Origin of the sequence: Olleya sp. AS48 (assembly GCF_038900355.1) — a bacterium.
GTDB lineage: Bacteria > Bacteroidota > Bacteroidia > Flavobacteriales > Flavobacteriaceae > Olleya.
In genome coordinates this window covers 346,030-403,700 of sequence record NZ_JBBMRD010000002.1, presented here as the reverse complement: position 1 = coordinate 403,700, position 57,671 = coordinate 346,030, and the positions used below count along the sequence as shown (strand labels likewise).

Here is a 57,671-nt window from a genome sequence, read left to right as displayed (position 1 = left end):
AGAAAGTGGTGTAACAACCATTAAAGCTTTAAAGGACGCTGGACAAGTAACACAAGTTGCGGTAGACCAAAATATAGCACAATATAACAGTGCCAAAGCGTTACAGGTAGATATTGAAGTTGCTATTTTTAAAACTGAAAATACGCTAAGTATTTTATTAGGAAAATCACCTCAAACTTTTGAAAGAAGTAGTTTAGACATTCAAAATATAGATCAAGATATAGTATTAGGTGTTCCTGCAACATTATTAAGTAACAGACCTGATGTTATGGCTGCAGAGTATGGCTTAATAAATTCTTTTGAGTTAAGTAATGTTGCCAAAAGTAACTTATATCCTTCTTTAACATTAACCGCTTCTGGTGGTTTAGAAAGCTTAGATGTAGATAATTTAATTAATGCCAATTCGATTTTTGCAAATATTATAGGCGGAATTACGCAACCTATTTTTAATCAACGAAAGTTAAAAACTCAAAGAGAAGTTGCTTTTGCACAACAAGAACAAGCATTACTTAGATTTAAGCAAACGTTGTTAGTGGCAGGTAGTGAAGTGTCTAATGCGTTATATACTTATAAAGCTGAAACTAAAAAGTTTGAGTTTAGAAAAAATGAAGTGGAAGCTTTACGTACAGCCGAAGCTAATTCTAACGAGTTACTTAAAAATGGTTATGCTAACTACTTAGACTTATTAACAGCTAGAGAAAGCGCTTTAAATGCGGAACTTAATATTATTAACAGCCAATTACAACAATTAGTGTCTATCGTAGATTTATACGAAGCACTTGGTGGTGGATGGAGATAATATTTTAATCTAAATGAAATGATAACCAAAGCTCAATTGCTACAATGTGCTATTACTAAGTTTACTAGATTTGGTAGTAAGCACGTTACTTTAGACGATTTGGCAACTGAGCTTGGTATATCTAAAAAAACAATTTATTCTTTTTTTAAAAACAAAGAAGACTTAGTAACATCAAGTCTAGAAAGTTTATTAAACGAGTATAAAAACGATATAAATGGGATTGTTAATAGCAATGGTAAAGATCCTGTTTTGTGTGTTATTTTAATTTACCGTAGAGGGTTTGAGTATTTAAAATACTTTAAACCCTCTTTTATTTTTGGGTTACAAAAATACTACCCTAAAGCAAGTTTGTTATTTGATAATTTCTCTGAAGAATTAGCACATAAAACCATACAAGATTTATTTATTGAAGCACAATTAAAAGGCGATATAAGACCCGAAATTAATATTGAATTAATAGTGAAAATCTATTTTTTTAGAATTGATAATCTTGTTTTTAAAGAAAATAATTTATTTGAAATTTATACAAAAGACGTGTTGTTTAGGCATTTGGTGTTGTATAATTTAAAAGGGATTGTAAATTATAGTTACACTAATAGATATTTAGAACTTGAATTTTAAGCATAAAAAAGCCTTATAAAAATTAAAAAGCCTTAACGATAATCTGTTAAGGCATTTTGTCAGGGATTCATTAAATTTTAAAGAAATTATTGTAGTAAGCTATAAACAAACTCAGGATAACCACGTTCTCCAGCTTCATTAAAAAGTGCTAAAAACTTAAGTTTATATAAGTTTCCATCTGTGTCTCTAATAATATAAAACACATTGTCTTTTAGTGATGGAGATGAACTTGGTCCACCACTGTTTCTCCAACTACTTCCAATACTTCTTTGATCGTCAGAAAATTGTGTGTTGTCTACATCTGCAAGCGTAAAATTATCATAGGATAACTCAGATTGTATTTCCGTATCTATTACATACGCATTAGTACTTTGTTTAGTGTTTGTAACTACAAAGTCAGAATAAAAGTATGGACCATAACTATCTGTGCCTATAAATACTTCGTCTGTAAACGTAGTAAAGTTTAAATCCCATGCTTCTTTTGCTGGTTCTATTACTATTTCACTAGTAGCATCAAAGCTAAAAAACGTATAGTTATAAGAGGTGTTTTTAGAGATGGTTACTTCTTGGTGAGTCGTATCATCTAAATCTGCATATTGTAAGATATAGTTTGTACCATCTTGCAATACTCTAACTTTTTTCCAACCTCTCTCGTCATCCGTAGTGTCAATACTTCCTGTGGTAGGAGTTTCTGTACCTACAGTATAACCTAAGTTTACTAGGTGTACTGGATTATCTGCATCTGTTGCTGTAATAGCCGAAAATGCAGTACCATTTAATGCACCATTTGGCGCATCAACATATTGCATGCTAGCTTGGTTATAAGTATTGGTTTTAACCAAAGGTTGTAAGTCTAGTACTTCTTGATTTGTAGAGTTTACCGCATCAATATCTGTAGTGGTTAATTGTGCTGCAGCCATTGCTATAGATCCATTTATGACCACTCTAAATTCTGTTCCTGAATAAAATCCTAAATCCCAAGAGTCACGTTGTACGCTTGTGGTTGTATTTGTACTTAAGTCTACATATACTTGGTTTTGCTGATTTGGACCACCAACTGTTGGCGCTACCGCTGCTCCATCAATAACAACTGTTATCGGTTGTGTTGGTGTATTATCGTCGTCGCTACTACAGTTAGTAAATACTAATGCAGTCATGCAAAGTGCTAGAGTAAATAGTTTGTTTTTCATTGTATTTGTTTTTAAAAATTTAAATTATATAATAGTTTTAGGTAATATGATCTTCCGTAACCTAGTAATAGGCTACTATTATTTGTACTGTGTGTTCCTGTTGTATTTGCGCCAATAATAGCAACGCTAGTGACATCCAATAGGTTTCTGCCACCAATTGTAGCTTGTAGTTTGTTATTAAAAAAAGATTTTTTTACTGAGGCATCCATCCAACTATAAGCATCAGTATTATATTTTTTAAAGGTGTTGTTTCCACTATCATCTGTACCTTCTGCAATGTAGTTTTGTTGTTTTCCGTTATATTTTAAAAGGACGGTTAAAGCAGTGTCCCATTTTTTAATTAAATAACTAGCACTTGTATTAAGTTGCAATGCGTATAAAAAGTCATTTTCTGCATTAACTTCATCATTCATTACTCTAGACACGCCTTGTAAAGTTGCACCTAAATTAAAAGTCCAATGCTCATGTTTAATAGTATTTTCTGTGGTTATTCCAAATAGTTTATAGGCATCAATATTGATGTATTGGTATTGAAGTGGAGAAGGATTCACTAAGGCTAGTTCAATCTTGTCTTTAAGTGCTATGTAGCTTAATTTTAAATTGTTAGTTAAGGATGTGGTTTTAAACCAACTTCGTTTTTTAAGATTTAAAAAAGCTGAAAACCCTTCTTCTGGACTTAGATTTTCGTTACCTCTAACATCGTGGTTAGAGTCTACAAAATAGTAGTACAACTCTTCAAAATTTGGAGTTCGGTAAGATGATCCAATGCTTGCTCTTAGTTCGTAACCTTTATTTAATAAATACCTAGTGCTAAACGATCCTAATATTTGAGATTTAAATTTAGAATTGTATTCATATCGCAATCCTGGACGTAAGGATAATTTACTAGATAATTTAAATTCTGAAGAGGAGAATACCGCATAGTTATTCTGTTTTTGCGTTTGATCTTGTTGCGTGATTTCTCCTGAAGCTTGTGTGTCAAACCCTTTTATAAATTTAGCTTCATAACCTAATTGATAATTGTAAAAGTCTTTTTTGGATAGGTTGTTAATAGTTCCTTTGGAGAAAAGTACATTACTGGATTGATAGGTTTGATCAGTTTGATTTGTTTTGTCCTTTGTGATAATAAAATAGTTAAACTGATTTAAATCACGCTTTTGTGTTTGATAAGATAAGGACGCATTATAATTAGCGCCAGACGTTAGTGAGCCACTAATGTTTAAGTTATTTACAAAACGATTTGTAGTAAATATTTTATCTGTTGCAGATGGATTACTGGTTTGTGTTTGCACATTTATATTGGCTCTAACAGCAGCATCATAGAAATTTAAATCTTCATTAAAAAACTCGAATTTGTAAAACAATCTAAATTTATCTGAATTATAATTTAAGCTTGCTTTGGTATTTAATTGGGTTTTTGGTAACCAGTCATACCCTCTTAACCCATCATTGTTATAGTAGTTTTGTCCGTGTCTATTGTTGTAGAATCCTGCAAACTGGTTTCGGTTAAACCCAATTTTTGAAGACCATTTTTCGTTAAAATTATGGCCAATATTTATGCCTTGTATATGTCTGCCTTCATCAAATAAGGCATATTCATTACTAACGGTTTCTTCTTGTATAAAGCTTTGGATTTCCCAGTCATGGTTAACCGTTTTTTTAGTAATTATATTAATAACACCAGAGACTGCATTGGCACCATATTCGACTCCCATTGCACCTTCAACGATCTCTATGCGCTCGATATCGTCTAAATTTATTTGAGTTAAATCAATATTATTACCAACGCCATTATCACTTACTAAAGGTATATTATCAACAAGAATATTAAAGTATTGCGCATCTAATCCAAAAAATGATATGGTTGATCGTCCAGTTTGGGCACTTGGAATAATGTTTAGATTAAGATTAAAATTTAGTAGGTCTGCTAAATTATTAGCAGCTTGTTGGTCTATTTTTTTTCGGTCTATTATAATAACATTATGTACGGATTTTTTAATGGATTGTGGATTATATTGACCTGTAATAACTACTTCTTCAAGCTTTTGGACTAGTGTGGAGTCATTAGCTGTAATTTCTTTGTCTTGAGCAGTTGTAATTCCGATTAAAAAAAAAGTAAAATAAACCGTTAAATATTTTTTATTTAGAATCATTCTTGATTAAATTTGCTGCAAATATAAACGTTATTTTAATTCAGTCTAAATAAGAACAACATTTTTTCAAATAAATAAACAACCCATTAAATATGAAAACTTTAACAACTTTATCACTATTATTTTTGACCTTTACAGCCACAATTAATGCACAAAACAAAAAAAAGCAAGACCAAGATGCTATTAAAAATATGTGTGGTTGTTATGAAGTCACCTTTAATTTTGCAGAGACTTTTAACTATAGTCAAGATTCATTATACAAGCCATCAGAAACTAAAGTTGATAAAGGTTTAGAGTGGGCACAATTAGTAGAGGATAGCGACAATAAAATTGTGATTCAGCATTTGTTACAAGTTGGTAGTCCAGAGTCTCCATATATTGTAAAGCATTGGAGACAAGATTGGTTATTTGAAAACACAGATTTTTATATGTACAATGGTGACAATAAGTGGACCTATGTGTCTAAGCCTAAAAAAGAAGTTAAAAATCAATGGACACAAAAAGTATATCAGGTAGATGATAGTCCACGTTATGAAGGCTCTGCAACTTGGGTTCATGTAGATGGTAAAAGTTTTTGGGAAAACATTACAACAGCACCTTTGCCAAGAAGAGAGTACACTAAAAGAAGTGATTATAATATTACTTTAAGAGGGAATAGACATCAAACAACAGATACTGGTTGGGTACACGACCAAGACAATGAAAAAGTGCTAAGAGAAGACGGAAAAGAGGACGTGATATTAGCTAAAGAAAAAGGTTATAATACGTACGTAAAAGTTGAGGATAGTAAATGTCAAGCTGCTCAAGATTGGTGGAAAACTAATCAAATAAAATGGTCTAAAGTCCGTACAAAATGGGAATCTGTTTTTGCAAGACATCAAGATCTAGCTTTACAAGCTAAGGTAGATAATAAAGTATTATATAAATATTTGTTTGATGACGAAAACTACTCTAAATCAGAACAAATAAATCCAATAATCGAAAGTTTTATAATAAAGTAAAATAAAGTATAAATGAAAAAAGTAATTACAGTTTGCCTACTATTAATTAGTATCGCAGTTAATGCGCAAGACAATGTTTTTTTAGGTAGAGGTTTTTGGGGACCATCAGTAACCATCCAAGACGTTAAATCTAAAATAGCAGAGGGTAATAATCCAGCCGAATTAAACGAAAATAATTTTGACCCAGTTGTCTATGCCATCCTGCAATCTGCACCAATCGATGTTATTAAATACATACAATCATTAGATGGTAACGATGTTAATAAATTAACGCACGATGGTCGCACGTATATCTTTTGGGCTGCTTATATAGGCAATGATACTATAATGGAATACTTTATTAGCAAAGGTGCTAAAACAGATATTTTGGACGACCATGGTTTTACGCCTTTAAATTTTGCTGCTAATGCAGGTCAAACAAACATCAAAGTATATGAGCTTTGTTTGGCAAATGGCGCAAACTTAAAAAAAGATTTAGACCATAATGGAGCTAATGCTTTACTATTAGCAGCTCCAACCAATATTACATTAACTAACTACTTTGTGTCTAAAGGCTTAAGTCTAAAAAGCGTAGATAGTAATGGTAACGGAATTTTTAATTATGTTGCTAAAACAGGTGATGTAGAATTGCTAAAAGGGTTAATGGAAAAAGGATTAAAAGGTACAGATCAAGCCTTTATTTTTGCCAGTCAAGGGACTAGAGGTAAAACCAACGGGTTACCTGTTTATAGTTATTTAGAAAGTATTGGTTTAAACCCAAATACTAATTCTCCAGATGATGTATCACCTTTACATAATGTAGCAGCAAGAAGTAATGATTTAGAGGTTTTAAATTATTTTATTGAAAAAGGAAATGATGTAAACGCTATCGATAAAAGCGGAAACACACCTTTTTTAAATGCAGTTAGTCAAAATAATATCGAAGTAATATCGATGCTTTTAAAACAGGTTAAGGATATTGATTACGCTAATAAAAAAGGAGAAACAGCTTTAATGTTAGCCATCCAAAACAACACTGCAGACGTGGTTAAATTAGTCCTGTCTAATGATGCAAAAACAGATCTTGTTGATACTTACGGAAATAATTTAGCCCATTATTTAATCCAATCTTTTAACCCAAGAAAAGAAAAAGATTTCACCACTAAATTACAGCTTTTAGAAAGTAAAGGGTTTGAGTTTACAACGCCTCAAAAAAATGGTAACACATTATTCCATTTAGCTTTAGATAAAAATAATGTCGAATTTTTAAAACAAATTAATCAATTTGGTATCGCTGTAAATACAGCAAATAATGAAGGGTACACACCTTTACACTTAGCAGCAATGAAGGCTAAGGATACTATTATTTTAAAATATTTAATAGCTATTGGAGCAAATAAAAAAGCAACCACAGGTTTTGACGAAACTGCATTTGATTTAGCATCAGAAAACGAAATTTTAAAGAACAAAAAAGTAGCAATAGACTTTTTAAAATAAGATATCATGAAAAACATAAAACTAATTTTTAGCATAGCTATACTTAGCATAGCCTTGTTTTCTTTTACAACAATAAACACATCTACTAAGTACAAATGCATGGTGCAAATGACCAATTATGTTGGCGAAGGTGCTTATGTAGTCATCTCTTTAATTAATCCAGATGGACACTATGAAAAAACATTATATGTTCAAGGAGATGATGAGGAGTGGTATAATGACATCACACAATGGTGGAAATTTCAAGGAAAAGTTAGAGCAGATATTGATGCAATAACAGGAGCTACAATTTCTGGAGGAGAACGTGCTATAAGCGTTATTCAAATCGAAGATTCTAAAATAGATGCTGGTTACAGTATACGTTTTGAGTCAGCAGTAGAGGATCAAGAATATTACACAAAAGATGTCCAATTTTTGCTAACCTCAGAGAGTGTAAAAAGTAAAACAGAAGGCTCAGGATTTATACGTTACGTACGTTTAATGCCAAATTAAACCCATATTTATGACCCTTTCTATTTGGAGATATAGTCACCTGACACTAGCTATAACCTCATTTGTATTTGTATTTCTAGCAACAATAACTGGTATTATACTTGCTTTTCAGCCAATATCAGAGCAGATGCAACCCTTTAAAATAGAAAGTGTTAATCAGTTGGATGTAGACCAAACGATAACAACGTTTAAGGATAAATATCCCGAAATTATTAATATAGAAGTAGATGCAAATCAGTTTGTGTCTGCTTCTGTAATTACCGCAGATGGGACTTCGTTAAATGGTTATTTTAATCCAAAAACCGCTGCTTTTTTAGGTGAAAAGCCAGAGATTTCAGCCTTTTTTAAATTTACTACAAATTTACATCGTTCGTTATTTTTAAAAGGAATAGGACGCTTTTTTGTGGGTTTAGGCTCGTTTTTACTATTCTTGATAGCAATTACAGGTTCTATTTTAATTATTAAACGTCAAAGCGGAATTAAGCGCTTTTTCGCAAAAGTGGTTAACGAGAATTTTTCCCAATATTGGCATGTGGTTTTAGGACGATTATCCTTAATTCCTATTATAATTATCACGTTAACTGGTGTGTATTTGTCACTGCTTAAATTTGATTTAATTCCAGAAAAAAAGCAAAAACATACTATTGATTTTCAAACTACAGCTTTCGCTGAAAAGCAGCCTTATACAAATATTTTTAATACAACACGATTAACTGAAGTTGTCAATTTAGAGTTCCCTTTTTCCGAAGATGAAGAAGACTACTACACCTTAAAATTAAAAGATAAAGAAGTCTTGGTCCATCAATATTCTGGGCAAGTTTTAAGTCAGGTGGACTATACTATGGTCACATTTTTATCTAACCTAAGTCTCACATGGCATACAGGTAAGGGAAGTACAGTGTGGTCTATAATATTATTGATTGCCTGTCTTAATATTTTATTTTTTATCTATTCTGGATTTAAAATGACCATTGAAAGAAGAAAAAACAAAGCATTGCCTAAAAATAAATTTACTAAGGATAAAGCTGAGGTTATTATTCTAGTAGGTTCAGAAACAGGACAATCTTATGCTTTAGCTACAGCGTTTTATAAGGGAGTAATAGCTAGTGGCAAAACGGTTTATATATCAGATTTAAACAGTTATTCTACGTATAAAAACACCAAGCAGCTTGTTGTGTTTACTTCCACTTATGGCGAAGGTGATGCTCCTATAAACGCTAAAAACTTTATTTCACTTTTAAAAAGCGTACCACAAGAGCAGACCATAAAATATGCAGTTGTTGGTTTTGGGTCTTTAAAGTACAAAGCGTATTGTAAGTATGCCCAAATGGTGGATGCTAGTTTACAAATACATCCCAATTTTACACCTAATTTACAGCTACATAAAATCCATAATCAATCACAATCTGCTTTTAAAGATTGGTTGCAACAATGGACTACAGTGGTAAACTTTAAAGTTAATTTAATACTTGATACTCAAGTTTTAAAATTAAAAAATCAGCAAGTTTTTAATGTGGTAAATAAGTCGACATTAAATGTAGATAACACTTTTTTACTACAGCTAGAGCCTAATAAAAAAAGCAGTTTTAAATCTGGTGATTTGTTAGCTGTGTATCCCAAACAAGATGGTGTAGAAAGGCTTTATTCTATTGGTAAAATAGATAATCAAATTGTTATAAGTGTCAAAAAACACGAGTTTGGTGTGTGTTCTGCTTACTTTAATAGTTTAGAAAAAAAGGACGTGGTTAATGCTGTAATAAAACCTAACCCTACTTTTAATCTTCCAAATAAAACTAAACGCGCAGTCTTAATTGCAAACGGAACAGGAATTGGTCCTTTTTTAGGAATGATAAACACTAATCCACAAACTGAAAAGCATTTATTTTGGGGTGGACGTACCAAGCAATCTTTGAGTTTATATCAAAAATATATAGATAGTGGATTACAACATAATACGCTAAGCAGTTTTAATGTCGCTTTTTCTCAAGCACAAAAAGAGAAAATTTATGTACAAGATATTGTGGCTAAAAACCAAGCGATAATTACGCAAGTTTTAAAAGACGATGGCGTTATTATGATATGTGGCTCTGTAGCAATGCAAAACCATGTTTTGGAGGTTTTAAACCATATATCCACAACTAAATTACAACAACCTATTAGCTATTATTTAGATAATAAGGTGATAAAAACAGACTGTTATTAATCTTGTAAAACTTAAATTATGTGCACTAATATAGAAGCTATTTCAAAAACCTCACAAGGCGAATTAAACTACTGTAAAGGATGCAAGCAGTTTCATTTTGAGTTTAATAATATTTATTTTGAATTTACGCCAGAACAATTTGAGCAATTTAAAGCCTACATTTTATTTGTTGAAGCAGATTATTGGGAACATAAATATGCTTGTGCTAATGTTAAGCGTAAAATACCAATCCCAACCTTACAAGACAATTTAGTGTTAATGTTTGATAGGCAAGAAATTAAAGAGCTTAAAGTACTGGTTAGCCAAAAAAACAAGGCTGTTTTTGATACTTTACTTAATGTAGACGATATAGATTACACTTATATTGTTAACTAGAATAGCTTAAAATTTATTATTATCTTAAATTTGCAGCTTAATACTATTTTAGAGTTTTTTAAGTCATGAAAAAGGATATCCAAATACCAGTTGTTGAAAACGTATATGTTGCTATTGTTAACGAGTATAATGACATATATAAAACACAAGACTGGAACGCTTATATTATAAATGATAAAGCGGTTGATTTAGACATGGTATTGATTGTAACTAGTGGTTTTTCGGAGGATAAAATGACTTCTATTTTTAGAAAAAAACTAGACAAGCTACCTAAAAAAAGCTACGCTAAAATCGAGTTGATGCAGGAAGATTTATTTGCTTTAAATAACCAATTTAAGGTTACCTTTTTTGAAGGTAATACTATGTTTGATAAAACGTATACTTTTAGAAAAAATACAATTAATTTAAAGGCTTTACAACCTATACCTTTAATGGAAGCACGTGGTGTTTTGGTTAAATAAAATTATAAAAGATGACATAATACGGTTTAAAACAAATTGTGATTAGTCTTTAACTTGGCTGGTACTTGCGTTAGCGATTGTAGCGGAAATCCTTTTTATGAGGCACGATTAAAAAGATTGTAACGTAAAGCGCGACCCTTGGGTAACGCCCAAAATAAAAATGGTTGAAATTAAAAAGTCCCTTTGTTTAATGCAAAGGGACTTTTTTTAATCTAATTTATCGGTTAGTTTTTGAAACACTTTTTTAGCGTCCTTACCTTCGTACAATACAGCGTATACTGCATCTACAATAGGTAAGCGTGTTTTCTTTTTGTTTTTCTCGTTAAGTAAATGGGCACTTTTTGTGGCATAGTAACCTTCTGCGACCATACTCATTTCCATTTGTGCAGATTTTACGGTGTAGCCTTTACCAATCATGTTTCCAAACATGCGGTTTCTAGAAAATGTGGAGTAGCCTGTAACTAATAAATCGCCTAAGTAAGCCGAGTTGTTTATGTTACGTTTCATTTTGTGCATTTTCTTGATAAAGCGTTTCATTTCGCGTATCGCGTTACTCATTAATACACTTTGGAAGTTGTCTCCATAACCTAAACCGTGTGCGATTCCTGCTGCAATTGCGTAAATGTTTTTAAGCATTACTGCGTATTCTGTACCAATAACATCGTCGCTGGTTTTAGTTTTTATATAATCGCTGGATAAAACATCTGCAATTTGTTGTGCTTTTTTCTGGTCTGCACAAGATATGGTTAGGTAAGATAAACGCTCTAAAGCGACTTCTTCTGCGTGACAAGGTCCTGCAATGACACCTATGTTTTCAAAGGGTATGTTGTAGTTATCATGAAAATGCTCGCCTAATAGTTTTCCGGTTTCTGGTATAATACCTTTTACTGCAGAAACTACTGTTTTGTTGGTAATGTCTACGGTAAGTTTTTGTAACTCGGAATGTATAAAAGCGGATGGTACTACAAAAATTAGTACATCTGCATATTCAGCCATTTCGTTAATGTTGTTACTTAGTTTAAGTTGTTCTAAATGGAACTCAACAGAACTTAAGTAACTTGGGTTATGCTGTTCTTTTAATAAATGTTCTTTAGTATAAACGCTACGCATGTACCATCCTACTTCTTCCAGGTTTTCGCACAGCATTTTTACAATTGCAGTAGCCCAACTTCCGGATCCAAAAACAGCGTATTTTAATTGTTGACTCATATAAGGGATTAAATTCTATATCAAAAATACATAAAATTTTACTTCTTTAATTTTATCTATTTAACAAACCATTATCATTTTTGGCACGCCTTTTGAAATTAGTCTATTATCAATCCTTAAAACGACACATTATGAAGACAATAAAACTACTTTCAGGTTTTGCTTTAATAGCAATATTATTTACCTCTTGTTATAGCGAGGTTATTGTAGACGACTATAATGGTTATAATGAGCCAGTACCAGTTAGTCTTAACCAAGTGCTAAATTCGCACGAGTTATGGTACGTTGCAGTGGATGAAACTATAGGTTATGGCGAGTCTCCTTTTTTACAGATAGCATTCACCATTTCTTTTAGAAACGGTACGCTGTACGCTAATAATAATTTAGTTGGTATTGGTAGTCAAGGTAACGGTTTTGGTATCCCAATTGGAAATTATAATGCTTACAACATGATATTAGACGTAGACCATGATATTGATGGTTACGATAGTTTTGATGTGTATCAAATAGATAATAATACTATAGAGTTGTATAATCCATTTACAGATACATCGTACTTTTTACATGGTTACCAACGTAGCACTTTTGATTATGATTATGTGTTTTATGACAACTTACAATACTTTTTACAAGAATATGAAGCTTGGGAAAAAACATACACAAGTAACTATGGTGCTTTAAATGAGTTTGATAACGAAAATTATTTGCAATTTTTATCAGGCGGAAACGATAACACGTTTAGAAGTAGTCAGGATCCAAACGGAATTAATCCAAACAATTTATATTGGGATTACTCAGGATTTTATAACGTAGGAAACTTTAGCGGAAACATGTACTTAAAGTCATTAGTATTAGATTATGATTATTTTGATAATGAGCAGTTTGAGTTAAGTATTATCAATGATCAACGTATAGAGTTATTCCATCCAAGTTCTGGAACTTTTTACGAGTTTACTGGTAGAGGATATATCCAATATTTAAAGGTTGGTACAGAACTTAATAGAGCTAAAGCTTCTGGTCTTAAAAAACGTGTACAACACACCAAAAAACAAGATAATCCTAGAGAAAACTCTAGAGCATAATATATTGAATTAGTCATTTAGTTAGTTTAAAAACCGCTTAGAGCAAGTCTTTAAGCGGTTTTTTATTGTATACTTTAACAAAGACTTGGCATAAGAGTTGTTAACATAAGTTGCAGTTAGACAACTAATTTTTTAACTTTATAAATATTAAATAACACTAAACAACAATCATAATTATGGGATTATTTTCATTTATTAAAAATGCAGGAGCTAAAGTTTTTGGAATAGGAAAAACTGATAAAGAAGAAGCTGCAGCAGCCGAAGCAGCAGAGGTTAAAATGGAAACATTAGCTGCTAGAAAATTAGAAGAAACAGCAAGTGATTTAGACTTACAAGTTGAAGGTTTAAGTATCTTTATAGATGATGATGCAGCAACCATTACTGGAGTAGCAGCAGATCAGGCAACCAAAGAAAAAGTAGTATTATTAGTTGGTAATAGTGATGGTATTGCAACTGTAGACGACCAAATGACAGTAGCTGTAGCAGAAGTTGAGGCGCCAGAAGCACAGTTTCATGCTGTAGTAAGTGGAGATACTTTAGGTAAAATAGCGAAGCATTACTATGGTGACGCTATGAAATATCCAGAAATTTTTGAAGCCAATAAACCAATGCTTACAGATCCAGATAAAATTTATGTTGGACAAGTATTACGTATACCTGCTTTGGACTAAACGCATTATATTTTATGTAAAAAACGCCAACTTAATAGTTGGCGTTTTTTTTGTTTTTTTACTCAGCGTCATTTATAATATTAATAACATGTCTAGTAAAATAGGCTAGCATAATTAGTAATCCAACTATATTTAACCAAACAACTTTGTTGTTTGATTTTAAGTTTTGTTTGATGTTAACTGTGATAGTGTAAATCACGTAAATTAAGCCTATTGTAAAAATGTATTTCAAGGTTGTGTCAAGCTTTATCTTATTTTTTTTCTGTTTTAAAATATATAAAAAATGGCATTATTATAAATAACACAACTAGAATAGGGATATAATTAAATTTGTAGTCACCTCTTAATATATGATTATTAACTAACCAAGAAAATCCATAACCAAAAAGAGTAGCAATAAAGGATAAACTTTTTTAATGTTTTCATGTTTTTTAAGTTTAGAGTATTTGAATTCATATACCATTCTTTTTTAAAAATGATTAATTAGGTTTTTATATAATTCTATAATTGGTTCTATTGGGTCAGTCCAATTATCAAATTCTAGATGATAGTTAGTTTCAATGCTCCAAACATTGTCATATTGACAAGTTATATTTGGATCAAATTTTTCTTTATTAGCAATTTCACTTAGTATGTTTAATGCATTGTTTTTACTTAGGAAGTACTTTAGATTTGAATGTTCTGTTGTAACATTTAGTCTGCTTTTTTTGTATAAAAACAGATTTTTTAAATGAGATGTGGTATTTACAGTAAAAGGTATTGGATGAAGTGTATCATTTAATTGACAGCGTATAGTTGCAATATAATTGGTTCCTGTCTGATTTATTATGGTAAAAAGATTCCCTTTATAGGTAAAGGTTATTTTATAAATCACGTTAGGACTGCGGACTCCCATACCAATGGATATGTTTTCATCTGTAAAATAAAATTGTCCATTTTCTTTTTCGGCTAAATTCTTGAAAAATTCTTTGTACATATACTGTTGATTGTTACTACATCCAATTTAGTAAAAATTTTAGAATCTAATCTGAAGGTTTAATCCTACCTATAAAAATTCATTTCATCTAAATAAGACCAAACATGTTCTGGCAATAACGGTTTTATGTTTTTACCAGCTTTGATACTGTTTCGTATTAAAGTAGACGATATCTCCATTATTGGAGCCTCAATATGGTGTATTTTTGGGTGTTTATCAAATTGGGTTTCTACTTTACCATCACTTATTCTAGGATAGACATAAATGTTGTGATGGTCTAAAATAACCTGATAGTTTTTCCATTTATGGAAGCTTTTTAAATTGTCTTCTCCCATAATTAGCGAGAATTCTTTTTCAGGATATTTCTCTGTTAAATAGGCTAATGTATTAACAGTGTAATTGGGTTGTGGTAAGTTAAACTCGATATCACTTTCTTTAAGTGTATCGTAGTCTTTGGTCGCTAGATACACCATTTCTAAACGATGATGGTTATCTAACAGCGTGCTTTTTTTCTTAAATGGATTATGTGGTGTTACCACAAACCAGATTTGGTCTAAGTCGCTATTTTCCACCAATTGGTTAGCAATTATTAAATGTCCAATATGTATTGGATTAAAAGATCCAAAGTATAAGCCTATTTTCATTGCGTTGTCAACACTAGTATAAACGTGTTGTAATTATTTATTTATAAAATCACTAACTAAATGCTCTGCTTCGGTTAGCGCTTTTTCAAGATTATCATTTTCTATAATAACATCAAATAAAGGTGCTGTAGCTAGCTCTGCACTGGCTTTACTAATGCGCATATTAATTTTGTCGTCACTTTCTGTCTTACGCTTTTTTAAACGTATTTTAAGCTCGTCAATACTTGGTGGCTTTACAAAAATAGCAATGGTTTGTTCCGGAAATTTACGTTTTATACGTAAGCCACCAGACACATCTATATCAAAAATCACATTTTTGCCTAAAGCCCAAATGCGCTCGACTTCGGTTTTTAAAGTGCCATAAAAGTTGTCTCTGTATACCTCTTCCCACTCTAAAAAATCGTCGTCCTTTATGTGTTGTTTAAAATCTTTAGCAGATAAAAAATAGTAATCCTTGGCATGCTCTTCCGTACCACGTTTTTCTCTAGAGGTTGCAGATATTGAAAAGGCTAAATTTAAATGGTCTTGCTTTAGTAAATGTCTAACAATGGTTGTTTTTCCGGATCCCGAAGGTGCTGAAAATACGATTAATTTACCTTGTTTTTTTGTTTGTTTAGTCAATGTGCTAATAGTTTTTATTGTTTGACACTTCGATTGCAAGTTCAGCAGTCGTGGTTAGTGCGACAATGCCTTTATTAATTAAAGGACATTAAGTAATTGTTCTTTAATTTTTTCTAATTCGTCCTTCATTTGCACAACTAATTGCTGCATAGGTGCGTAATTACTTTTAGATCCAATGGTATTGATTTCTCTACCAATTTCTTGAGCGATAAAACCTAGTTTTTTTCCGTTAGAGTCTACACTGTTTATACTTTCTATAAAGTAATTTAAGTGGTTGTCTAGACGTACTTTTTCTTCAGTAATATCAAATTTTTCAATGTAGTACACCAGTTCTTGTTCAAAACGGTTTTCGTCATATTTTTCTTTAAGCTCTTCAACCCCTTTACGTAGACGTTCTTTAACACCTTCAACACGATCTGGATCCATTGCAATAACTTGTTGTAATAAACCTGCAATGTTTTTAATACGGTCGTTAAAGTCTTGCTCTAACACTTTACCTTCGTTAAGTCTGTAGTCTTTTAAGCTATCTAAAGCGACATTAATTTCAGCTTCAATTTGTTTCCACTCAGTGTTATCAATTTCTTCTCTAACAGTATTTAAAGCATCAGGAAAACGCACAGCCATTTTAAGTAACTCAATCTCATTACCATCATTATAAACTGCTTTTAATTGCTCTATATATTGCTTAACAACAGGAGCATTAATTTGTGTTGAGGTGTCATCTGCAGTGGTTTCGACGTATATAGAAAAGTCAACCTTACCACGTTCTAATTGCTTAGCCATTAGTTTACGTAAGTCTAGCTCTTTCTCTCTGTAAATTGAAGGCATTCTAGCGTTTAAATCTAGGTTTTTGCTATTAAGCGATTTTAACTCGATAGTTATTTTTTTTGTTGGTAATTGTAATACAGATTTACCATAACCTGTCATTGAATATATCATATAAACACTAATTAATTGCTACAAAGGTAAGTAAAATGTTAACGCCTAAGAAATCCAAATTTTATTATGCATGCAGAATATATTATTGTAATTTTGAAATAACAAAAGTTAACGATTATGTATAAAAAAGATTTTGAAATTAGATGGAGTGATATTGATGCTAATAGACATTTAGCAAACTCGGCTTACATTAATTTTATGTCGCATACCAGAACCGCTTTTTTACAAGATCATGGGTTTTCTTTAATGGCTTTAAGTAAAGCTGGTATTGGTCCTGTGGTGTTCCATGAGCATGTTCATTATTTTAAAGAAGCGTTTTTAGGACAGCCAATTACGGTTAGTTTAGAGGTGTCAGGATTAAGTGAAGATGGTATGTTTTTTAAATTTGACCATAATTTTTACAATAGTAAAGGACAAAATTTAGCGTTTTGCGAAATCTCGGGAGCTTGGATAGATTTACATACCAGAAAGCTTACTGGCTTATCTGAAGACTTATTAGAAATGGCTAATAAATTTCCTAGAACAGCAGACTTTGCCATATTGACTAAAGAAGACATGCGCAAGCATGGACGCTTACCTAAGGATTTAGTGCTTTAGGTTTTTTAGTTACCAAATACACGCCAAAGAATATTAACGATGACGCTGTCAATTTAACTATTGTAACTGCGTCACTACCTGCTATTACTGCATATATACCAGCAATTAATGGTTGTAAGTATATAAACACAGTGACAGTAGAGGCTCTAAGGTGTCTTAATGCTAAGGGATTAAGTAAGTAAGTGCCAAAGGTTGCACCTATTATTACAAACAATACAGAAAACCATATGTATGGTGTAAAGGTCGTTGTATTTATGGCTAGAATATCATTAAACCCAAAAGGTAAAACCATAAAAAAGCCAATTAAAAATAACCATCTTATAAATGTAAATGGATGGTAGCGATAGGTTAGTTTTTTAATTATTATAATGTATATACTATAAGAAACAGCATTTAGTAATATCATGATATTTCCTAAAAAGACATTATCTCCTGGACTTGCGGATTTACCATAGACGGTAAGTATTGTTGCGCCTGCAAATCCAAAAAGAACACCTAATATTTTGATTTTTGTAATTTTTTCTTCTAAGTAAAATGAAGATAGTAATAATACGATAATAGGGCTTATTATCATTATTACAGAAGCGTGTATTGGTGTGGTTAATGCTAATCCTTTAAAAAATAAAAGCATATTTGTTGCCACTCCAAAAAAGGCTGCATAGATTAGGGTTAAAAAATCTTTTCGTTCTATTTTTTCTTTTGGTCCTAAGCTACTAAATAGCCAGAATAATATTGCTGCGCCACCAACACGCAGTACAATAAAGCCAAATGGTTTTATAAAGCCACCAACCATAACGTCTTTAGCAAAGGTGTAGTTTAGTCCGTAAAGTACTTGGACCATAAATGCTGCTAATAAAGCCCAATACCTAGTTTTCATTGAGTGCTAATTTGGTCGATGCTGTGGTTTTTTTAGAATTACCAATAAATATAGACTGATCAATAACTACAACTGGTCGACTTAAAAAGGTGTAGTGTTCTAGTAGGTAGTGTTTGTAATCTTTTTCGGTTAGGTTTTGATCTTTAAGTCCCATTTCCTTGTATAATTTAGCACGTTTGCTAAATAAGGCTTCGTAACTACCTGATAATGCTGCTAAATCTTCAACTTGTTTTACGGTTAAAGGGTTTGCTTTTATATCTTGTAATTCAAAATCTGATGGTAGATTAAGCTCTTTTAAAATACGTAAGCAAGTACTGCAGGTTTTAAGGTAGTATACTTTTTTCATGGTACATTTTATTTTTTGCTAAGGTCGTTTTTTTTGTTAAAAACTACTTCATTTTTTTATTAAAACTAGTCCTTGCAAGGCGAAGCTTCCGCGAAAGCGTTATGTATAATTGGAAAATTACATGAGCGTGCTATAAAGCACATGGTATTGGCTTTATGATGTAATTGGTTGGCTTTAGTAATCATGCTTGCGTCTGCAACTGTGACTTTTGGGTGTAGTGTAACGCTGGTAAATTGACCACTTCCATCTTTGTTTTCTTGCATTATGCCTTCTGCATAGTCTATGTAATCTGTAACTATTATATTGTTGGTTGCACACAGGTGTAAGTACCATAGCATGTGGCATGATGAGATGGATGATAGTAGTAACTCTTCTGGATTATAACGTGTGTCATCGCCTAAAAAGGTAGGGTCAGCACTTGCTAGTATAGTTTGCGATTTATTAGGGTTTGCTATGGTATGATTGCGATTATAGCTTTTGTAATTAGTTGTCCCTTGACCAAGATTTCCTGTCCATGTAACGGTTGTGTTATAGTTGTGTGTTTTCATGTTTTAAGTTTAAATACTAAAGTTAAAAATTGAAGTCTAATTAGTTTTATTTTTTTTTATTTACTTTCTTGTGCAAAAATTAAAAACTATGGACTTTACATTTGATGTTACGCTAAAAAACAGAGCAATTTTTAAACAATTTTTAGAGACTTTTACGCTTGAGCAATTAAATAAAGTGCCTAGTGGTTATAGTAATAATATTTTTTGGAACATTGCGCATACTGTTGTAACGCAACAGTTGCTAGTGTATAAGTTTTCTGGGTTACCTATGGTTGTTAGTGATGCACTTGTTGAGGCATACAAAAAAGGAACAAAAACAGAACGAGCGGTTAGTCAAGCTGAGGTTGATGAAATAAAGGATTTACTATTTAGTACTATTGAAAAAACTGAGGAAGATTATAAAAACGGAGTCTTTAAATCTTATCAAGAATATACTGTGTCTACAAAAAGTACTTTAAAAAGTGCAGCTGATGCTATCGTGTTTAATAGCTTTCATGAAGGAATCCACTTGGGTTATATCCTAGCGCTTAAAAAAAATATTTAATAGTTAATATATTGATCTACTACTGTAAATGGTATGGTAAACTCTAGTAGCTGTGTGTTGACATGACCTAAGTCAAAATTATCATAAATTATAATTACTCCGTTGTCATTAAAGCCAATGGTTTCTGGTAGTTTAAAGTCGCTAGTGTCGTTGTTTATGCTTGTGTAAGTAGTCATTAACTCCTTGTCATAATACTTTTTGACAATGGCTTTAAAAGCGTCAATATCATTAATAAGCTCTTTTGTTGTTAATGATTTTCCATTGGTTAAATCAAAATTAAAAAACTTAAACTTTAAGTTGCTACTTGCAGCTCCTGTGTTGATACTTCCATTCATGGATATACAAACTAACGCTTCGTTTTGGTAAGATACTTCTCCATCAATTAAAGCTTCCCATCTTGGAAATTTACTGTCAAAATCGGATAAAAATGATTTATTAAAATTAGTGTAAGCCTCGTTAAATGCTGCAATGCTTTCTTCAATAGTTTCTTTTTTACTTTTAGCACTATCTATATTTAATATCTGACAAGTAAAATTGTTAAGTGTAGCATTTATGTTTTTTGCAGTCTTGGTTTTACCATTTGCTTTAGGCAAAACAATTTCTACAAAAGTTTCTTTTTCTTTGGATATTTGGGTTTCAGAAAAAGTAATAGTCTTGTCTTTTTGACAAGAGGTTGTCATTATTAAGCAGTAAACTACAGTAATAAGTAACGATTTAGAGTTGGATAAAGTGTTAAACATAGACTAAAGATATTGTTCTAGTTTGAATACAGCGAATTAAAAACTATTTTTATTGTTAACAAAAGTTTTCTTCATGAAATTTAATACAAAAACAATACATGGTGGTCAAAAACCTGATCCAGCTTATGGTGCAGTAATGCCACCAATATATCAAACATCAACATATGCACAATCAACACCTGGAGGTCATAAGGGTTTTGAGTATTCTAGAAGTCATAACCCAACAAGGCAAGCTTTAGAAAAAGCATTTGCTAGTTTGGAAAATGGCGATTTTGGATTAGCATTTGGATCTGGATTGGCAGCTATTGATGCAGTTATGAAATTATTAAAACCTGGAGACGAAGTTATATCTACTAATGATTTGTATGGTGGAACCTACCGTTTGTTTACCAAAATTTTTGAAGGCTTTGGTATTAAATTTCATTTTGTTGGTATGGATAATGCTGCTAATATAGAAAAGTACATAAATGCAAACACTAAATTAATTTGGGTAGAAACACCAACTAATCCAATGTTAAATATTATTGATATTGCTGCTGCTTCAAAAATTTCCAAAAAGCATAACGTACTATTGGCAGTGGATAATACGTTTGCTACACCTTATTTGCAGCAACCTTTGGATCTTGGTGCAGATATTGTTATGCATTCTGCAACTAAATATCTTGGTGGACATAGTGATTTGGTCATGGGAGCTTTAATCGTAAAAGATCAAGACTTGGCTAAAAAACTATATTTTATACAAAATGCTAGTGGAGCAATCTGTGGTCCTCAAGATGCTTTTTTAGCTTTACGCGGAATAAAAACATTACACGTTAGGATGCAGCGTCATTGTGAAAATGGTAAGGCTGTAGCCGAATTTTTAAAGTCGCATCCTAAAGTTGAAACAGTCTATTGGCCAGGATTTGATACGCATCCAAATCATACCATTGCTAAACAACAAATGAGAGATTTTGGAGGTATGGTTAGCATTGTTACTAAAGGAAATAATTATGATCAAGCAATTAAATTTGTTGAAAACCTTAAAGTATTTACACTAGCCGAATCCCTAGGTGGTGTCGAGTCGCTTTGTGGACATCCAGCAAGTATGACGCATGCTAGTATACCAAAAGTAGAACGCGAAAAAATTGGTGTTGTTGATAGTATGATAAGGCTAAGTGTTGGAATAGAAGATGCTGAAGATTTAATTAATGATTTACAACAAGCCTTAGGTTGATATCTAGGCTGTAAACATAAAAAAAAGGTCAAGTTAAAAACTTGACCTTTTTTTATATTGCTATTTGATTAATTAATCAAGATAATAAATGTATCCTACATTTAACCAAACTAACCAATCATTATATTTGTTATATTCTAACTGGTGGTTTAAACCATCAATCCAATCGTTAAAATAATATTGACCTCTAAGGTCTAACATTAAGTCAGAAATTGTATTTAATTTATATCTTACACCAATACTTGAAACTACAGACCAAGTAGAACCACCACTAACATCAATAGGATTTTCTAAAGGAGGTCTAGACCAAGGGTTATAAAAATTATTTAAGTTATTAATATTTCCAGGATCACCTTCGCCAAGGTATGACGTACTAACTTTAGGATTAAAAGACACATAATGCGCACCTAAACTAACAAATGGAGCAAGTCGGTAACCAAACGCTTGAAAAGATCTAATGCTTAAAGGAAAATACTCTAATTGCATTCCAATATCAAAATTATTGGCTTCACCAGAGTGTGCTCTTAATCTATCTGCATCAGCACTAGTTTGTTCTGGTTGAACAAATAAACCATGATGATCTAGTTTGGTTTTATTGTAAGAAATTTCGGTGCGTAGTTTAAAGTGGTCGTTAAAATAATTGTCTGTCGTATAGCAATTACAATCTGCTTGATAAGCAAAATTAATATAATGTACTAATCCAATACCAAAACCTGTGTTTCCAGAGTTAGTTGAAAAATCATTTCGTTCTCCAAAATCAGATTTAAAAGCAACAGGTCCAGTAATTATCCCAATTTCATGAGAGAAGCCTAACTGAGAAAATGCGTTACTAGTACTTAACAATATAAGTATGACTAGTATCAATTGTTTAAGGTTAAACATAATAAGGCTATGGTTTAGAGGCTATTTATTAAGCAAATATATAAAATCACGACGAACATACAAATTTTACAGATAACACGTAGCCTTTTATTTTAAATTTTAATATTTATTAATTCTACTATAACGTTTGCGAAAATTAAAAAAAAATAGGTGTACAAATAAAGATAATGTATCTTTGTATCACATTTTTATGGATTGTATAACACTATCGTAATTATTTACATAATGAAAGATAAAATTGAAGCATTTTTAGATTTAGTAAAGCAAAAAAATGGCAATGAGCCAGAGTTTTTACAAGCAGTACACGAAGTTGCAGAAACTGTAATTCCGTTTATAGAAGAAAATCCAAAATATCAAGGTAAGATGTTGTTAGAGCGTATGGTAGAGCCAGAACGCACAATAATTTTTAGAGTACCTTGGATTGATGATAAAGGAAATACACAAGTTAACAGAGCTTTTAGAGTTGAGTTTAACTCGGCAATTGGGCCATACAAAGGTGGATTACGTTTTCATCCATCAGTAAACCTAAGTATTTTAAAATTCTTAGGATTTGAACAATTATTCAAAAACTCTCTTACAACTTTGCCAATGGGTGGAGGAAAAGGAGGAAGTGATTTTGACCCTAAAGGAAAAAGCGATAACGAGGTCATGCGTTTTTGTCAATCGTTTATGACTGAATTATTTAGACATATTGGAGCAAATACAGACGTGCCAGCAGGTGATATAGGAGTTGGTGGACGTGAGATAGGATACATGTTTGGACAATACAAACGTTTAAAAAACGAATTTACAGGAGTATTAACTGGTAAAGGATTATCTTATGGTGGATCTTTAATCAGACCAGAAGCTACTGGTTATGGTACAGTATACTTTGCAAAAAACATGTTAGCAACTAAAAACGATTCATTTGAAGGTAAGACAGTTGTTATCTCTGGATCAGGAAATGTTGCACAATATGCTTGTGAAAAAGCAACCGAGTTAGGAGGTAAGGTAGTAACTATGTCAGATTCTTCTGGATATATTTATGATAAAGATGGTATTGATGCAGATAAATTAGCATATATCATGGAAATCAAAAATGTTAATAGAGGTAGAATTAGTGAATATGTAGATAAGTATAGCTCAGCAACCTTCCATGAAGGAGAAAGACCTTGGAGTGTTAAATGTGATATTGCTATGCCTTGTGCTACGCAAAATGAGTTAGACAAATCTGAAGCTGAAACTTTGGTAAATAATAATGTTATTGCTGTTGCAGAAGGTGCAAACATGCCAACAACACCAGAAGCAATTGAAGTGCTGCAAAAAGCTAAAGTATTGTTTTCTCCAGGTAAAGCATCTAATGCAGGTGGAGTTGCTACTTCAGGTTTAGAAATGAGTCAAAACTCTTTACGTTATAATTGGACTAGAGAAGAAGTAGATGCTAAACTAAATCAAATCATGGATGATATACATGCATCTTGTGTAAAATATGGTACTCAAAAAGATGGAACCGTAGATTATGTTAAAGGCGCAAATGTTGCTGGATTTGTTAAAGTTGCAGACGCTATGTTAGCTCAAGGAGTCGTTTAAGATTTTATTGTAATTTTTATAAAAACCCCTTAGTTGCTTAATGTAACTAAGGGGTTTTCTGTTGTATAAAACAGACACACAATACAATAAATTATAGTATTTTTGAGTTTTATTAATTTACTTTTATAAATGTCTAAAATCAAAATAGTTTTCAATCTGTTTATTATAGTGCTTAGTTGTCTTTTTATGGTTAAGACTAATGCGCAAGATTTTTCTGACTCTTGGAAGGGTCATTTCTCATATTTAGACATTAAGGATGTGTCTCAAGGAAGCACTAAAATTATTGCTGCTGCAGAAAATGCTGTATTTATTTATGACAAAAACACTAATGTAATAGATAAACTTTCTACAATTAATGGGTTATCTGGAGAAACTATTTCTGCTATACAATATATAGAGGACAGTAGTTTGATACTACTAGGTTTTGAAAATGGTTTAATTCAAATTTATAAAGAAAGTGATAATACTATTTTATCTGTTGTAGATATTCTTGAAAAGCCAACAATTCCACCTAGTGATAAAAAAATTAATCATTTTAATGTTTTTGATGGAAAAGCATATGTTTCTACAGATTACGGAATTTCTGTTTACGATATAAATAGTTTTGAGTTTGGTGACACCTATTACATAGGATCAAATGGTACGCAAATAGTTGTTTCGCAAACTACTATTTTTGAAGATAAAATTTTTGCAGCAACCTCTATAGGTATTAAAAGTGGAGCATTGTCAAATCCAAATTTAATAGATTATCAAGAATGGAACCATTTAGTAGGGTTTTATTGGTTAGGTATACAGGCAGTTGGTGATAAGTTGTTTGCGACAAGAACAAATAGAAGTGTTTATGAATATACAACTAGTGGTGTTCAACTTAAAGCAACTTATCCAAACAATATTGTAGATATTAGAGCTTTTGACAATCAATTAATTGTTACCACAGAGAAAGAAGCTAATGTATATAATCCAGAGGGATTTGTAAATTTAGCGCAAGTAGGAAACATACCTGAATTTATTACTAACTACACATGTGCTGTAATTGATGAGGCTAATCAGATTTACGTAGGTACTATAGGGACACTTTCAACAGCAAAACCTGGTTATGGTTTGTTAAAAACAAATGTTACTGACACCTCTATTCAAGAGGAAATACATCCTGACAGCCCATTATTAAACAAGTTTTTTAAAATAAAAACTTTAGCAGGTCATATTTATGGAACACATGGAGGTTATGATGTAACATATAACCCTTATGCAATTACTACTAGAAAATCTGGGATAAGTCATTATTTTGATGATGCTTGGCAAAATATTACCTACGATTCTATTCAGCCAATTACTGCTTTTCCATGGTCTTTTACTCATATATCTATTAATCCATTTAATCCTAACTTAGCATATATTAGTTCTTCTGTATATGGCGTCTTAGCTTTGGAGAATAATGAGCCAACGGAATTTTTTAACGGAGAAAACAGTACTATACAACCCTTTTTTACAGACAATCACTTTGTTTTTGCCTCAACTTTTGATAGCCAAGGAACATATTGGGTTTTAAATGCAAGGTATGAGTCTCCTTTAAATAGGTATAAGGATGGTGAGTGGACTTCATATAGCTTTTTAGATTTAATAGATCCAGCAACCAGTAATAATGGTTTTTCATCCATAGTTTTTGACGCTAATAATAATGTTTTTATGGGTACTCATCAATATGGTCTAATAGGATTTAACGAAAATGGAGGGAATTATATTTTTGAAAATATTGTTGAAGAAGAAGAGAATATGCCTTCTCCATCAGTAAAGTGTATTGCTATAGACCGTAATGACCAACTATGGTTTGGTACAGATAAAGGTTTAAGAATTGTTTATAATACAGAGCAATTTATGTCAGGATCTCCAGAAGTTGATAATATTGTGGTGTTAGATGATGGTATTGCTAGAGAGTTATTATTTCAACAATACATAACAGATATAGAGGTAGATGGATCTAATAATAAATGGATTGCTACATTGGATACAGGTTTGTATTATTTTTCGTCAGACGGTCAAGAAACCATCTTTCATTTTACAAAAGATAATTCACCTTTACCTACAAACGATGTTTTAGATGTAGATATTGATAGTGTAAACGGTATTATATATATAGCTACTGACAAAGGTATGGTATCCTTTCAGTCGGATGCCTCTAAACCTAAAAGTACCTTAGAAGATGCTTACGTATACCCAAACCCAGTACGACCTAATTTCAATATCCTAACCGAGAAGGTTAAAATTAGAGACATATCAGAAAACGTAAACATTAAAATTGTTGATATTGAAGGTAATTTGGTAGCAGAAGCAGAGTCTAGAACAAACTCTAGATTTAAAGGTTATAACCTTGAAATAGATGGTGGTACAGCACTATGGAATGGTAAAAATTTAGGAGGTAATATTGTGGCATCTGGTGTTTATCTAATCATGCTAAACGATTTAGATACCTTTGAAACTAAAGTGTTAAAAGTGATGGTGGTTAGATAATGTTAACAACAACAAACGCTATTGTTCTCTCAAAACTTAGATTTAAAGATAACGACTTAATTGTTAAGTGTTATACTCAAAAACAAGGTGCGGTTAGTTACTTGCTTAAAGGGGTTTTGTCCTCCAAAAAAGGCAATAAAAAAGTGGCTTACTTTCAATCGTTATCTCAACTCCAATTAAACACAGACTACAAACCTAATAGGTCGCTGCAATATATAAAAGATGTAAAAACAGATTTTTTGTATACTTCACTTCATACAAATATATTAAAAAGTGCAATTGTAATGTTCTTGGCAGAAATCTTAGCTCAGGCATTACAAGAAGAAGAACAAAATGATGCACTTTATAGGTATATACAAATCACATTACAGTGGTTAGATGCTAATGATAGTTATTCAAATTTTCATCTATTATTTCTTTTGGATTTAACTAAGTATCTTGGTTTTTATCCAGATCAAACAGAGATTGATACAACTTCATATTTTAATTTAATGGATGGCGAGTTTCAGCATGAAAACAATTCTAAATATGCCATTACTGGTGAAAATTTAACACTATTAAAACAGTTGTTAGGCATGACATTTGATGATATAAAAACCATTAAAATTAGTGCAAAACAGAGGCAATCATTTTTAACTATAATTTTAGTCTATTTTGAACTACATTTAGGCAACTTTAAAAAACCAAAATCTTTACAAATCCTCAATGATGTTTTTAATTAAAAATATGAAATTATTATTAAGTTTTTTTCTAATAACTTTTTTTACACTTTCCTTGTCTGCACAATCAATTGCAGTGATTGATATAGACTCTAATCAACCCATTGCAGGCGTAGCTATTTACAATAAAAGTCAATCCAAAAGTCAAATTACTAATATAGATGGTATGGCTGATTTAACCAATTTTAATGCTTCAGAGGTGCTATTCTTTCAGCATATTTCACACACAATACATCAAGTTAAAAAAAGTAATATTACTAATAGTAAAGTCTTCCTTGAGTCTAATGAACAAGGTTTGGACGAAATTGTTATTTCTGCCTCAAATTTTGGACAAACAAAACGGGAGATTCCTAAAACAATAGCCACCATAAATGCCAAGGATATAAGCTTTACTAATCCTCAGACTAGTGCAGATTTATTAGAGGGAACAGGTCAGGTATATATACAAAAAAGTCAATTAGGAGGTGGTAGTCCAATGATTAGAGGTTTTTCTACCAACAGATTACTAATTACTGTGGATGGAGTAAGAATGAATAACGCTATTTTTAGAGGAGGAAATCTTCAAAATGTTATTTCTATAGACCCTTTATCTATTCAAAATACAGAGGTAACTTTAGGTGCAGGTTCTATTATTTATGGTAGTGATGCAATTGGTGGTGTAATGAGTTTTTATACTAAAAAACCTGAGTTTTCTTATACAGATACGCTTAACGTAAAAAGCAATGTATTGATGCGTTATGCCACTGCTAGTAAAGAAAAAACGGGACATATTGATTTAAATTTTGGTCTAAAAAATTGGGCGTTTTTAACTAATGTTAGCTACACGGATTTTGGAGATTTAAGAATGGGTAGTCATGGTCCTTCAGAATATCTAAGACCAGAGTTTGTAGTTACAAATAATAATCAAGATGTTGTAGTGCCTAATGATAATCCCAAAATTCAGAAAACAACAGGTTATGATCAAATTAATGTTATGCAAAAGGTTAGTTATAAAGCTAATGATGATTTAGATTTTGATTTAGGATTGTTCTATACCACAACCTCTGATTACTCAAGATATGACAGGTTGATACGTTATAGAGGTGATGATTTAAGATCTGCAGAATGGAGTTATGGACCACAAAAATGGTTTATGTCTAATTTAAGTGTTACAAAAAGAAGTAGTAATGCAACGTTTTATGACAACATAAAAACAACTTTAGCTTATCAAAATTTTCAAGAAAGTAGAATGGATAGAGATTTTCAGGATACGGATAGAAATGTTAGAGAGGAGTCTGTGGATGCAGTTTCGTTTAATATAGATTTTGAAAAAGAACTAAGCGCGACATCAAAAATATTTTATGGTTTTGAATATGTGTATAATAAAGTAGGATCAATTGGTTTTACTGAAAATATAGAGAATAATACTATTGAAAACACAGTATCTCGTTATCCAGATGGAGCCACTTGGCAAAGTGCAGCTCTTTATGCTAGCTACAAATTTAGACCAACCAAAAAGTTTGTTTTTCAGACAGGTTTAAGATATAATACAGTAATTCAAAAAGTAGATTTTACAGATAATAACCAGTTTTTAAATTTACCATTTTCAGAATCTAATAATACCGCAAATGCTTTAACAGGTACTGCAGGCGTAACGTTTGTACCTAATGAGACATTACAATGGAAATTTAACTTGTCCTCTGCTTTCAGAGCACCAAATGTTGATGATACAGGAAAGGTATTTGACTCAGAACCAGGATCTGTTGTAGTACCAAATGATGATTTAGACCCAGAATATGCCTATAGTGGAGAGTTAGGTTTAAAGTTAAATTTTGACAAAGTGGTTATTTTTGATATGGCAACATATTATACTTATTTGGATAATGCTTTGGTTAGAAGAGATGGTACTTTAAATGGTGAATCACAGATTATCTATGATGGCGAGCTAAGTAATGTGCAATCAATGCAAAACGCTTCTAAATCTTGGATATATGGTTTTGAAGTTGGAGCACAAGTAAACTTTTCGGATGCTTTTAAATTAACATCTCAATATAACATTATTGGTGGTACAGAGGAAACAGATGGTGTAGAAGTACCAGTTAGACATGTTGTGCCTAATTTTGGAAACACACATTTAGTATGGCAAAAAAATAAGGTTAAAGTAGATGGTTTTGTTAATTATAATAATGCGTTGTCATTTGACCAATTAGCACCTTCAGAAGCTGAAAAAGATTACATATACGCATTGGATCAAAACGGTAAGCCTTACTCACCATCTTGGTACACTTTAAATTTAAGGACGCAATACGAAATTGGTGATTCTGTATTGGTGTCTGCTGCTTTAGAGAATATTACAGATCAACGCTACAAAACATATTCTTCAGGGATTGCGGCTCCAGGTAGGAACCTGATAGTCTCCTTACAATACACATTATAACAAAAAAAACCTCAATGTAAATATTGAGGTTTTTTTATAGTTATTTTTTTAAAGCTTTTTTACTAAGTATTGTGCCATTACTTAATTCAATTTGTGCAATATAAGCAGTTGGATTAAGGTTTGTAAGGTTGTAAGTTTCGGTGTTATTTTCTCCTTTTAAATTGTATAACAATCTACCCAACATATCATAAATTTTTATAGATTTTATGGTCAGGTCTTTGTTGTTTAATGAAAACGTCACAGTATCATCCTGGTCTTCGTAAATAATTAAACTCTCAGATGTAATAAGTGTTTCGTTAACAGATAAACTAGGTTGGTTAAATACAATTTCAAATCTATTATTAAATTCACCTGCTTCTGTAGTAAATGAATAATCTCCTGCATTTAAATCTTGATAAGTGTTAGTAAGATTATCTTTTAAGTAAATCGTGTTGTTTGATAAAAATTCACCCTGAAACTGATTAATAGATATAGTATAAATTGTTGGTGTATTAATGTTATTGAAAAAACCTAGGTTTATAGTTTCGTTTAAATCTAAATCGCTTGGTGATTTACCTTGAATTGCTAATTTTTTTGCGTCACTTGGTAGTACTGAGTAAAATGAAAAATCTGCAATGGTTGCACCATTTTTTTTAGCATCGTAATATGCTCCATCATTGGCAGCAGTTGCACCAGGAACATAACCAATAACTGTTTGGTTAAACAAACCTGTATCTGTTGTCATATTTAACCATAATTTGTTATTTGTAATTGTAGCTGTAGCTGAATTTGTATTGGCTGCTCTAAAAAACTGAGTGTTATTATTTGTAACACGCATGGCATTATTAAAAGTAACAGTACCAGTTGTAGATGCAGGATTGTCTGAATATGTTACAAAAAAACCTTGACCAGAAGGTATGTGTCTAGTAGGTGTTATTCCGTCTCCACCAGCAAGTTCTGCTGTTCCATTAATTCTGGCATAGTCACTAAACGAAAAATTTAAGGCTTGATTACCATTAGCTGTACCATCAGGAGCTGTTGCATGTGACCATAAATATAATTCGCCATCAAGTTTACCATTGGTTGGATTAGATAGGTAATTGTTTTCGGCAAAAAATAAATCAACGTCAATAGCAGAAGGATACGGATTACCTATTAAATTCCAGTTGGTGTCATTTGTTTCGGTATCATTTCTCTGAACAGGAACAGTTATATTTCCATTATTTAAAGTACCTCTAAATGAATAGCTATAACTACCAGCTCCAAAAATGAAAGCGTCTTGAGAATGTGTAGCTGTATAACCAACTCCAGGAGTCATTAAATCGCTAGATCCTTTTAAAAACCAAACATCTCCATTGTCATCGATGTCATCTACTCCAGGACCATTAACTAAGGTGTTATCATTATTTGTTTCGTATTGTGAGTCTACAAAGTTTGCTGCATTAAATTCAAATCGTCTATATTGACTAGATTGAAACAAGGCGTTGCCAAAAGTTTCGTTAGCAACAGGAGAACTCCAATAGGTGTATTCATACCATTGATTAATAAAGGATGTATTTCTTTCTACTACAGCTGCATTATTTGTTGAAAAAAAGGAACTACCTGTATCATCATAAGTTGCAGAGTTGTCTACTTGTACAAAAGATCCTGTATTTTGAATAGCTATACGACCATTATTTGTTACATCTGTAATAATTTGGACATACTCGTTAGATGAAACGGTAAGATTAACTCCAGGATTTATAACTAGGCTACAAGCAGTAAAACTAGGTTGACCAACAGTACTAGTGTTGTAGTTGCTAGCCAAAATAGCAGTGGTAGATCTGTTTGGAGTTGTTGGTAGCCAATTTGTGCCATCCCAAGTTACAGTTGAGGTGCAATTTTGAGTTCCCCAAATCTCAATGTTATCTATAGCTATATCTTCATGATTTCCGTTTAATCGTATTCTAATACTTATGTCTAAAAGGTTACCAGTTCCAGTAATTGGTCTAGTATGTTGTGTAAAAGTATCTGTAATTGCTACACCATCACCAATACCGTCAAAATCAGTATCTATTAAAGGCGTTCTGTTTGCGCCAACATTATCATTTTCTATCCATAATAAATTAGAGTTGGTTCCACTATTATCAATTTCGTATGTAAATCTTACATTATCACCATTATCCCAATGTTCTGTTCTAGTTCCACCGTTAGTAGTTTGGTCGTCTTCCGCTAAGTGTACTCTAAATTCTAAGTTTGTATAATTACTTATGTCTATATTTTCAATAAACAGTCTAGCAGGTAAAGGTGCTCCTTCACCATCTGTGTCTTGTGCTGCAAAGTAAAAGCCTCCTTGTAAATTATTAAATAAGACTCCGTTTGTACCATGGTTAAAATCTGTTCCGTCTGTTCTTAAAAAGTAGTCGCGACCATTGTCTGTAAATTCGGTAATATTAGTCGTGTAGCCACCAGGAGTTTCAAAATTTAATTCGGCGATTTTAGTTTGTGATAAACAGAATGAAACGGTAAGTAAGCATACTATTAAATGTAAAGATTTAACTTGCATTGAGGGTTTTTTAAAAAGATTATAGCAAGTTAAATATAGTTTGTAAACTTTTTTAGAACAAAAAACTCCAACTTTATTAGTTGAAGTTCTTTTTTCTGTGATAAAGTGTAAGTTTTAATTACTGTTTGATAGCTTTTTTAGAAATTAATTGGCCATCACTTAATTGTATATGTGCGATGTAGGAAGCTTGACTTAGGTTTGAAAGGTTATAAGTTTCGGTATTAGAATTTCCTTTTAAATCATATAATAATCGACCTAAAACATCATATATTTTAATAGACTTTATGGTTAAGTTTTGACTTGTTAAGCTAAATGTTATATCGTTATTTTTGTTTTCGATTATCGAAATATTTTGTGTTACAATTGTTTCTTCGTCAATGGAAAGGCTTGAGTCTTTAAACACGATTTCAAACCTATCATTAAAGGTTCCTATCTCTGATGTGAAATTATAGTCGCTATTTGATAAGTTATGAAGACTTGACAATAAGTTGTCTTTTAAATAAACGGTATTGTTGGATAAAAAGTCTCCTTCTAGTTGTGCTATTGAAAACGTGTATACCGTTGCTGTTGCAATATTTGTATTAAATCCTACAGGTATTACTTCGTCTATAGTTAAGCTCTCTGGAGCTTTACCTTGTATGGCTAGCTTATCAGAATCACCAGGAACTGAAGTAAATATTTCGGCAGCATTATTATTATAAAGTGTTTTGTTAGCGTCATAGGATTTACTGTCTTTTCCGTCTGTTGCACCATTTACATAAGCTACTAGTATTTGATGAAACACACCTGTGTCTGAGGTTAGGTTTACCCAAAGTCTGTTGCTTAATGCATTGCTAGATCTAAAAAACTGGTCATTACTTGTGCCATCCGCAGTACGTAAACTATTATTAAACGTTACACTACTGTTAGCAACTCCTTGTACAAAAAAGGCTTGACCAGACGGTATATAGCTGGTTGGTATAATACCATCTCCTCCTGCTGTGTTACCACTTCCAGTTGTAATGATGGCATAATCACTACTATTAAAATTTGCGCCTTCATTTCCGCTTGCATTTGCATTTGCAGGTGTATTGTGTGACCATAAATAAGCGACACCTTGTATAGAAGCAGCGTTATTAGTTAAAAATGCATTAGCATCTATTGCAGATGGATAAGGGTTACCAATTAAATTCCAATCTTCATCTCCATTTGCTCCATTATAAGCAATTGGGCTAGTAATAATTCCGGTATTAAATGCGCCTTCAAAAGTGTAAGTGTATTGTGAACCGACAGAAAAACCAATTGGCGAATGCATAGATATGTATCCAACACCAGGAGTCATAACTGTACTTCCTGGTATTAATGCCCAATCATTTCCATCGTCATCAATTCCGTCTGGTCCAGGAGTAAAAGTATTAGTGTTATTGATTTCAGTTAGATTATCTAAAAAGTTAACAGCATTAAATACATAGCGTCGACTTGGGTTAGCAAAAGCTAAACCTTGTCCAATGGTAGTATTTTCAACTGGCGAACTCCAATAGGTGTATTCATAAATACTATTAAGTGGTGTGGTACGTTTGTTAACTAAGGATACTCCATCAGTATTTAGCGTAAATGCTGCTGCATCGTTGTTCTGAACAAAGTTTCCTTGTGTTTCGACATATAATTCTCCGTCAACAACAACGTCATTTTCAATTTCCACGTAAGTGTTATTATTTACGGTTAATCTAAATTCTGTTCCAGAAGGATTACTATTAATAGTTAAAGAGCATGCGCTAAAACTACCAAAGGTCGCAGTGTCATAACTATCGTTTATGATTACTTTGGTGTTTAAGTCTGGAGTGCCATTATTCCAAGCGCCTAAAGTCCAGGTTGTTGTGCCAATGTTTATACGTGCTGCATTTGTGGCAGTACTACAAGATACATCTTCAGTCACCTCGCAATAAAATTGATAACCTTGTAGGTCTGCTCCTGTGATTGACAACGTGGTTGAGGTTTCTCCAGTGACTGTTCCTGGAGCAAAAGATGAACTAACCACACTAGTCCACCCATTAGAAACTGTATCATTATAGTACCATTGATAGGTTAAAGTTCCTGAGTTTCCTGGTGTTGCTGCTGCTGTAAATACAATAGCGTCGTTACAATTATCTATATCTTGAGGTTGTAAAGTTATTGTAGGTGCATTGTTAAGAATCACAAAAGTACCTAAGCCACTTATGTCTCCTGAGGTTGCAGTCGTCCATTCTGTAGCATCAAATGCAGTATTTGGGCTAACAACGTCAGTGTTTCTTCTGTAGACATAACCTGGAGTACCAATTAGCGTGTCATGGAAGTCATCTACAACAACGCTTGTTGCTATTAAGGTAAGCTCAAGCCTATCGTCATCATTAAATCCTGCTGTAGAGCCTCCAAAGATAAAATCATGTGCGCTTCCTGTGTCTGTACTAACCTTTCCTACCAATACTTGACCATCAGCTATTGTACTTCCTGTTCCTGTGGTTGGGAATGTATAAGTGTGTGAAATGGTAGTGCTGGTTAATGTACCAAAACGATTAATTTCATACAAAGTTAAATCTACAGCAGCTCCTGTTCCGTTAAAAATTTCGATATAACCTAAGGCTCCTGATGAATTGTCATAGACTTCAGTCATCATTAATCCTGTTGTGTTACCACAGCTTCCTGAATTGTTAATTATTGTAAAAGGTGTACTTGCAGGACAGCCTAAATCATCTGTTATTTCAATAATTCCTGATGTTGCTCCTGTAGGAATAGTAACCTCCATTGTTGTAGCAGAAAGATTACTAACTGTGGCAGCCAGTCCACTAACAGTAGCTGTTGCTGTTGTTAAATTTGTACCTGTTACTGTTACAATGGTGTTTTCTGGACCAGATGTTGGTACTATTGTTATACTGCCTGGATTACACAATCCATTACCTTGTACTGTAAACGTAAAAGGATTCTCGTCTAAATCGTTATTAGTAATTGTAATGGTAGCTGTTCTAGTACCAGAAGCTAAAGGCGAAAATGTTATTTCAAAAATACCTGGTGGATTTTGACTTGGCGTAACTGTAAAAGGTGAAGGGTTTAAACTAATGGTAAAATCACCTGGATTAATTCCTCCAACAGTTATGTTGGCAATATCTAAATTAGCTGTTCCAATGTTTTGAATTCTGTAAGACTTGGTTTGAGAGTTTCCTATGTTTTGAGCAGCAAATAATGTGTAGTCTAAGCTGCTTGGTGTAACATCACCATTTGTAATATCTGGAAACGCTCCTAGATTACCTTCTACATTAATCTCTTGTTCTGGTGTAGTACCTGTACCTTGTAATAAAACAGTACAAGTCCCTTCATCTGCATCATTATTATTTATTGTAAGTGTAGCATTTTTAACACCTATGGTCGTAGGCGTAAATCTAACAGTTACAGTTTGCGTACTACCTGCTGTAACCGTAAAAGGTGTTGCAGGCGTGACAATACTAAAGCTAGTTGCGTCTGTACCACTTAACACTAAGGAAGCGATATCTAAATTTAAAGTACCATCATTGTCAATATCAAAAGTAATGTCTGTGTTAAATCCTGTGGCTTGTGATCCAAAAGCTATAGTGTAACCACAAGCTTGGTCAGTATTAGAGGCATCCACTAATTGTATTTCTGGCACAGAACATGGAGAAATTAAAGTGTTTGCTCCAGGTGAACCACCTGTTGCAACTTCTTGCCAGTTACTACCAGTATTAGAGTTATCTAGAGTAGCATCAATAACATGTAATGTTGAGCCATTACCATTTGCTCCATCAGTACTGTTGAACACTACTGAGTCAACAATAGATGTTCCATTTGCTGCGTATAGGACAATAGTCTCACTAGTATTATTAAGGTTATTTGAATTATTAGCCGAAGCACCTATACCATAATCTGGCGTGAATGGGCAATCATTATTAAATGATCCATCTCCATTACTACCTAATGATACCGTAATACATGTGCCAGCTGCAATACTTGTAGCAGCAGGAAAAGTAAACAATACACTTCCGTTATCTACAATATAGCTGCTTAAATCTTGTGCGATTCCAGACAAATTACATATTTCTATCCACTCATCATCACCACCAGAAGAGTTGTAAGATAATTCAGTAATAACAACATCTGCTAAAGGAGCTAAAACGTCTCCAGATAGCGCAACAGTTTTATCTGTTGCCAATGCACTTGTAGCTGTAATGTTACCAGAATACGTGTTAACTGTCAAACCAGAAATTAAGCGCGTGTAAATTGTGGTAGAAGCGACTGTGCCTGTTGTTGGAGCTAAACTTACTGTAGCTCCAAAACCAGCACCTGAAGTTGTTGAAATCTCAAAATTTGTAGGTGCAGTTAATACTAAATTGGAGGTTAGTAAAAAACCTTCAGCAGTAAACGTTTGCTCTACAGATGGACCTGCTCCAAGGGTATAATCTAATCCTGTTAAAGCTGTTGGATTTAATACAATTGTTGGTCCTGTAGGGATTCCCCAAATTTCAATATTGTCAATAGCGATGTCTTCATCTCCATTTTGAAGGTTATTAAATTCGATTTCAATATCTAACAAATTACCTGTTCCTGAAATAGTATTTGTAAATTGAGCAAATGCATCGGTAACAGCACTTCCGTTACCTGTTCCGTCAAAATTCGTATCTAATCTAGGTTCCGTGTTGGTTCCTCCAGCAGCTTCTATCCAAATTAGGTTTTCATTAGCTCCTGCATCTATTGAAGCGGTTATGTGCATGTATGAATTAGCATCCCAATCTTGATTACTGCCATCGTCATCTTCTGCAATATGGATTCTAAACTCTAAACTTGTAAATCCTGAAACATCAATATTATTAAGGTTAAGTGTTAGATTTGCTGGACCACCATCTCCATCTGTATCTTGCACACCAAAATAATAGTTACCCTGAATATTAGTAAAATTGATTGCTCCTCCGATGTTACTACCATCGGTTCTAGTAAAGTAGTCTGTGCCTCCATCTGTGAATTCTGGGACACTTGTTGAGTAGCCACCAGTATTTTCAAAATTTACTTCAGATATTTTTATCTGACCAAAAGTAAAAGTGACTGAAAATAGTAGTAGTAGAGCGAGTAGGAATTTTTTCATAATAAAGGGATTAGGGCAAGCAGCTAGTTAATGTGTTATAGTCAAATTGTTTCACAAAAATAATAACGTACCATCAAGTTAATCTTTAAAGTTTATTATTATAATGTTATTTTTAGCACATGAATGTAACTAATACTTTTACTGTAGACGAAGCTAAAAAAAAGCTAGAGCATTATTGTGCGTATCAAGAGCGTTGTCACCAAGAGGTTAGACAAAAACTAAAAAGTATGCATATGATACCTGAAGCAACAGATATTATAATTGTACACCTTATGGATCACAATTTTCTTAACGAAGAACGTTATGCTAAATCTTTTGTTCGAGGTAAGTTTAGAATCAAAAAATGGGGTCGTCGTAGACTTTTACTCGAATTAAAGAAAAAGGATATATCCAAATATAATGTAAATCAAGCATTTAGCGAAATTGACGAAGAGGAGTACATCGGAGTTTTTAATGATTTAGCCGAAAAAAAAGCTGAATCTTTAAGAGAAACCGATAAGTATAAGAAAAAAAAGAAGCTTATTGATTACTTATTGTATCGTGGTTGGGAGAGTCATTTGGTATATGATAAAGCCAATGAGCTGATAAAATAGAGTATAAAAAAAACCTTTTAATGTATAACACTAAAAGGTTTTTTATTATGATTAAGTTGTTTACTATAGGTTAAATACAGCACCAACATTTACGGTAAATTGATTATGAATTTTTTCAGCAGGAGTTAAAATATCCGAATTGTATTTGGCAAACGTTGTTCCAAATTCTGAAAATATTCCAAAACCACTAGAGAAAAAGTAACGCATTCCTAAATGTCCACCAAAGTTTTTTAAGCTTAAGCTAATACCAGGATATAAATCAAAATTATCACTAATGTTTAAAACGCTACCTAAGTTAGCATTAAAACGACCTTCAATCTCTACTCGATCTTCAAAATCTGCACTTAAACCATTGTTTAAGTTTAAAGCGTAACCCGTTACAACTCCAACAGATATGTTTTCGCCAAGACCATAGTCGTAAGTTACAGTAATACCGTTAACGTTATCCTGAAAGTTTGCTCCGATTTGTAATTTTTGATCGCCTTTTCCTTCAAAAGACTGAGCGTTTACTAATCCTACAGTTAGTAATACAGCTAATAAAAGTAATCCTCTTTTCATTTTAATTTGCTTTAAAGTTTTTGTTTGTATTAACAATGGCTTTATTGTTTTTCCAATTAATCCATTTTTGACCTTTAATACGTCGCATTAAGTTGTCAAAATTACGCATTATAAAGACATTGTATACTGCTTTACTTAAATTTTTTGGGTTTCTAGCTATTGCACGTAGACTCATGGAAAAACCTGGTGTTATATAGCGCATGTAATGCCAATAGCCTTCTGGCATGTATAAAACTTCACCATGGTTTAATTGACATTGCCAACCTTTAGCGTATTTTAAAGCAGGCCATTTTGCAAAATCTGGATTAGAAAAATCTATATCTTCTCGTGTAATTAAAGCAAATGGGACTTTATATAAATGCTTGTTTTGTTGTTGATCAAATAAAATAACTTGTTTTTCGCCTTCAAAATGAAAGTGAAAAATATTGGCTAAATCTATATCATAATGCATGAAGGTGTAGCTGTCGCGACCTCCAAAAAAAAGCATAGGTAATCCCTTCATTAGTCTTAAGCCAAAGTCTGGAAAGCTAAAATCCTTTTGAAGCTGAGGGACTTCTTTTAAAATATTCCATAAAAATATTCTAAATTTTGTTGGTTCGCGTTTAAGCAAATCAACATAGTCACTCATTTTCATTTTAGCGTGTGGCTCATTAAACCCATCTTTATGGTCAACAGGTCTGTCGTCATATAAAGGGACTGTTTTGTCTCCAGCAACTGTTTTAATATACTCTAAATTCCATTTAGAATATGCAGGCCAATCTGTTATAAACTGCTCAATAACAACAGGTTTTTGAGGCTTAAAATAGTTTTTAATAAATTCCTGTTTTGTTATTGTTTTAACTCTTGGTATGTCTTGAAGGTTTAAACTCAAATTATTAAAATTAGGGTTCAAAGTTAATAAAACGTTACCAAAAAAAGTAAAAATGTTTGTGTTACACTTTAGTTAAAGTTAAAACGCATACCAAATAACACGTTACTTGGAGGCATTGGTGTAAAGCCAGTTTCGATATAATCTGCGTCAAAAATATTACTTGCTGTAGCAGTAAATTCTATTTGTTTGATCGTTAAAATTAAAGAGGCATCCCAAACATTATAGGTTTGTCCTGTTGTGCGCTCAGCATGTTTATAGACTATGTTTTGTCTAACATTTTTAAATAATTGCGTGCTTAAGCGTGTTGTATAATGATGCTTTAAAGTGTTTAAAGAGTATCGTGATAATTCTTTATTTTGATCTAAAATATCATCTTCTAAAAAGGTGTATCCAATGGCTAAGGATTGATTATAATCTGAAATTTTAAAATTGTAAGAGGCATCTACTTCAAACCCTTTGGTGTTAACTTCTGCAATATTGGTCGCTGTATAAATAGTTTCAGTAGCATTAGGTCTTATAAAATCTATAAGATTTTTTGCATCTCTGTTAAATAGGGCTATCGTTCCGGAAAAATTATTAGTGTTGTATTTTATACCAAGCTCTTGTGCAAACGCTTCTTCAGGCTCTAAATTTGCATTTCCAGAGGTTCTGAAATCATTATAAAATAAGTCTGTATAGGTTGGGATACGGTAAGTATAACCAATGTTTCCGTAAAGCTTTATATTGTCGTTAACCTGATAACCAAGATCTAATCCAGGAAAGGCATGAAATTTAAAATCTGAAAAGTATGTTACTGCAATTCCTGGAGTGATATCTAGTTTATCCTCTAGTAATTTAAATTGGTGTTCTAAAAATAGGTTAGTCATAAATCGATTACGATTCCCTAAATTATTACTTCTAATATATATTTTAGAAACATCAACACCAAAACCAGTAACACCAGCTGTTGATGTATAAGATGCATTTACTTCTGCTCCCATTTTGTCAGTAATGTGAAGGTTTCTAAAAAATGAAGGATCCTCACGTTTTAGTAAAAATAAATCTTCGTTACGTTTCCAATAAATACGAGGTTTAATTTTAAGTTTTTCTGTATTAAAAGTTGTTGTAAATCCAATTAAACTGTTTTTAGTTTCTTCATATTCATTAAAAGCAGGATTGGTCGTGTAAAAGTTTTCTGCTCCAAATTTACGGTCAGAAAAAGTTGTAATCATCTCTATAGCTTGCGCTTTTTTGTTAAATACACTTTTTATGAAGTAGTTAGTATTGTCGTAGTCTGAGTTGTTTCGGTAACCTTCAGAGGTCATTTTACCAACGTGAATAATGTGTGACGAGTTGTCTAATTCTGTGCCAACAGTAACACCTGCATTTAATTGACCAAAAGAACCAGTTTCTAAATTTGCCGAAACCGAATTGTTTAAATTAGTTTTAGTTACAATATTTATTGCTCCAGTAAATGCATTTTGACCAAATACTCTAGCAGCAGGACCTTTTATAATCTCGATACGTTCAATAACCTCAATAGGTAAGGCTGCGTTCATGGTATGGTGACCAGTCTGTGCATCGTCCATTTTTATACCATCAATTAATAATAGGGTTTGGTCAAAACCACCACCTCTAATATATAAATCGGCTTGACTACCAGCAGTCCCACGACGTCTTATGTCTACTCCTGCAACTTGTTGTAATAGATCTGCAACATTGGTTGCTGCACTGTTTTTTATGTCTGAAGACGAAATAACAGTAATAGTTCTGGAGTTTTCCTTAAAAGGAAGCTCAATTCTAGAGGATGTAATTATAACCGAGTCTAATTGCTGTTGTTGCTCTAAATCTTGAGCATAAGATGTTAAAGATAATAACCCAATTAAAGTAAATAAATAAGTAAATTTCATAATAAAATGTATTCGCATTTTTTGCGATGCAAAATTCGTAACTTTCCGGATCACTAAAGTAGTCCAGTTTTAAAACAATGAGTAGTCCGGTTGAAGATATATTACAAACGTTAATTCATTTTGAAAAATCGCCAAACACTCCGATTTATATTCAGATAGCACAACAAATGATAAATGCTATCCAACGTGGTTATTTACAAGAAGGAACAGCATTACCAGGAACTCGAAAATTTAGTAACTTATTTAGTATAAATAGAAACACTGCTGTTGCGGTTTATGACGAGCTTGCCTCACAAGGTTGGGTGGATATTGTAGCTAATAAAGGCACCTTTGTGCTAATGCCAGAACGTAAGACTGCTGCCATAAAAGGCGTTTTACAAGGTGTGGAGCAATTAAAAACGTATCCAGAAACAGCAGGATTTCCGTTTCAATCGTCTTTTAATTTAGCTTCAACCGAAGAGTTTTCTGTTAGTAATTATGTGATTAACGATGGGCAACCTGATTTAAGATTGCATCCAACGCATCAATTTTCTAAATGGTATAGTGCTTCCATGAAGCGCTCCTCCTTAATATCTAAATGGAATCAAACCCAAGAACAATCCTACACAACTTTTAATATTCAGTTGTGTAACTATCTAAACGCGACGCGAGGTTTTTATATCAAGCCTAATAATATTGTAAGTACACGTAGTACAGAAATGAGTTTATATATCATTTCTCAACTATTAATACAGCACAAAGATGTTGTGCTTGTTGGTAATTTAAGTCATTATAAATCTAATATGATTTTTCAGCAAGCAGGTGCAAATTTAATTACTATTCCTGTAGATGCACATGGTATTGATGTGGATTTTATCGAAAAAAACTTTACTAAAAACAGTATTAGATGTGTGTATGTATGTGCACATAGACAATATCCAACAACAGTGACATTGACAGCAGAGCGACGTTTAAAATTATTGCAATTAGCTAAAGCTTATAATTTTGCTATAATTGAAGATGATTTTGATTACGACTTTCAGTTTGAAGGATCAGCAATGTTACCTATGGCTAGTGCAGATGTAGAAGGTGTAGTTATATACTTAGGGCGTTTAGGGCAGTCTTTTTTTCCTAGTTTTCAAATCGGGTTTGTAGTGGCTCCAGAAAATATTATAAATGAAGCTAAAAATTACCTACAAATTCTGGACAAACAAGGGGATTTTATTCAGAAGCAAATCCTGACAGAATTAATATCTGAAGGCGAAATACATAGGTTAATTAAAAAAAACATAACTATTTACAAGCAACGACGTGATTATTTATGTGCTTGTTTAAAGACTCATTTTAAAGATAATGCCACTTGGCAAGTTCCTACAGGAGGTTTAGCGGTTTGGATAAATTTTAAGCCTAGTATATCACTTATAAAATTAGCTGAAAAAGCAAAAACGCACGATTTATTTTTGCCAAAAACCATATTGTATCAAAGCAAAACAGTTTGTGCTATACGTTTGGGTTTTGGGCATTTAAACGAAACTGAAATTGAGCAAGTAGTTACGATATTAAAAACTAGTTGTGATGCTATAAAGGCATAGTTTTTTATTAAATCTGTTGTTACTTAATATCAAATTCCGTGTTACAATTAGCACATCGGTATTTATCTTTAGAGTAGAAGGGAAGTGTACCAGAGATAAACCCGAATATAAATGCGAAAAAAGATTTTAAACTTGTAATTGTAGAAAACAATTGTACTTCTGTACTATTACAATTTGGACAGTGTATTGCTTTGCCTTCATCATCAACCGAGTATTTATTAATACTTTCTAAAATATGTTGCGCTTGCATAGCATCTGTAGATAAAACTTTTAATTTAACACCACCTATTGCATTGCTAACCAAAGGGTCTGTGTCAATTGTAATATTGTCACTTAAAAAGACTTCAATACCTTCAGACTCTAATCGTCCCTTTATTATTTGGGCTTCTGATGAGTACTGAAATTTAGCTATAGTTTTAAAGGTTTGAGACATAGACTATTGATTTGATGTTTTTGTTAAATATACGATGTGTTGTTTCATTTTTAAAATAAAATTAAAGTAAAGAATAAACCATTTTATAAATATTATTATTGTTTTTCGATAATTTTATTATATTTGTTATTGTTAAACGATAATAAAAATATTTTAAATATGAGAAAAATAAGAATATTACATTGGTTTATAATAGCGTTGATAGTGATTTATTGTGTTGTTTTTTTATCCAATATCTATCTAGTGGTTTACACTCCTGACTTTATGAATTTTTCAGAGGAATTTTATCAAAAGTTTATATTTGGATACTATACGCAGTTTGTTGGTTCAGCAATTTCAGTTGTAACTTTTATTGCTTTATTTTTCTTAGAAAGAGGGTTAAAAGACACTGTTAAAAAAGGATTTTTTAATAATAACAATGTTATAAAATTTAAAAGAACAGGTCAGCTTTTCATGGTTTCAGGTAGTCTAAGCTTAATTTGGAGCATAACATTGTTGATTTATTCTAATGGTATGACTCTTTTTTCTGGATTAAGTTCAAGTGCACTTTTAATATTAGTAGGCTTTGGTTTGATAATTCTAACTGATTTTATCAACAATGGAAACCAATTACAACAAGAAAATAATTTAACTATATAATTATGAAAAAAATAAAAGTTTTACATTGGTTTTTAGTCATTTTAATAGTGCTCTTTACAATAGGGTTATTAACAAATTTTTATGTTTTTAAGCATTTTGAAAGATCACAATATTTTATTTTTCTGATAGCATCTGTTTTTTCGACATTAATTGTCTTAGGTCTATTTTTTATGCAGCGCGCTTTGTTTCAAATAATAAAAAATGGATATTTTAATACTATTGTCGGAGTTAATTTTAAAAGATCTGGTTTGTGCTTTTTGCTTAGTGGTTTTGGTAGTGCTGCTTTCAATATATTTACATTTAATAAAGATGGTTTTCCAAACAGTGAAGTCTTGGTTTTAAATCTAATTACCTATTTTCTCTTAATAATGATTGGTTTAGGCCTTTTTGTAATATTAGAATTTATTGAAAATGGAAATGTTTTAAAACAAGAAAACGACCTAACCATATAGCTTATGCCTATAATAGTAAATTTGGACATAATGCTAGAAAAGCGAAACATGAAGAGTAACGAGTTGGCTGAAATTGTTGGTATAACCACAGCTAATCTATCCATACTTAAAACAGGTAAAGCTAAAGCCATACGTTTTTCTACTTTGGAGGCTATTTGCAAAGCATTAGACTGTCAACCTGCGGATATACTAGAGTATGTAGAAGACTAATTATATAGTTGACCTACAATTAGATAGTTACGATCAATAAAACTTTAACATTTCACAAAGTTTTAGTTTACAATAATTCAAACATTTTACTTAATTTTACACATATGTTTGCATTAGTAGATTGTAATAATTTCTATGCCTCCTGCGAGCGTGTTTTTAACCCTAATTTAATAGGCAAGCCAGTCGCTATTTTAAGTAATAACGATGGTTGTGTTATCGCACGTAGTGATGAGGCTAAAGCGTTAGGTTTGCCAATGGGAGCACCAATTTTTAAATGGGAATCCTTTTGCAAAGCTAATAACGTTACCGTTTTATCCTCAAATTATCCTTTATATGGTGATATGAGTAGTCGTGTTATGTCTATTTTAAAGCAATATTCACCAGATATTGAAGTGTATAGTATAGACGAATCCTTTTTATACTTTAAAGGATTTGATAATTTCGATTTTACCAAGTATGGATTAGAGATAAAATCACGAATTTTAAAATGGACAGGTATACCAACATGTGTCGGTATTGCACCAACTAAAGCTTTAAGTAAAGTAGCTAATAAAATTGCTAGAAAGTATCCGGATCAAACTAAAGGTGTTTACGTTATAGATGGTGATGAAAGGCGTCTTAAAGCTTTAAAATGGCTGCCTATTGAAGATGTTTGGGGATTGGGAAGGCAGTTGTCTAAGCAATTATTGACAAAAGATTGCAATACTGCTTACGATTTTACACAATTATCTGATGTTTGGGTTCAAAAAAACTTTTCGGTTGTGGAGTCTAAATTAAAACGAGATTTACAAGGGATTCCAACTTTAAAGTTGGACGAAATAGTTACCCAAAAAAAGATGATTGCAACTACACGTAGCTTTGATTATAGTTATTCGGATATAGAATATATTAAAGAACGTGTTGCGACCTTTGCAGTTAGTTGTGCCGAAAAATTAAGAAAACAAGGCTCTAGTTGTTATGTAATAATAGTAATGTTAAAAAGTGACAAGCATAAAAAAGAATTAGAACAACATCGCATTAGTACAAGTGTAAATTTGACGTATCCCACTAACTCGTCTTTAATTATAAGTAATTGTGCCATCAGTGCATTAATGTCTATCTTTAAAAAAGGAATACAGTACAAAAAAGCAGGTGTTAGTGTTACAGGATTAGTGCCAATGGATAATCATCAATTACATTTGTTTGATCAAGAAAATCCAAAACATGAACCACTAATGAAGTCTATTGATAGCATAAATGCTAAGTACAAAAATAATAAAGTAAAAATAGCAAATCAAGATTTAAAGCATACCTGGAAAATGCGCCAAGATAGACTATCACCAAAATACACAACCAATATAAACGATATTATAGTCGTTAAATAGTATAGTTAAAAATAATACCTTAGTAAACAAAACTATGATTACACATAAATCAGGAAGCTTAACCTTCTTTACGCCAGATGCTGTAGACGATGCAGCTGGACAATTTTTTGATACTGGAATTTCGGCAGGTTTTCCTTCTCCTGCAGAGGATTTTAAAGAGCATCGTCTATCATTAGACGAAGAGCTTGTAAAAAATAAAGAGGCTACCTTTTATGCTAAAGTAAGTGGTCAATCTATGATTGGAGCTGGATTAGATGATAACGATTTATTAGTGATTGATCGTAGTTTAGAACCTTCTAACAATAAAATTGCAGTTTGTTTTTTAGATGGTGAATTTACTGTAAAACGCTTAAGAGTCTCTAAAGATGAAGTGTGGTTGCAACCAGAGAATCCTAATTATCCAATTATTAAAATTACAGAGGATAATAATTTTTTAATTTGGGGAATAGTTACAAATGTGATTAAAAAGGTATAATTTTTATATTAGGTATAAAACAAAAAAAACGCGAAACATATGTTTCGCGTTTTTTATTATTATTTAATAATATTAGTCAGCCAATATTATTACTTTGTTTCCATTCATTTCAAGTGTACCAGAGTTTATTTTTAATAAAGTTGTGTTTTTATCACCTGTTGTAAAGCGATCTGCTACTTCTTTATCTAGTACAATATTACCAGCTATTTTAACGGTTCCTTCTTTTAATAAAGACACCACTGGTGCGTGATTGTTTAACATCTCAAAGTCACCATTTACTCCAGGAACAGTAACGCTAGTTACCTCTCCTTTAAATAATGTTGCTTCTGGTGATACAATTTCTAAATGCATGTTTTTAATTTTTTAGATTAAGCTTCAGCAAGCATTTTTTCTCCTGCTTCGATAGCTTCTTCAATAGATCCTTTAAGGTTAAATGCTGCTTCTGGTAAGTGGTCTAAACCTCCATCCATAATCATATTAAATCCTTTAATAGTTTCTTTAATGTCTACTAAAACACCTTTAAGACCTGTAAACTGCTCAGCTACGTGGAATGGTTGAGATAAGAAACGTTGTACACGTCTTGCTCTACCTACAGCCATTTTATCCTCTTCAGATAATTCCTCCATACCTAAAATGGCGATAATATCTTGTAATTCTTTATAACGTTGTAATAACTCTTTAACACGTTGTGCACAGTTGTAGTGCTCATCACCTAAAATATCTGCTGTTAAAATTCTAGAAGTAGAATCTAATGGATCTACTGCTGGATAAATACCAAGCTCTGCAATTTTACGAGATAATACTGTTGTAGCATCTAAGTGAGCAAACGTTGTTGCTGGTGCAGGATCCGTTAAATCATCCGCAGGTACATATACCGCTTGTACAGATGTAATAGAACCTCTTTTAGTAGAAGTAATACGCTCTTGCATTGCACCCATTTCAGTTGCTAATGTTGGTTGGTAACCTACCGCAGAAGGCATACGACCTAATAATGCAGATACCTCAGAACCAGCTTGTGTAAAACGGAAGATATTATCAACGAAGAAAAGTACATCCTTTCCTTGTCCTTCTCCAGCTCCATCACGGAAGTATTCTGCTATTGTTAATCCTGAAAGTGCTACACGAGCACGAGCTCCAGGTGGCTCATTCATTTGTCCAAATACGAAAGTAGCCTTAGACTCTTTCATTATATTTTTATCCACTTTTTGAAGATCCCATCCGCCTTCTTCCATAGAATGCATAAAGTCATCACCATACTTGATAATTCCTGACTCTAACATCTCACGAAGTAAATCGTTACCTTCACGTGTTCTTTCTCCAACTCCTGCAAAAACAGATAATCCACCGTGTCCTTTTGCAATATTGTTAATCAACTCTTGGATCAATACTGTTTTTCCAACTCCTGCACCACCAAATAATCCAATTTTACCTCCTTTTGCGTAAGGCTCAATTAAGTCAATTACTTTAATACCTGTAAATAATACTTCAGTAGATGTTGATAAATCTTCAAATTTTGGAGCAGATCTGTGTATTGGTAAACCTGCATCTCCTGCTTTAGGTAGTTCTCCTAAACCATCAATTGCATCTCCAATCACGTTAAATAGACGTCCGTAAACATCTCCACCAATTGGCATTTGTATTGGAGCACCAGTAGCAATAACTTCTGTTCCTCTACTAAGACCATCTGAAGAATCCATAGCGATTGTACGTACAGTGTCCTCTCCAATGTGAGATTGTACTTCTAATACTAATTTTGAACCATCAGCCTTGATAATTTCTAATGAATCGTAAATTTTTGGTAGTTCAGAACCAGCAGCGAATTCTACATCGATAACTGGACCTACTATTTGAGCAACTTTACCTGTAACTTTTGACATTACTTATCTATTTAATATTATGGTATTTAATTGAAAGAAAACACCTTCTGTTTTCGCGTGCAAAGATAGGTGTTTTAATTTAAAAAAAAAGGAGGATTTCCTTTTTTATCTATAAAAAAACACCTGCTATCTTAACACAGAATAACAGGTGTTTATAATTTATATAATTTTTGTTTTTATTGTAGTGCTGGAGAATATGTTACACCAAAGTCTTCTGCTTTAGCAACATTACCTGAAGCTACAAAGTTTGATCCGTAAGTTGCATCTATAGCTTCTAAAAATTTATTAGCCATTAATGCGTAGCCTCTTGCTGTTAAATGCACACCATCTAAACTTACTAAACCACCAGTAACTAGACTTGTTGATAAGTTGTAATCATCAAATTCTACTCCCATTACAGAGGCTTGACTTAAAATAGCATTTAAATCTACTAAAGCTAGACCTTTAGAGTTTGCCACACTTGCAATAGTTGCGTTGTATGCATCTGTTGCAGTTTTGATTTCAGCTTGTTCTGATGGTAATACTACCCATTTATCTGCTAAAGGTAAACTAACACCTTCTACAGAGAATTGTCCTGCTAAGGCTTGTGGTAAGCCCTGTCCCATTAAAGTTGCTACATTGGCAGTATTAACTGTTCCTATAATTGAAGAGCTAGGTAATACTAATAAATCAGCTTCAGTAGCCTGTCTTGATTGTCCATAAGTAGCACCTAATAAATTTGCTACTAATGGTGCTGCGGAAGCAGGTAAACCAAATTGTGCTATAAATCCTGGGAAGGTTGGACTTGCATTTAATTGTTGAATAATAATTGCTGAAATATCTGCTAAGCTCTCATCATGGATAACTACTGGACTTGCAGATGTTTCAGAAAACACAATTGCTCTAGCTGGATCTACCGCATTAAATATTGGATTTAAAGCTCCAAAAATAGAGTTTAATAATGGTATTTGTGGTCCAAAGCTAGGGTTTGTAGGATCTAGTGGATTATACGGTACGGTTGTAAAGTGTGGTAAGTCGGTAATGTATGGCACATTAGTTACAACTCCGTTAGGACAAACAGCTGTTAATTGATTAACCATATCAGTAAAAACTACATCAAAAGTTGCAGTAGGTGTGATAGGGTCTGATCCATCTCCACCTGTAGTTGCATATCCTAAAACATCGTTACCACCAATTTCAGACAGTGTAAAAAATGTTGGGTTTTGTGCAATTGCATATTCTAACATTGAAATTGTTGAACTTGTAGCCATACGACCAAAGTAAGGGTTTGCAGTAGCGTATCCATTAAAATCTATATGTGTACTTTTAGCTCCAGGAACACCTACATTAGTAAAGATGCTACCATCTGCAGCTAAACTAGTTGTAATATCTGTTGTTGGTGTAGCAGGTAAAACTTGTGGTCCAGAACCATTAAAAAATAATCTTGGATTAGCAACAACTGTTGATCCAAATACAAGACCTCCAATATTATCATTCATTAATGGTAGCGTTATAGCAGTACCATTTACCTTAACAAATTGTTTAGATAATGTGTTTGGAAATGAATTTTCCTGAGCTGCCTTAAATAAAGCGCCATCAGTGTATCCAGAAGTAAATGATGCGCCTAAAGCTACGTATTTTGAAAAATCTACAGAACCATTAGTTAGTGTTGGTAATACAACACCTGTGTCTGGTTGTACATCTAAAAACTCTTCATAATCTGATTCATCATTACAAGATGTGAAGCCAATTGCAATAGCAATAAGTCCAATGTATTTTATGTTTTTTAAAGTCTTCATTATTATTAGTTATTAATAGTTATTGATGCATAATACATAGATCCAATAAATCCTGTACCAAAAGCAGTAAAGTACTCGTTACCTGTAAGGTTTGTAGCTCCTACTTTTATAACTGATTTTATGCTAGGTACTTCATAATTAATTTGTGCATCTAATACATGAAATTCTGGTACTATACCATTTCCAAATGTTGCTTCCCAGAAATAATCATCACTAAACCTATATGCGATGTTAAATCCAAAGTTTTCAAATAAATCTGTATGACCAAAAGTTGCTTTAAATTTGTGTTCTGGTGTATTAAAGCTAGTTTGGAAATCTGGGTTAGCAGCTTGATCAAAATCTTGTTTTGTAAAAGTATAACTTCCTCCTAGGTCAAATCCATTTAGTACTTTAGTAGAAAGTCCAATAGATGCTCCATAAGAGTTAACATCTGCATCAGAGTTTGTGTAAGCACTATAAGCTTGATAATCTCCATTAGCAATTGCTTGAGCAGAAAGTCCTCCATCACCAAGTCCTCCATTGCTTACGGTTCCGTAAAAAGGAGCTATTACAACTTCTTGAGAAATAAAGTCTTCGTATTTGTTGTAATAAGCACTAATATCTACTATTACACTTTCGTATTTACCTCTATAACCAACTTCAAGAGAAGTTACTTTTTCCGGTTTAATAATTTCAGGGTTAGCAACTGTTAATAAAGCTGGGTTTCCTGCAGCAGCAAAAGCTGTAACAGAACTTGCTGAATATGAGTTGTTGTATGCAGCTGCACCTGTTTGAGTAACTGTACTAGGTTGTCCAAACATGGTTTGACCTTCAAAACTAACATTAAAATCTCTAGTATATCTATTTAAGTTATCAGGAGCAGAACCTACTAAAATTGCTCTACCAGCATCTAATCCAATAAATAAATCTTGAGTTGTTGGGTTTCTAAATCCAGTTTGTACAGAAGCTCTAATATTATGATTTCTGTTTAATGTTAAACCTGCAGATAATCGTGGAGAGAAGAAACCATCAAATAATTCTGATTTGTCATAACGACCTGATAAAGTTAATTTAAGCTCCATTTCTTCTGATAATTCAATGTCTTTCTGTATTTGAGAATATACTCCAAATTCAGAATATTCAATTGGGCTTTGACCATCAGTGTATATTGTACCACCAGAATTTAGTGTGTATTTTCTATAAGAACCACCAACTTGTATATCTGCTATATCTACTAAGTGGCTAAAGTTATAGTTTGCATCACTGTGAAAATATTTTGAAGCATCTTGAAATTTAGACCCTGTAGCTAAATTTGGATCATTTATACTTTTGTTAAATGCATTTTTAAATTGTGGTGATCCTGGTTCGTATCTTCCTGTGTCTGCTGCTGCTCTTGCTGCATCATGTTTTTGTTGATCAGTTAATCCTAATGGGTTACCACCAAGTTCAATCCCAGCATAAGTCGCTATATAATCTCCAAACCAATCTTCGTCACTTTTCCAAGCTCTGTTAACATTAATTCCTGTAAATACCATGTCATAAGAATCTCCTGCTTTGTCAGACACTTCATAAGCTCTAACAAAAAAGTTGTCGTTTCTTACTTCTAGTTTGTGTTGTTGTTGGAAAAAACCATCAATATTATATCTGTTTGTTCCTTGATAAATAGTGGTACCTGTTCCTACTTTACCAACATATGAAAACTCTAAACTGTTACCTTCAATTGGACGGTAATATAAACCCCAATCTGCTTTTACGCTTTCTGCATTGTATGGTGTTAAGTCTCTTTCGTTATAACCTGTTCTACTTACTACAACATCTGGTATAACGCCTAATCCTGATGCAGCTCTAATATTAGTTGAAACTTCATCTCCATAGACATTTATTCCGTCATAGTTTGTGTTTGATCTTGTTCTAGTTGGGTCAAGTTTATCAACTTCACTAGTCGCTTGCCAATCTGTACCTTTTAAGTAACCAAAGTTAATTTTTGCAGCAAATTTATCGCTAAACTTATGCGCCATTCTTACACTTAAATCGGTGTACGGATTATCTCCTGCAGCTTCTTGAGATGTTATACCTCTTTTAAAAGAAGCACTAATACCTTCATGATCAAATGGGTTTTTACTTCTCATAAATAAAATACCATTAAATGCGTTTGCACCATATAAGGCAGATGATGCACCAGGTAATAATTCAACACTTAAAACATCAGTTTCTGTCATACCTACTAAGTTACCAATAGGGAAGTTTAAAGCAGGAGTAGAGTTGTCCATACCATCAACTAATTGCATAAATCGTGTATTAGCAAAAGTTGCAAAACCACGCGTATTTACAGATTTGAAGGTTAAACTGTTAGTGTTAACATCTACACCTTTTAGGTTTTCTAAACCATCATAAAAATCTGCAGATGCAGTGTTTTTAATTTCTTTTAATCCAAATCGCTCTACAGTAACTGGAGATTCAAAAATACGTTCTGGAGTTCTAGACGCAGAAATTACTACTTCGTCTAACGCTGTACCTTCATTAAGGACAACATTAATAATTTGTTTATTAGTTGTTACTTCAACATCTTTAGAAGCAAAACCTACACTACTTATTTGTATAGTGAAAGGTGGATTTTGATCAGTCGTTAACGAAAAGTTACCATCAAAATCAGTTGCTGTTCCTACTGATGTGCCAGTAATAATAATGTTTGCACTAGGAATTGGTTGTTGACTTACATCATCTACTACTGTTCCTGTGATCGTTGTTTGCGAAAAAGTTAGTCCGCAAAAGCACAAAAATACAATTGAAAGGATTGTTCTCATTTTTTAGATTTAGTTAATTTATAATGCCAATATACGTTTTTTAACGAAATTTTTAGAAAAAGTGAGAATAAATTATGCACGCATAATAAGTATTTCTAAAAAAAAGACGCTTTAAAGCTAATTATTCACAAAAAACAGGGTTAGTTTTTGCGTAATTAGAAGCTTTAAAGCGTCTTTGATGTATAAACAGTTGTCTGACTACTCTACAGTAACAGATTTTGCTAAATTTCGTGGTTGATCGACATTTTTTTCAAGCATTACCGCAATATGGTATGATAATAGTTGAAGTGGAATTGTTGTAAGTAATGGAGTTAAAGACTCTATTGTCTCTGGTACTTCAATTACATGATCTGCAACATTTTTAACGTCTACATCTCCAGTAGTAACTATACCTATTATTTTACCTGATCTAGATTTAATTTCTTGAATATTGCTTACAACTTTTTCGTAGTGTCCTTTTTTAGTAGCTATTACAAAAACAGGCATTTGCTCGTCAATTAAAGCAATTGGTCCATGCTTCATTTCTGCAGCAGGATAACCTTCTGCATGAATGTATGATATCTCTTTTAGCTTTAATGCACCTTCCAAAGCTACAGGAAAATTATATCCGCGACCTAAATACAAACAGTTTTTAGCGTCTTTATATATTTCGGCAACTTTTTTAATGTGTTCATCTGCTTTTAAAGCTTCTTTTACTTTTTCAGGTATTAGCTCTAACTCTTGTAAATGATGATGGAAATCTGAATTTGACATACTTCCACTAGCTTTAGCTAACTTTAAAGCTATTAAAGTCAAAACAGTAATTTGTGTTGTAAAAGCTTTAGTGGAAGCCACACCTATTTCGGGTCCAGCGTGTGTATATGCTCCTGCATTTGTTTCTCTAGCAATAGTAGATCCAACGACATTACAAACTCCAAAAACAAAAGCACCTTTTGATTTTGCTAATTTAATCGCTGCAAGTGTGTCTGCCGTTTCTCCAGATTGAGAAATTGCTATTACCACATCCTTTTCTGTAATTACTGGATTACGGTATCTAAACTCTGATGCGTATTCTACTTCTACAGGTATTCTAGCAAGGTCTTCAAAAATATACTCGGCTACCAATCCTGCATGCCAAGAAGTACCACAAGCTACTATAATAATACGATTAGCATTCAAAAACTTTTCTATATTATCATCTATACCAGCCATGCGGATTATTCCTTCTTTGGCTAATAAACGACCTCTGTAAGTATCCCTGATTGCATTTGGTTGCTCATGGATTTCTTTAAGCATAAAATGCTCGTAACCACCTTTTTCAATTTGCTCAAGATTAAACTTAAGCTCCTGCATTGAGGGATTAACTTCAGTATCGTCCTTAATTTTTCTGATTTTTATTTTTTTATTTCGACGCACAATCGCCATTTCTTCATCTTCAAGATAAATAGCATTTTTTGTGTATTCAATAAAAGGAGAGGCATCACTTGCTATAAAAAACTCGTCTTCTCCAATACCGATTGCTAAAGGACTACCTAGTTTAGCTACGACAATTTCGTTTGGTTTGTTTTTGTCAAAAACAGCAATAGCATAAGCTCCAACAACTTCGTTAAGTGCTAGTTGTACAGCTTTACCTAATTTTACGTTTTGTTTTTTCTTAACTTCTTCAATCAGATTTATTAAGACTTCTGTATCTGTATCTGATTTAAAAACGTAACCTCTTTTTATAAGCTCTGTTTTTATCGAGTCGTAATTTTCAATAATTCCGTTATGAATTATAACTAGATCACCTGAATTAGAATAATGTGGGTGAGAATTTACATCATTTGGTACACCATGGGTTGCCCATCTTGTATGACCTATTCCAATTGTTCCTTCTGTTGTGATTTCTTCTTTTACACGTTCTTCTAGATCAGCGACTTTACCTTTAGTCTTAGATAATTTGATGTCAGTGCCATCATATAGCGCAATACCTGCACTATCATAACCTCTGTATTCTAATCGTTTTAAGCCTTCCATTACAATAGAATAAGCTTCTCTATGACCTATGTATCCAACAATACCACACATAATAATTTAATTTTCAGGTTCTGTATAAAAAATTTCAAAACTAGCTCTTACGTTTTCTGGTACAGCTGGTGTATTTCCATAAAGTATTGTTCCTTCTGGAGCGATAACTGAACTTTGAGGAATAATATTTACAATGTTACTTTCATTAGTATTAAATACTTTTGAAGTTCCAAATAAGTTAATATTATTAGTAACGTAAATACCTAATTTTGTATTAGTCGAGTCATTTAATAAGATGTTATTAATATGCTCAGTAAGTCTAATTTTATATTTTACTCCGTTTCCGCTATCATCTCTTTCAAGTTTTGGAGAGTAAATTATTTTTGAGTTATAAGGATCTGTTGAGTTACTAGTTACATCAACAAAATAATCAATAATTGGAAGGTTGTTTTTTAAATCATAAATCATTATCCTGTCTGGCTCTGATGCTCCTCCAGTAGAAGTACTATGATCTACATATAGATTTAGATTAGCTTCATTAATCAACCATTGTCCATTTTTACTTTTAAAGTATTCCCAAGAATCTTGAGTAGCGTTGTTTTCGTCAATAATGTTACCATTAAATAAGTCTAAAACAGTCATTGATCCTTCAAATCCTTTAATGAATAATTGATCATCACCAGAAGTGCTATTTCCGTCTGTTAATGGTGTAAAGTTTGAAAGGTTTGTAAAAGTATTAAACTTGTTACCGTTAAAGTTAAAGGTGTAGGTTCCTGTTTCTCTATCTCCTGCGTCATCACCATCATATTCATACTTAATTTCAACTTTAGCATTAGTAGTAAGGTCTAAAAACAGTAAGCTACCGTCAACAGAAGTATCGTTTTGTTCAACTTTTAAAATTAATCCTCTAAAAAAGTTTTTAAAGTCAGCTGCATTTGTAATTGCTGGGTTTGCGCTTCCGTCTGCAGCAAAGATTATGTCTTCCCAAAAGTTAGCAGGTACAATACTTGGATCGTTTAAATCAACATAAATTCCTGGTGCTAATCTTTCTTCAACTTCAGGGTCTTCTCCTGGTTCAACCTCTGCTTGAATTACATGCTCTAAAGCACTAGGTGTAAATGTTTGATTAGGATCTGCAGGATAAAGTAATTGTTCTTCAAAAGCTTCTAAGTTTAAATTAGTGTAAGCGTTTGAGTAATAAGCTTGTTCGTCCTCAAAATTTGTTTCAGGGTCTAAGTTTCTTAAAAAGTAACTAGATTTGTAAATAGATAGTTTAAAAGGGCTTGAAGAATCACCATATATTGAGTCTAGAGTGTAAGTTGAGTTACCATCTTCATCAGTTTCAGTTACTGTAGAAAAATACGGAAGATATAATTTAACAGAAAGTATTGCTGGATTGTCACCAAAATCTGGAGCTAAATCGTCAGGTGTAATTTGAGAGATAAAACTTGCAGCTGTTGATCCGTAATTAGGATCGTTATATATACCTAAAACATTACTAGATAAACCACTTGTTTGTACTCCATCTAATTTTTTATTGTATGCTATAAAAGGGAATACTCTACTACTTGTAGAAAAATTTTGAGCACCTCTAATATCACTTTCTACATTTACAAAATCTTTGTCGCAAGCAATAGCGGTAAAGGCAATAATCATCAAAACGACTAATGGTTTGATGCTTTTTAATATGAATCTTTTCATAGATATTTCTTAAATATGGCAATATTGCGTTAGTCTAAAACGCTAGTTGTATAAAAATTAGTGTATGCTTCGCTAAATTCGTCTTTAGCATGAAAATCTAGAACAGGTTTTTTAGATTCTTTTAAATAGGATGTTAGCTCTTCAGGTAAATCTTCTGATCCAACAATCAAGGCATCAGAGTTGTCTATTGCTACCTTCATTAGATTATTATAAGTAGGCTTAACTAAATCCTTTATTTGATCTTCATCAATATTATCAAATTTAATTTTATCAACTAATTTTGAATTTAACTCGTTTTCAAAGCCACTTTTATATACTGAAGTAACAATTTTACTTTCGTTAAATAAAGGTTCGTCTTTGTAAAATTGCTTTAAATATAGTGGTAGTAAAGAGGCTAACCATCCATGAACGTGAATAATATCTGGTGACCAATTTAATTTTTTAACGGTTTCAATAACACCTTTAGCAAAAAAGATAGCTCTTTCATCATTATCAGAAAATAAATTTCCATCCTCATCTGTAAGTGTTGCTTTTCTTTTAAAATATTCATCGTTATCTATAAAGTAAACTTGAATACGTTCTTTAGGTATAGAGGCTACTTTAATAATTAAAGGCATGTCTAAATCATTCACAACTAAATTAATACCAGAAAGACGGATAACTTCATGTAATTGATGTCTTCTTTCGTTGATATTTCCATATCTAGGCATGAAAATTCTTATTTGTCCACCTTGCTGATTGATCATCCTAGGTGTTTCAAATGACATTGAAGAAATTTCTGTTTCCGGTAAATAAGGCACCACTTCAGATGATACATATAATATCCTCTTATCTTTCATATATTGTATAGCTTTTTCAGAATTATCATTAAAAAACACGCAAAAGTACAAAATTTTATGCAGATTGCCACTAAAATATTAAGTTTGCATCCGTTAATTAAATATTAAAAATGCTTGTATTTACTAATAAATCTAAAATTGGTGCCCATATT

At 32.5% G+C, this 57,671-nt stretch carries 50 protein-coding genes (2 of these 50 only partly in view); 25 read left to right on the top strand and 25 right to left on the bottom strand.

All coding sequences use genetic code 11. The features are described 5' to 3' along the window. Window positions 1-799: the 3' portion of an efflux transporter outer membrane subunit gene (locus WNY60_RS04820; RefSeq protein ID WP_339808103.1), read on the top strand. Its footprint begins 620 nt before the window's first position; 799 of the gene's 1,419 nt are visible here — the last part of the coding sequence; its start codon lies beyond the left edge, outside the window; the stop codon is at window positions 797-799. 18 nt (window positions 800-817) lie between these two features. Then, window positions 818-1,420: a TetR/AcrR family transcriptional regulator gene (locus WNY60_RS04815; protein ID WP_342861665.1), complete on the top strand. Its 603-nt coding sequence runs from the start codon at window positions 818-820 to the stop codon at window positions 1,418-1,420. 86 nt (window positions 1,421-1,506) lie between these two features. Here WNY60_RS04815 and WNY60_RS04810 read toward each other — a convergent pair whose 3' ends face one another. Both WNY60_RS04810 and WNY60_RS04805 read right to left on the bottom strand, forming a co-directional pair. Then, window positions 1,507-2,610 carry an HmuY family protein gene (locus WNY60_RS04810; RefSeq protein WP_342861664.1) on the bottom strand — a complete coding sequence of 368 codons (1,104 nt, stop codon included), beginning with the start codon at window positions 2,608-2,610 and terminating at the stop codon, window positions 1,507-1,509. An 11-nt stretch (window positions 2,611-2,621) separates the two neighbouring features. Further along, the gene (locus tag WNY60_RS04805) at window positions 2,622-4,763 is read right to left on the bottom strand and encodes a TonB-dependent receptor (RefSeq protein ID WP_342861663.1); all 2,142 of its coding nucleotides are present in this window, start codon (window positions 4,761-4,763) and stop codon (window positions 2,622-2,624) included. A gap of 92 nt (window positions 4,764-4,855) precedes the next feature. Between WNY60_RS04805 and WNY60_RS04800 the strand changes: the two genes are divergently transcribed. From WNY60_RS04800 to WNY60_RS04775, 6 genes are all read left to right on the top strand, one after another. Next, window positions 4,856-5,764: a DUF6607 family protein gene (locus tag WNY60_RS04800; protein ID WP_145005468.1), complete on the top strand. Its 909-nt coding sequence runs from the start codon at window positions 4,856-4,858 to the stop codon at window positions 5,762-5,764. A gap of 12 nt (window positions 5,765-5,776) precedes the next feature. Continuing rightward, entirely contained in the window at window positions 5,777-7,240 is a 1,464-nt protein-coding gene (locus tag WNY60_RS04795) for an ankyrin repeat domain-containing protein (protein WP_342861662.1), read from the top strand. Between the two features lie 6 nt (window positions 7,241-7,246). Next, a complete protein-coding gene (locus tag WNY60_RS04790; RefSeq protein ID WP_342861661.1) occupies window positions 7,247-7,732 on the top strand; it encodes a DUF2271 domain-containing protein in 486 nt (161 codons plus the stop codon). 10 nt (window positions 7,733-7,742) lie between these two features. After that, complete coding sequence (locus tag WNY60_RS04785) at window positions 7,743-9,935, top strand: PepSY domain-containing protein (RefSeq protein ID WP_342861660.1); 2,193 nt, start codon at window positions 7,743-7,745, stop codon at window positions 9,933-9,935. 18 nt (window positions 9,936-9,953) lie between these two features. Beyond that, complete coding sequence (locus tag WNY60_RS04780) at window positions 9,954-10,310, top strand: DUF6686 family protein (protein WP_191101120.1); 357 nt, start codon at window positions 9,954-9,956, stop codon at window positions 10,308-10,310. 65 nt (window positions 10,311-10,375) lie between these two features. Then, window positions 10,376-10,771 carry a hypothetical protein gene (locus WNY60_RS04775; RefSeq protein ID WP_099568229.1) on the top strand — a complete coding sequence of 132 codons (396 nt, stop codon included), beginning with the start codon at window positions 10,376-10,378 and terminating at the stop codon, window positions 10,769-10,771. A 207-nt stretch (window positions 10,772-10,978) separates the two neighbouring features. On the opposite strand, the gene WNY60_RS04770 is transcribed toward WNY60_RS04775, so the two are convergent. Beyond that, window positions 10,979-11,980 carry an NAD(P)H-dependent glycerol-3-phosphate dehydrogenase gene (locus WNY60_RS04770; RefSeq protein WP_339808096.1) on the bottom strand — a complete coding sequence of 334 codons (1,002 nt, stop codon included), beginning with the start codon at window positions 11,978-11,980 and terminating at the stop codon, window positions 10,979-10,981. 131 nt (window positions 11,981-12,111) lie between these two features. Here WNY60_RS04770 and WNY60_RS04765 point away from each other — a divergent pair, with 131 nt between their 5' ends. Together WNY60_RS04765 and lysM are read left to right on the top strand one after the other, a co-directional pair. Continuing rightward, window positions 12,112-13,062, top strand: coding sequence for a nicotinic acid mononucleotide adenyltransferase (locus tag WNY60_RS04765; protein ID WP_342861659.1), 951 nt, complete (start codon window positions 12,112-12,114; stop codon window positions 13,060-13,062). A 176-nt stretch (window positions 13,063-13,238) separates the two neighbouring features. After that, window positions 13,239-13,733: a peptidoglycan-binding protein LysM gene (gene lysM / locus WNY60_RS04760; RefSeq protein ID WP_145005493.1), complete on the top strand. Its 495-nt coding sequence runs from the start codon at window positions 13,239-13,241 to the stop codon at window positions 13,731-13,733. A 469-nt stretch (window positions 13,734-14,202) separates the two neighbouring features. Here lysM and WNY60_RS04755 read toward each other — a convergent pair whose 3' ends face one another. The 4 genes from WNY60_RS04755 to WNY60_RS04740 form a co-directional block, all read right to left on the bottom strand. Next, window positions 14,203-14,709, bottom strand: a complete 507-nt coding sequence (locus WNY60_RS04755) for a hypothetical protein (protein ID WP_342861658.1) — start codon at window positions 14,707-14,709, stop codon at window positions 14,203-14,205. A gap of 65 nt (window positions 14,710-14,774) precedes the next feature. Then, complete coding sequence (gene nadD / locus WNY60_RS04750) at window positions 14,775-15,353, bottom strand: nicotinate (nicotinamide) nucleotide adenylyltransferase (protein ID WP_292943120.1); 579 nt, start codon at window positions 15,351-15,353, stop codon at window positions 14,775-14,777. 33 nt (window positions 15,354-15,386) lie between these two features. Continuing rightward, window positions 15,387-15,974 carry a guanylate kinase gene (gene gmk, locus WNY60_RS04745; protein WP_028283982.1) on the bottom strand — a complete coding sequence of 196 codons (588 nt, stop codon included), beginning with the start codon at window positions 15,972-15,974 and terminating at the stop codon, window positions 15,387-15,389. 78 nt (window positions 15,975-16,052) lie between these two features. Continuing rightward, complete coding sequence (locus tag WNY60_RS04740; protein ID WP_342861657.1) at window positions 16,053-16,913, bottom strand: YicC/YloC family endoribonuclease; 861 nt, start codon at window positions 16,911-16,913, stop codon at window positions 16,053-16,055. Window positions 16,914-17,030: 117 nt separating this feature from the next. Here WNY60_RS04740 and WNY60_RS04735 point away from each other — a divergent pair, with 117 nt between their 5' ends. Continuing rightward, window positions 17,031-17,510 (top strand): acyl-CoA thioesterase, encoded by a 480-nt coding sequence (locus tag WNY60_RS04735; RefSeq protein WP_145005508.1) that lies wholly within the window; start codon window positions 17,031-17,033, stop codon window positions 17,508-17,510. Here WNY60_RS04735 and WNY60_RS04730 read toward each other — a convergent pair. From WNY60_RS04730 to WNY60_RS04720, 3 genes are all read right to left on the bottom strand, one after another. Further along, window positions 17,491-18,387: a DMT family transporter gene (locus WNY60_RS04730; RefSeq protein ID WP_342861656.1), complete on the bottom strand. Its 897-nt coding sequence runs from the start codon at window positions 18,385-18,387 to the stop codon at window positions 17,491-17,493. The genes WNY60_RS04735 and WNY60_RS04730 overlap by 20 nt on opposite strands. Beyond that, complete coding sequence (locus tag WNY60_RS04725; RefSeq protein WP_292943136.1) at window positions 18,377-18,733, bottom strand: ArsC/Spx/MgsR family protein; 357 nt, start codon at window positions 18,731-18,733, stop codon at window positions 18,377-18,379. The genes WNY60_RS04730 and WNY60_RS04725 overlap by 11 nt, the downstream gene beginning before the upstream one ends. A 65-nt stretch (window positions 18,734-18,798) precedes the next feature. Next, window positions 18,799-19,281: an OsmC family protein gene (locus WNY60_RS04720; RefSeq protein ID WP_145005517.1), complete on the bottom strand. Its 483-nt coding sequence runs from the start codon at window positions 19,279-19,281 to the stop codon at window positions 18,799-18,801. Window positions 19,282-19,369: 88 nt separating this feature from the next. On the opposite strand from WNY60_RS04720, the gene WNY60_RS04715 reads away from it, so the two are divergent. Further along, window positions 19,370-19,825, top strand: coding sequence for a DinB family protein (locus WNY60_RS04715; protein ID WP_145005520.1), 456 nt, complete (start codon window positions 19,370-19,372; stop codon window positions 19,823-19,825). Here WNY60_RS04715 and WNY60_RS04710 read toward each other — a convergent pair. Beyond that, window positions 19,822-20,565 (bottom strand): DUF4163 domain-containing protein, encoded by a 744-nt coding sequence (locus WNY60_RS04710; RefSeq protein ID WP_342861654.1) that lies wholly within the window; start codon window positions 20,563-20,565, stop codon window positions 19,822-19,824. The genes WNY60_RS04715 and WNY60_RS04710 overlap by 4 nt on opposite strands. A gap of 73 nt (window positions 20,566-20,638) precedes the next feature. Between WNY60_RS04710 and WNY60_RS04705 the strand changes: the two genes are divergently transcribed. Next, on the top strand, window positions 20,639-21,778 hold the full coding sequence (locus tag WNY60_RS04705) for a cystathionine gamma-synthase (protein WP_342861653.1): 1,140 nt from the start codon (window positions 20,639-20,641) through the stop codon (window positions 21,776-21,778). Between the two features lie 72 nt (window positions 21,779-21,850). Here WNY60_RS04705 and WNY60_RS04700 read toward each other — a convergent pair whose 3' ends face one another. Then, on the bottom strand, window positions 21,851-22,660 hold the full coding sequence (locus tag WNY60_RS04700; RefSeq protein WP_145005528.1) for a glutamate dehydrogenase: 810 nt from the start codon (window positions 22,658-22,660) through the stop codon (window positions 21,851-21,853). Between the two features lie 225 nt (window positions 22,661-22,885). Here WNY60_RS04700 and gdhA point away from each other — a divergent pair, with 225 nt between their 5' ends. The 4 genes from gdhA (at window position 22,886) to WNY60_RS04680 (ending at window position 29,872) form a co-directional block, all read left to right on the top strand. Then, complete coding sequence (gdhA, locus tag WNY60_RS04695; RefSeq protein WP_292943151.1) at window positions 22,886-24,229, top strand: NADP-specific glutamate dehydrogenase; 1,344 nt, start codon at window positions 22,886-22,888, stop codon at window positions 24,227-24,229. Window positions 24,230-24,415: 186 nt separating this feature from the next. Further along, a complete protein-coding gene (locus WNY60_RS04690; RefSeq protein WP_342861652.1) occupies window positions 24,416-26,737 on the top strand; it encodes a two-component regulator propeller domain-containing protein in 2,322 nt (773 codons plus the stop codon). Beyond that, entirely contained in the window at window positions 26,737-27,459 is a 723-nt protein-coding gene (recO, locus tag WNY60_RS04685) for a DNA repair protein RecO (RefSeq protein WP_342861651.1), read from the top strand. The genes WNY60_RS04690 and recO overlap by 1 nt, the downstream gene beginning before the upstream one ends. 4 nt (window positions 27,460-27,463) lie before the next feature. Then, window positions 27,464-29,872 (top strand): TonB-dependent receptor, encoded by a 2,409-nt coding sequence (locus WNY60_RS04680; RefSeq protein ID WP_342861650.1) that lies wholly within the window; start codon window positions 27,464-27,466, stop codon window positions 29,870-29,872. 40 nt (window positions 29,873-29,912) lie between these two features. Here the strand turns inward: WNY60_RS04680 and WNY60_RS04675 are convergent, their stop codons facing one another. Further along, complete coding sequence (locus tag WNY60_RS04675) at window positions 29,913-32,396, bottom strand: T9SS type A sorting domain-containing protein (RefSeq protein ID WP_342861649.1); 2,484 nt, start codon at window positions 32,394-32,396, stop codon at window positions 29,913-29,915. Window positions 32,397-32,514: 118 nt separating this feature from the next. After that, window positions 32,515-37,500: a choice-of-anchor D domain-containing protein gene (locus WNY60_RS04670; RefSeq protein WP_342861648.1), complete on the bottom strand. Its 4,986-nt coding sequence runs from the start codon at window positions 37,498-37,500 to the stop codon at window positions 32,515-32,517. Between the two features lie 119 nt (window positions 37,501-37,619). On the opposite strand from WNY60_RS04670, the gene WNY60_RS04665 reads away from it, so the two are divergent. Beyond that, window positions 37,620-38,093 (top strand): regulatory protein RecX, encoded by a 474-nt coding sequence (locus WNY60_RS04665; protein WP_145005552.1) that lies wholly within the window; start codon window positions 37,620-37,622, stop codon window positions 38,091-38,093. A 63-nt stretch (window positions 38,094-38,156) separates the two neighbouring features. On the opposite strand, the gene WNY60_RS04660 is transcribed toward WNY60_RS04665, so the two are convergent. From WNY60_RS04660 to WNY60_RS04650, 3 genes are all read right to left on the bottom strand, one after another. Further along, on the bottom strand, window positions 38,157-38,651 hold the full coding sequence (locus tag WNY60_RS04660; protein ID WP_145005555.1) for a DUF6646 family protein: 495 nt from the start codon (window positions 38,649-38,651) through the stop codon (window positions 38,157-38,159). Between the two features lies 1 nt (window position 38,652). Then, entirely contained in the window at window positions 38,653-39,522 is an 870-nt protein-coding gene (locus tag WNY60_RS04655; RefSeq protein WP_145005559.1) for a cupin-like domain-containing protein, read from the bottom strand. 68 nt (window positions 39,523-39,590) lie between these two features. After that, on the bottom strand, window positions 39,591-41,411 hold the full coding sequence (locus WNY60_RS04650; protein WP_342861646.1) for a TonB-dependent receptor: 1,821 nt from the start codon (window positions 41,409-41,411) through the stop codon (window positions 39,591-39,593). Window positions 41,412-41,488: 77 nt separating this feature from the next. On the opposite strand from WNY60_RS04650, the gene WNY60_RS04645 reads away from it, so the two are divergent. Further along, entirely contained in the window at window positions 41,489-42,982 is a 1,494-nt protein-coding gene (locus tag WNY60_RS04645; RefSeq protein WP_342861645.1) for a PLP-dependent aminotransferase family protein, read from the top strand. A 19-nt stretch (window positions 42,983-43,001) separates the two neighbouring features. Here WNY60_RS04645 and WNY60_RS04640 read toward each other — a convergent pair whose 3' ends face one another. Further along, window positions 43,002-43,415 (bottom strand): DUF2007 domain-containing protein, encoded by a 414-nt coding sequence (locus WNY60_RS04640; protein WP_145005565.1) that lies wholly within the window; start codon window positions 43,413-43,415, stop codon window positions 43,002-43,004. 159 nt (window positions 43,416-43,574) lie between these two features. Between WNY60_RS04640 and WNY60_RS04635 the strand changes: the two genes are divergently transcribed. From WNY60_RS04635 to umuD, 5 genes are all read left to right on the top strand, one after another. Continuing rightward, entirely contained in the window at window positions 43,575-44,054 is a 480-nt protein-coding gene (locus tag WNY60_RS04635; protein ID WP_342861644.1) for a hypothetical protein, read from the top strand. 2 nt (window positions 44,055-44,056) lie between these two features. After that, window positions 44,057-44,506 (top strand): hypothetical protein, encoded by a 450-nt coding sequence (locus tag WNY60_RS04630; RefSeq protein WP_342861643.1) that lies wholly within the window; start codon window positions 44,057-44,059, stop codon window positions 44,504-44,506. Between the two features lie 3 nt (window positions 44,507-44,509). Next, on the top strand, window positions 44,510-44,716 hold the full coding sequence (locus tag WNY60_RS04625) for a helix-turn-helix transcriptional regulator (protein ID WP_342861642.1): 207 nt from the start codon (window positions 44,510-44,512) through the stop codon (window positions 44,714-44,716). A 104-nt stretch (window positions 44,717-44,820) separates the two neighbouring features. Next, window positions 44,821-46,080, top strand: coding sequence for a Y-family DNA polymerase (locus WNY60_RS04620; RefSeq protein ID WP_342861641.1), 1,260 nt, complete (start codon window positions 44,821-44,823; stop codon window positions 46,078-46,080). A gap of 34 nt (window positions 46,081-46,114) precedes the next feature. Next, the gene (umuD, locus tag WNY60_RS04615; protein WP_342861640.1) at window positions 46,115-46,555 is read left to right on the top strand and encodes a translesion error-prone DNA polymerase V autoproteolytic subunit; all 441 of its coding nucleotides are present in this window, start codon (window positions 46,115-46,117) and stop codon (window positions 46,553-46,555) included. A 72-nt stretch (window positions 46,556-46,627) separates the two neighbouring features. On the opposite strand, the gene WNY60_RS04610 is transcribed toward umuD, so the two are convergent. From WNY60_RS04610 to WNY60_RS04580, 7 genes are all read right to left on the bottom strand, one after another. Continuing rightward, entirely contained in the window at window positions 46,628-46,906 is a 279-nt protein-coding gene (locus WNY60_RS04610; protein WP_099568195.1) for a F0F1 ATP synthase subunit epsilon, read from the bottom strand. A 17-nt stretch (window positions 46,907-46,923) separates the two neighbouring features. Further along, a complete protein-coding gene (gene atpD / locus WNY60_RS04605) occupies window positions 46,924-48,432 on the bottom strand; it encodes a F0F1 ATP synthase subunit beta (RefSeq protein ID WP_145005583.1) in 1,509 nt (502 codons plus the stop codon). A gap of 176 nt (window positions 48,433-48,608) precedes the next feature. After that, window positions 48,609-50,210, bottom strand: a complete 1,602-nt coding sequence (locus tag WNY60_RS04600; RefSeq protein WP_342861639.1) for a G-D-S-L family lipolytic protein — start codon at window positions 50,208-50,210, stop codon at window positions 48,609-48,611. A gap of 5 nt (window positions 50,211-50,215) precedes the next feature. Further along, entirely contained in the window at window positions 50,216-52,993 is a 2,778-nt protein-coding gene (locus tag WNY60_RS04595) for a TonB-dependent receptor (protein WP_342861638.1), read from the bottom strand. Between the two features lie 198 nt (window positions 52,994-53,191). Continuing rightward, window positions 53,192-55,039, bottom strand: coding sequence for a glutamine--fructose-6-phosphate transaminase (isomerizing) (glmS, locus tag WNY60_RS04590; RefSeq protein ID WP_145005591.1), 1,848 nt, complete (start codon window positions 55,037-55,039; stop codon window positions 53,192-53,194). Between the two features lie 6 nt (window positions 55,040-55,045). Next, complete coding sequence (locus tag WNY60_RS04585) at window positions 55,046-56,680, bottom strand: DUF4270 domain-containing protein (protein ID WP_145005594.1); 1,635 nt, start codon at window positions 56,678-56,680, stop codon at window positions 55,046-55,048. Between the two features lie 29 nt (window positions 56,681-56,709). After that, entirely contained in the window at window positions 56,710-57,519 is an 810-nt protein-coding gene (locus tag WNY60_RS04580; RefSeq protein WP_145005597.1) for a glycogen/starch synthase, read from the bottom strand. A gap of 110 nt (window positions 57,520-57,629) precedes the next feature. On the opposite strand from WNY60_RS04580, the gene panC reads away from it, so the two are divergent. Further along, on the top strand, window positions 57,630-57,671 hold the beginning of the coding sequence (gene panC, locus WNY60_RS04575; RefSeq protein WP_342861637.1) for a pantoate--beta-alanine ligase. Its footprint extends 807 nt past the window's final position; only the first 42 of its 849 coding nucleotides appear in the window; the start codon lies at window positions 57,630-57,632; its stop codon lies off the right edge, out of view.

Excerpts from the sequence above, each read along its gene's own strand:
- WNY60_RS04715 (WP_145005520.1), top strand. The coding sequence starts at position 19,370 with ATGGACTTTACATTTGATGTTACGCTAAAAAACAGAGCAATTTTTAAA.
- WNY60_RS04785 (WP_342861660.1), top strand. The coding sequence starts at position 7,743 with ATGACCCTTTCTATTTGGAGATATAGTCACCTGACACTAGCTATAACC.
- WNY60_RS04740 (WP_342861657.1), bottom strand. The coding sequence starts at position 16,913 with ATGATATATTCAATGACAGGTTATGGTAAATCTGTATTACAATTACCA.
- WNY60_RS04645 (WP_342861645.1), top strand. The coding sequence starts at position 41,489 with ATGAGTAGTCCGGTTGAAGATATATTACAAACGTTAATTCATTTTGAA.
- lysM (WP_145005493.1), top strand. The coding sequence starts at position 13,239 with ATGGGATTATTTTCATTTATTAAAAATGCAGGAGCTAAAGTTTTTGGA.
- WNY60_RS04660 (WP_145005555.1), bottom strand. The coding sequence starts at position 38,651 with ATGAAAAGAGGATTACTTTTATTAGCTGTATTACTAACTGTAGGATTA.
- WNY60_RS04650 (WP_342861646.1), bottom strand. The coding sequence starts at position 41,411 with ATGAAATTTACTTATTTATTTACTTTAATTGGGTTATTATCTTTAACA.
- WNY60_RS04585 (WP_145005594.1), bottom strand. The coding sequence starts at position 56,680 with ATGAAAAGATTCATATTAAAAAGCATCAAACCATTAGTCGTTTTGATG.
- WNY60_RS04680 (WP_342861650.1), top strand. The coding sequence starts at position 27,464 with ATGAAATTATTATTAAGTTTTTTTCTAATAACTTTTTTTACACTTTCC.
- WNY60_RS04770 (WP_339808096.1), bottom strand. The coding sequence starts at position 11,980 with ATGAGTCAACAATTAAAATACGCTGTTTTTGGATCCGGAAGTTGGGCT.
- WNY60_RS04810 (WP_342861664.1), bottom strand. The coding sequence starts at position 2,610 with ATGAAAAACAAACTATTTACTCTAGCACTTTGCATGACTGCATTAGTA.
- WNY60_RS04595 (WP_342861638.1), bottom strand. The coding sequence starts at position 52,993 with ATGAGAACAATCCTTTCAATTGTATTTTTGTGCTTTTGCGGACTAACT.
- WNY60_RS04670 (WP_342861648.1), bottom strand. The coding sequence starts at position 37,500 with ATGAAAAAATTCCTACTCGCTCTACTACTACTATTTTCAGTCACTTTT.
- WNY60_RS04705 (WP_342861653.1), top strand. The coding sequence starts at position 20,639 with ATGAAATTTAATACAAAAACAATACATGGTGGTCAAAAACCTGATCCA.
- WNY60_RS04795 (WP_342861662.1), top strand. The coding sequence starts at position 5,777 with ATGAAAAAAGTAATTACAGTTTGCCTACTATTAATTAGTATCGCAGTT.
- WNY60_RS04625 (WP_342861642.1), top strand. The coding sequence starts at position 44,510 with ATGCCTATAATAGTAAATTTGGACATAATGCTAGAAAAGCGAAACATG.
- WNY60_RS04790 (WP_342861661.1), top strand. The coding sequence starts at position 7,247 with ATGAAAAACATAAAACTAATTTTTAGCATAGCTATACTTAGCATAGCC.
- WNY60_RS04805 (WP_342861663.1), bottom strand. The coding sequence starts at position 4,763 with ATGATTCTAAATAAAAAATATTTAACGGTTTATTTTACTTTTTTTTTA.
- WNY60_RS04765 (WP_342861659.1), top strand. The coding sequence starts at position 12,112 with ATGAAGACAATAAAACTACTTTCAGGTTTTGCTTTAATAGCAATATTA.
- WNY60_RS04675 (WP_342861649.1), bottom strand. The coding sequence starts at position 32,396 with ATGCAAGTTAAATCTTTACATTTAATAGTATGCTTACTTACCGTTTCA.
- glmS (WP_145005591.1), bottom strand. The coding sequence starts at position 55,039 with ATGTGTGGTATTGTTGGATACATAGGTCATAGAGAAGCTTATTCTATT.
- WNY60_RS04710 (WP_342861654.1), bottom strand. The coding sequence starts at position 20,565 with ATGTTTAACACTTTATCCAACTCTAAATCGTTACTTATTACTGTAGTT.
- WNY60_RS04610 (WP_099568195.1), bottom strand. The coding sequence starts at position 46,906 with ATGCATTTAGAAATTGTATCACCAGAAGCAACATTATTTAAAGGAGAG.
- WNY60_RS04775 (WP_099568229.1), top strand. The coding sequence starts at position 10,376 with ATGAAAAAGGATATCCAAATACCAGTTGTTGAAAACGTATATGTTGCT.
- umuD (WP_342861640.1), top strand. The coding sequence starts at position 46,115 with ATGATTACACATAAATCAGGAAGCTTAACCTTCTTTACGCCAGATGCT.
- gdhA (WP_292943151.1), top strand. The coding sequence starts at position 22,886 with ATGAAAGATAAAATTGAAGCATTTTTAGATTTAGTAAAGCAAAAAAAT.
- WNY60_RS04725 (WP_292943136.1), bottom strand. The coding sequence starts at position 18,733 with ATGAAAAAAGTATACTACCTTAAAACCTGCAGTACTTGCTTACGTATT.
- WNY60_RS04630 (WP_342861643.1), top strand. The coding sequence starts at position 44,057 with ATGAAAAAAATAAAAGTTTTACATTGGTTTTTAGTCATTTTAATAGTG.
- WNY60_RS04735 (WP_145005508.1), top strand. The coding sequence starts at position 17,031 with ATGTATAAAAAAGATTTTGAAATTAGATGGAGTGATATTGATGCTAAT.
- WNY60_RS04635 (WP_342861644.1), top strand. The coding sequence starts at position 43,575 with ATGAGAAAAATAAGAATATTACATTGGTTTATAATAGCGTTGATAGTG.
- WNY60_RS04620 (WP_342861641.1), top strand. The coding sequence starts at position 44,821 with ATGTTTGCATTAGTAGATTGTAATAATTTCTATGCCTCCTGCGAGCGT.
- WNY60_RS04700 (WP_145005528.1), bottom strand. The coding sequence starts at position 22,660 with ATGTTTAACCTTAAACAATTGATACTAGTCATACTTATATTGTTAAGT.
- atpD (WP_145005583.1), bottom strand. The coding sequence starts at position 48,432 with ATGTCAAAAGTTACAGGTAAAGTTGCTCAAATAGTAGGTCCAGTTATC.
- WNY60_RS04640 (WP_145005565.1), bottom strand. The coding sequence starts at position 43,415 with ATGTCTCAAACCTTTAAAACTATAGCTAAATTTCAGTACTCATCAGAA.
- WNY60_RS04690 (WP_342861652.1), top strand. The coding sequence starts at position 24,416 with ATGGTTAAGACTAATGCGCAAGATTTTTCTGACTCTTGGAAGGGTCAT.
- WNY60_RS04730 (WP_342861656.1), bottom strand. The coding sequence starts at position 18,387 with ATGAAAACTAGGTATTGGGCTTTATTAGCAGCATTTATGGTCCAAGTA.
- recO (WP_342861651.1), top strand. The coding sequence starts at position 26,737 with ATGTTAACAACAACAAACGCTATTGTTCTCTCAAAACTTAGATTTAAA.
- WNY60_RS04780 (WP_191101120.1), top strand. The coding sequence starts at position 9,954 with ATGTGCACTAATATAGAAGCTATTTCAAAAACCTCACAAGGCGAATTA.
- WNY60_RS04720 (WP_145005517.1), bottom strand. The coding sequence starts at position 19,281 with ATGAAAACACACAACTATAACACAACCGTTACATGGACAGGAAATCTT.
- WNY60_RS04755 (WP_342861658.1), bottom strand. The coding sequence starts at position 14,709 with ATGTACAAAGAATTTTTCAAGAATTTAGCCGAAAAAGAAAATGGACAA.
- WNY60_RS04600 (WP_342861639.1), bottom strand. The coding sequence starts at position 50,210 with ATGAAGACTTTAAAAAACATAAAATACATTGGACTTATTGCTATTGCA.
- WNY60_RS04580 (WP_145005597.1), bottom strand. The coding sequence starts at position 57,519 with ATGAAAGATAAGAGGATATTATATGTATCATCTGAAGTGGTGCCTTAT.
- nadD (WP_292943120.1), bottom strand. The coding sequence starts at position 15,353 with ATGAAAATAGGCTTATACTTTGGATCTTTTAATCCAATACATATTGGA.
- WNY60_RS04815 (WP_342861665.1), top strand. The coding sequence starts at position 818 with ATGATAACCAAAGCTCAATTGCTACAATGTGCTATTACTAAGTTTACT.
- WNY60_RS04665 (WP_145005552.1), top strand. The coding sequence starts at position 37,620 with ATGAATGTAACTAATACTTTTACTGTAGACGAAGCTAAAAAAAAGCTA.
- WNY60_RS04800 (WP_145005468.1), top strand. The coding sequence starts at position 4,856 with ATGAAAACTTTAACAACTTTATCACTATTATTTTTGACCTTTACAGCC.